The sequence below is a fragment of the Sandarakinorhabdus sp. genome, assembly GCF_031430775.1.
In the GTDB taxonomy this organism is placed as follows: domain Bacteria; phylum Pseudomonadota; class Alphaproteobacteria; order Sphingomonadales; family Sphingomonadaceae; genus Sandarakinorhabdus.
The window spans coordinates 1-52,399 of the sequence record NZ_JANPCD010000161.1 but is presented as its reverse complement, the minus strand read 5'-3'; the positions used below and the strand labels follow the sequence as shown (position 1 = coordinate 52,399).

Genomic DNA, 52,399 nt, shown 5'->3' with positions numbered 1-52,399 from the left:
GTTCTTCGCGCGCTTCCGCTCGGCACTGGTCCAGGAACCCACCGAACTCCAGATCATCCCGGCGGCATTGCCCGCCGCCACAGCAGTGGAAGCCAAACCCAGCGACGCCGTTCCCGCCGCGGTGGAATATGAGCCCGACGAAGAAGCCATCCTCGCCGAACTCCTGCCGCGCAATCTCAGTGTCCAGATCTTCCGCGCGCTGCTCGAAAACGCCGCGTCCGAACAGGGCAGCCGCATGACCGCGATGGACAATGCCACGCGCAACGCCGGCGACATGATCAAGAAACTCACCATCACCTATAACCGCACGAGACAGGCCGCGATCACCAAGGAATTGATCGAGATCATCTCGGGCGCCGAAGCGCTTTAAGGAGCAAGCCCCATGGCCAACACCACCAACAATGTCGGGCGCATCGCCCAGGTCATCGGCGCCGTTGTCGATGTCGCTTTCGATGGCGACCTGCCGCCGATCCTGTCGGCGCTGGAAACCCGCGTCGGCGACCTGCGCCTCGTCCTCGAAGTCGCCCAGCATCTGGGTGAGGGCACCGTGCGCACCATCGCCATGGACGCCACCGATGGTCTTGTGCGCGGCCAGGCCGTGACCGACACCGGCTGCCAATTCCGCGTGCCCGTCGGCCCCGCCACTTTGGGCCGCATCCTCAACGTCATCGGCGAGCCGATCGATGAAATGGGCCCCGTCAACGCCGACATCACCATGCCGATCCATGCCGAAGCGCCGCTGTTCGTCGACCAGTCGACCGAAAGCGCCATTCTGGTCACCGGCATCAAGGTCATCGACCTCATCGCCCCCTATGCCAAGGGCGGCAAGATCGGGCTGTTCGGCGGCGCCGGCGTCGGCAAGACCGTGCTCATCCAGGAACTGATCAACAACATCGCCAAGGGCCATGGCGGCACGTCGGTGTTCGCTGGCGTGGGGGAACGCACCCGCGAAGGCAATGATCTGTATCACGAATTCCTCGAAGCCGGCGTCATCGCCAAGGATGCGGACGGCAAAGCCACTTCGGTCGGCTCCAAGGTCGCGCTGGTGTTCGGCCAGATGAACGAGCCGCCGGGCGCCCGTGCCCGCGTCGCCCTGTCGGGTCTGACCAACGCCGAATATTTCCGCGATGTCGAAGGCCAGGACGTGCTGTTCTTCGTGGACAACATCTTCCGCTTCACCCAGGCTGGTTCCGAAGTGTCGGCGCTGCTGGGCCGCATCCCGTCGGCCGTGGGCTATCAGCCGACGCTGGCGACGGACATGGGCGCCCTTCAGGAGCGCATCACCTCGACCAACAAGGGATCGATCACCTCGGTGCAGGCCATCTACGTGCCCGCCGACGATTTGACCGATCCGGCCCCTGCCACATCGTTCGCCCATTTGGACGCCACGACGACGCTCAGCCGCTCGATTGCCGAGCTTGGCATCTACCCGGCCGTCGATCCGCTCGATTCCACCAGCCGCGTCCTTGAGCCGCGCACGGTGGGTGAAGAGCATTACAACGTCGCCCGTTCGGTTCAGGAAGTCTTGCAGAAGTACAAGAGCTTGCAGGACATCATCGCCATTTTGGGCATGGATGAACTGTCGGAAGAGGACAAGCTGACCGTCAGCCGCGCTCGCAAGATCCAGCGCTTTCTGTCGCAGCCGTTCCATGTCGCCGAAATCTTCACTGGGACCCCAGGCGTGTTCGTCAAGGTCGAAGACACGATCAAGGGCTTCAAGGCCATTGTCGCGGGCGAATATGACCATCTGCCGGAAGCGGCCTTTTATCTGGTCGGCACCATCGAAGATGCCGTCGCCAAGGCTGCCAGGTTGGCCGCCGAAGCTGCGTAACCCATGAACCGTGCGCCGGGGCCAGGCTCCGGCGCCAGTTTTCGGAAGACGCAAAGGACAAGATCATGGCCGAATTTTTCGATTTCGAACTCGTCTCTCCAGAGCGCCGGCTGGTGTCCGGCAAGGTTGCCATGGTTGTCGTGCCCGGCACCGAGGGTGATTTCGGCGTGCTGCCCGGCCATGCGCCGATGATGTCGACCGTTCGCCCCGGCGCCATCGCCATCTACGAGACCGACAGCAACAGCTTGTCGCAGCGCTATTTCATCGAAGGCGGCTTTGCCGAAGTCAACGCCACCGGCCTGACGATATTGGCGGAAAAGGCCATATTGGTCAGCGCCATTGATCCGGTGCAGGTCGCGGCCGATCTTGCCGCCGCGCGCAGCGCCGGCAACGGCGCCGCCGTAGACCGCCTCGAAGCCATGCAGGCCGCCGTCGTTAACTGAAACGCTTGGCCGCAAATCCGGTTTGTGGCCGAAGCAAAAGCCCGTAATGTAACGGCTCGGTGTTTGGAGCATGATCAATATGCGGGCGACGTTTGCAGTGCTGGCGGCTATCGCCTTGATTATGCCCGGTCTGGGGCACGCGCAGCAGGCAGATGGGGCGCAGCCAACTGCCGCAGCCAGGCCGGCCGCACCCTCTACTCTCAAGCCGCCCGTCGCGGAACCGACGGACAAGAGCTTGCCGCGCCAGCGCCTGGTGACGGTGTTCGGCACCGAGGCCTGCCCCAAGCCATCATCGCCCGACGAAATCGTTGTGTGCGCCCGGCTGCCGGAATCCGAAGTCTATCGAATCCCCGAGCGGCTGCGTCAGGCGCAGAACCGCCAGAGCGTGCTGCAAACCAACCGGGCGCTGCTGCTCGGTGACGGTTCGGCAGGGGCCGGTGGTTCCATCGGCAGTTGCTCGGCCAATGGCCCCGGCGGCATGATCGGCTGCACCCAGCGCGATGTTGATGCCTGGGCAGCCGACCGCACCAATCGCATGGGATATAACGAACAGACCCCCAAGCGCTGATCGCCGCTGCCGAAAGGCGGGCATGAAAAAGGCGCCGGGCCATTGGGCCGGGCGCCTTTTTCTGTAACCCGGAGGGCCTTCAGGCCGACCGCAAGGTCATCCCAGGGCCTTGACCGTGGGCGGCTTGGCCGGCTGCTTGGGATCAAAGCGCACGCGCACCGTTTCACCGCTGTTGCCGGGGAAGTTGGTGAACATGGCGGTGACAAGGTTCGGGACAAGCCGCGTCAGGTTGTTGCTGGTCGAGACGGTTTCGGCCCGGCCCTCGAACACGCTGGCCTTGTCGGCGTTGCGGGTGATCTTCATGGCAACCGCGCTGTTGTACTGGGTCACGGAATACACGTCATTGCCCCAGCCGCCGCCGCCGAAGCCGCCGCCCCAGCCGCCAAAACCGCCGCCCCAACCGCCGAATCCGCCGCCCCAGCCGCCCCAATAGGGACCCCAGCCCAGGCCGCCAAAGCCGCCGCCCCAGCCGGGACCAAAGCCGCCCCAGCCGCCAAAGCCCGGCCGCGTCTGCACCTTTTCTCGCGGCGCGCCGACATTATAGTCGAGCTGCACGGTCATGGTGGCGTCGGCCGGATTGGCGGCCTCCTGGAAGCCATTGGCCATCAGTTTCTGCTTCACCAGATTGGCGTAGGTGGCGAATTCCAGCCCGCCGGCATTTTCCTTGTTGCGCGGCTCGATCACAAAGGTCTGGCCATTGCTGGCCGGCAGCTGCGAAAACCGCGCCACTCGTGCCTCGAAGTTGGATGCGCAAGCCGTCAATGACAGCATAGCTGCGCCTAGAGCCGCCACTGTCAGTCTATTTTTCATGGTCATGACAACACCCCGAACATTACACGATAGCAATAATATGGGCATCAGGATGCCCGATTGCAAGTTTATGGCCAATGAACGCCTTGTCGCTGCAAACCGACGATCTGTCGATTCGCAGCGCCTGCTCCCGGCGCGTTACAGCCAGTCGCCAAAGCCCACGGCGCGGTGGACCTCGGCCAACACGGGCTCCGCAATGGCGCGGGCGCGGGCTGCGCCGGTTGCCAGGATGGAATCCAGCGCGATGCTGTCGTCCTTGAGGGCGTTGAACCGCGCCGTGATCGGGCCGAGCGCCGCGACCATCACCTCGGCAAGCGCCGGCTTGAACTGGCCAAAACCCTGTCCGCCATGGTCGGCCAGCACCTGCGCGACGCTGCGGTCGGTCAGTGCCGCCATCAGGCCGACGAGATTGGCTGCTTCGGGGCGGCCAGCAAGGCCCGCCGGCTCTGACGGCAGCGCATCGGCATCGCTTTTGGCGCGCTTGATCTTCTGGGCGATGGTGTCGGCATCGTCGGTCAGGTTGATGCGGCTGGCATCGCTGGGGTCGGATTTCGACATCTTGGCGGTGCCATCGCGCAGGCTCATGACGCGCGTGGCCGGGCCTTCGATGACCGGTTCGGGCAGCGGGAACAGCTCGACACCAAAGTCGTTGTTGAATTTGGCGGCGATGTCGCGGGCGAGTTCGAGATGCTGTTTCTGGTCCTCGCCGACCGGCACATGTGTCGCCTTGTAGGCGAGGATGTCGGCGGCCTGAAGGACGGGATAGGTATACAGCCCGACGCTGGCGCCTTCGCGGTCCTTCCCGGATTTTTCCTTGAACTGCGTCATGCGGTTGAGCCAGCCGACGCGGGCCGTGCACATCAGCACCCAGGCCAACTCGGCATGGACGCGGACCTGGCTTTGCGGGAACAAAATGGCGCGTTCAGGGTCGATGCCGCTGGCGATCAGCGCCGCGGTCATCTCGCGAATACCGCGCGCCAGCGTCTTTGGGTCTTGCGCCACGGTGATGGCGTGCAGATCGACGACGCAATAGATGCATTCGGCGCTGTCCTGCATGCGAACCCAGTTGCGGATGGCGCCCAGATAATTGCCCAGATGGAGATTGCCGGTCGGCTGGATGCCAGAAAAAACGCGGCCAAAAACGCGGCTCATGATGGTTTTGTTCCTCTGGAAAACTGGGTTTTCAAATCGGCGATGGTGAACAGGCGCAGGGCGCGTGCCGCCAGCAGATAGGCGATGCCGGCCGACCCGAGCAAGAGCGCCAATCCGGCGATTCTGGCCATGACGCTGCCGCCGAAAAGGCCGATGGCCGGCATCGCCAGCAGCAGCACGCCGACCATGACGGCGCACGCCAGCCCAAGCCGGGGCAGGGCGCGCAGCAGACGCGTATCGGCATCGAAATGCCCGCGCCGGCGCAGCACGACATACAGCGCACCGGCATTGACCCAGGCCGCCAGCGCGGTGGACAGCGCAATGCCGACATGGCCAAGCGGCCAGACCAGCGCGAGGTTGCCGACCAGATTGACGAGCATGGAGCCGACGGCGATCCGCACCGGCGTCTGCGTGTCCTGCCGGGCATGAAAGCCGGGGGTGAGCACCTTTATGAGCACATAGGCCGGCAGGCCGAGGCTGAATGCCGCCAGTGCCGTCGCCGTGGCGCTGGTATCGGCCGCGCGAAATGCGCCATATTCGAGCAGGCCGTGGATGATCGGCGCCGCCGCCACAGTCAGCGCTGCGGCCGCAGGCAAGGTCAGGAACAGTACCAGCTCGATGGCGCGGTTCTGGCTGTGCCGCGCGGCCACATCTTGGCCAGCGCCCAGTTGCCGCGACAGTGCCGGCAACAGCGCCGTGCCGACACCGATCCCGATAAGCCCCAGCGGCAGTTGGTTCAGCCGGTCAGCATAATAGAGATGCGACACCGCCCCTTCGGGCAGGAAGCGCGCCGCCAGCGCCGTCGAGATCAGCAGGTTGACCTGCACGGCGCCGGCACCAAGCGCGGCGGGGACAATCAGCTTCATCAACGTGCCGACCTTGTCGGTCAGGCGCGGCCAGCGCAGCCGCAGCCGCAGATCGGCGCGCCAGCACGCCCAGAGCAGCCAGATGAATTGCAAGATGCCGCCGATGGTGACGCACAGCGCCTGCACGCGGGCCGTCGCGGTATCATCGGGGCCGTGGAACAGCAGCATGCCGGCGATCAACGCGACATTGAGCAGGATAGGGGCCGCAGCATTGACGGAGAACCGCCCGATGGAATTGAGCAACCCGCCCATCAGCGACACCAGGCTGATCAGCAGCAGATAGGGAAAGGTCAGCCGGGTGAAATCGACCGTCAGCGCGAATTTGCCGGCGCCGGCATCCGGGAAACCACCGGTCAGCGCCCAGACGATAGGCGCCGCACCGATGATCATCAGCACCGTGAACAACGCCAGCACCGGCAGCAGCACGGCCAGGACATCCTCGGCAAAGCGCTTCGCACCTGTCATGTCGCCGCCATCAGCGCCGACCTGACGGTTGAACATCGGCACGAACGCCGAAGCAAAGGCGCCCTCGGCAAACAGCGCACGGAACAGATTGGGCAGGCGAAAGGCGATCAGAAAGGCATCGGCAGCCATGCCGGCGCCGACATAACGGGCCTGCAGCATGTCGCGGACAAAGCCGGCGATGCGGGAGATGAGGGTGAGGCCGCCGATGGTGGCGGTGGCGCGCAGCAGATTCATGGCGCGGCAGCGATACAGCCCGCACAGACTAAGACGCCGCTGCGGGCACCCGCTGCGGCGTCTGTATCAATTTGAGGCAAAGCAATCACCTGCCAGCCACCATAGTCGGAATTTGGGGCTAGTCGAGACACTCGGCAAGGCTCAGGCGTTCCCGACCTGGCCGCCCTGCTGCTGCGCCATGTACAGCGCACCGAAATCGATGGGATCGAGCATCAGCGGCGGGAAGCCGCCGTCGCGCACCGTGTCAGCAACGATGCGGCGGGCGAACGGGAACAGCAGGCGCGGCGCTTCGATGATGCAGAAGGGCTCAAGGGCTTCTTCGGGCACATTCTGCAGGCCGAACAGGCCAGCGTAGACCAGTTCGACCATGAAGCTGACGTCGCCGTCCACTTCGGCCTTGGCGCTGATCTTGAGCTCGACTTCATAGACGTTCTCGGCGGCGCGCTTGGCGTTGACGCCGACGTTGACGTCGATCTTGGGCTGGGTCTGCGCCTGAAGCGAATTGGGGGCATTCGGATTCTCGAACGACAGATCCTTCACATATTGCGTGAGGATCGCCACCTGCGGCAGCGGTTCGTCCATGAAGCCGTTTTCGGGCGTTTCGCCCAGATCGATTTCGTCAGCCATGCTGGCAGCCTTTCAAGAACAAGGTCGGATGGGACGATTTATTCGTCGCCGCCGAAATCCTGCACCGGGCCGGAATCCTGGCCCTTGGCGCTGACGTCGCGGTCAACGAATTCGACGATGGCCATCGGCGTGGCGTCCGACTTGCGCATGCCGATCTTGACGATGCGGATATAGCCGCCCTGACGGTCGGCGTAGCGCGCGGCAATTACGTCGAACAGCTTGATCAGCTGTACATCGTCCTGCAGGCGGGCGAGCGCGAGGCGGCGGTTCGACAGGCCGCCATGCTTGGCCAGCGTCACCAGCTTTTCGATGTAGGGGCGGATTTCGCGCGCCTTGGGCAGCGTCGTGGTGATCTGCTCGTGCTTGATGAGCGAGGCCGACATGTTGCGGAACATGGCAAGGCGGTGGCTGCTGGTGCGGCCGAGTTTACGATGGGCGACGCGATGGCGCATGAGTGTTCTCCGTTCGTTATGAGGCCGTATCAGGTACCTCAGACCAGGCTGATTTGCGGGTCAGCCGATGTCCCGTTGCTTGACTTGTGCTGGCCGCGCTGGAGCGAGCCTGTGTCCAGCGCGCGGCGCTGAACACGAGCCGCGCTGCGCTTAAAACTCCTGTTCGAGCTTCTTGGCCATTTCCTCGATATTTTCCGGCGGCCAGCCCGAGATTTCCATGCCAAGACGCAAGCCCATGTGCGACAGCACTTCCTTGATTTCGTTCAAGGACTTGCGGCCGAAGTTCGGGGTGCGCAGCATTTCGCTCTCGGTCTTCTGGACCAGATCGCCGATATAGATGATGTTGTCGTTCTTCAGGCAGTTGGCCGAACGCACCGACAATTCCAGCTCGTCGACCTTCTTGAGAAGATAGCGATTGATGCTGGTGTTGTCGTCAACCTCGATCGGCCCACCGGCAGCGGCGGTCGAGACCGGCGCGGGCGCGGCCATGTCTTCGAAGTTCACGAACAGCTGGAGTTGGTCCTGCAGGATCTTCGCAGCATAGGCGAGGCTGTCCTCGGGCGACAACGAACCATCGGTGTCGACCGTGATGGTCAGCTTGTCGAAGTCCAGTTCCTGGCCGACGCGGGTGTTGTCGACCTTGTAGCTGACCTGGCGCACCGGCGAGTACAGCGCATCGACAGGCACAAGGCCGATCGGCGCATCGGCCGGGCGGTTGGCACTGGCCGGGACGTAGCCCTTGCCGGTTTCGACCGTCAGTTCCATGTTCAGCGTTGCACCTTCGTCGAGGGTGCAGATCACAAGGCCCTTGTTCATCACTTCCATGTCGCCCGACACGGCAATCATGCCAGCGGTGACCTCGCCGGGGCCAGTTGCGGTCAGATGGACACGCTTGGCCTGGTCGCCGGCCATGCGGATGGCGACCTGCTTGATGTTGAGCACGATGTCGGTGACGTCTTCACGAACGCCGGCAAGGCTGGAAAATTCATGTAGCACGCCATCGATCTTGATAGCGGTAACGGCCGCGCCTTGCAGCGACGACAGCAGGACCCGGCGCAGGGCATTGCCCAGCGTCAGGCCGAAGCCACGCTCCAGAGGCTCGGCAATGAAGCTTGCCTTGCGCTGGCCGTCACCCAATGGGCGCGATTCCAGCTGGTGGGGCTTCTTGAGTTCGGTCCAGTTCTTGGCGATGACTGCCACAGGTTCACCTCGTTTTTGGGATGGGGCGGATCGTCACCCGCCCGTTCCCTTGAGAATCAGATAAGAGCATTGGACATGAAACGCGGCGCCGAAGGGGGCCCGGCGCCAGGGCAGAAGGTCAGACGCGCCGGCGCTTTGGCGGACGCACCCCGTTGTGCGGAATCGGCGTCACGTCGCGGATGGCAGTGATCTGGAAACCGACAGCCTGCAGCGCGCGCAGAGCCGATTCGCGGCCCGAACCCGGACCACGCACTTCGACTTCGAGGGTGCGCACACCGTGTTCGGCGGCCTTTTTGCCAGCATCTTCGGCGGCCATCTGTGCGGCAAAGGGAGTCGACTTGCGGCTGCCCTTGAAGCCCATGGTGCCGGCCGACGACCAGGCAATTGCATTGCCCTGTGCGTCGGTGATGGTGATCATGGTGTTGTTGAAACTGGCGTTCACATGCGCGACGCCAGAGGTAATGTTCTTGCGCTCACGGCGCTTGATGCGTGCAACTTCGCGTGCCATCGAAAAAGTCCCTTTGCCTGTGTGAAGAGAAGCGGCGGTATCCCGCGCTTACTTCTTCTTGCCGGCGATCGGCTTGGCCTTGCCCTTGCGGGTGCGGGCGTTGGTGTGGGTGCGCTGGCCGCGGACCGGAAGGCCCTTGCGGTGACGCAGGCCGCGATAGCAGGCCAGATCCATCAGCCGCTTGATGTTCATCGAATTCATCCGGCGAAGATCACCTTCGACGGTCAATTCGCGGTCGATCTTTTCGCGGATGAGCAGCACTTCCGCGTCGGTCAGGTCCTGCACGCGGCGTTCGCGCGGGAAACCCAACTCGTTGGTCATGCGGGTTGCGGTGGTACGGCCAATGCCGTGGATATAGGTAAGCGCGATTTCAACGCGCTTGTTGGTCGGGATGTTAACACCCGCAATACGTGCCACGAATCGTTTCCTTTCATGCTCCACAGTGACGCCGGGCAAGGTGTCACTATCTCAAAGCAGGAACCCGGCAGCCCTGCGGCCACCTGAGGTCTTTCCGGTTTAGCGGAGTGGAGGCTGCTAGCGGCGAGTCGTCCCAAAGTCAAGCCAGCAGATGCGAGGTTGCAGCCGAAGGTTGCTGCCCCGCCATGCAGTCACGGCCCGATCAGCCGTCCAGTACCATGTCGATACTGGCGGCGACCGTATCCATGTCGGCCATGCCGTCGATCCGCGTCACCAGTCCCTGCTGGCTGTAGTGCGGGATGATCGGCGCCGTCTTGGCACGATATTCCGCCATGCGGGTCCGCACGGTGTCGGCGTTGTCATCGGGGCGGCGCTTGAATCCTGTGCCGCCGCAGACGTCGCAAACGCCTGCGACCGCAGGCAGCTTGTGACGGTCGTGGTACCCTTCGCCGCACGTGCCGCAAGTGAAGCGGCCGGTGATGCGATCGGTCAGCGCGTCTTCATCGACTTCGAGTTCGATGACGTGATCGAGCGTCATGCCCTTGGTCTCTAGCATCGCATCAAGGGCAAACGCCTGTGCCGAAGTCCGCGGATAGCCGTCCAGGATGAAGCCGGCCCGCGCGTCCGGCGCGTCGAGCCGTTCGGACAGGATGGCGTTGACGATTTCGTCGGACACCAGCTTGCCGGCGTCCATGACCGACTTAGCCTCGATGCCCACGGGCGTGCCCGCAGAGACAGCAGCGCGCAGCATGTCTCCGGTCGAAAGTTGCACCATGCCGCGCTCCTTGACGAGTCTGCTGGCCTGGGTTCCCTTGCCCGCCCCTGGCGGCCCCAACAATATCAGATTCAACGGCCCGTGCCCCTATTTGTGCCTCTGAGTTTGGACTTCTTGATGAGCCCTTCATATTGATGCGCCAGCAAATGGCTTTGAATCTGCGCCACTGTGTCCATCGTGACGTTCACGACGATCAGCAGCGATGTGCCGCCGAAGTAAAATGGCACCTTGAGCTGCGAAATCAGGAATTCTGGCATCAAGCAGATCACGGTCAGATAGGCAGCGCCGATGACGGTAATGCGGGTCAGCACGAAATCCAGATACTCGGAGGTCCGCACGCCGGGCCTGATGCCGGGTACGAAACCGCCGTATTTCTTGAGATTTTCAGCTGTTTCATCGGGGTTGAACACGACAGCGGTGTAGAAGAAGCTGAAGAAGATGATGCCGCCAGCGTACAGCGCCATGTACAGCGGCGCGCCATGTTGCAGCGCGGTCGTCATGATCGTCAGCCATTCGGGGGCGCTGCCCTGCTGGCTGAAGAACTGTGCCACCGTGAGCGGCATCAACAGCAGCGATGAAGCAAAGATCGGCGGGATGACGCCGGACGTGTTGATCTTGAGCGGCAGATGGCTGGCATCGCCCTGCGCTGTGCGGCCGCCGACCTGGCGCTTGGGATACTGGATGAGGATACGGCGCTGGGCGCGTTCCATCAGGCAGATGAAGGCGATGGTGCCAAGCGCGACAACCGTGACCAGAAGCACGAATGCTGGCGACAGGGCGCCGGTGCGGCCCTGCTCGAACATGGTGCCGAGCGCGGTTGGCAATTGCGCCACGATGCCGGCCATGATGATGAGGCTGATGCCGTTGCCGATGCCCCGGCTGGTGATCTGTTCGCCCAGCCACATCAGGAACATGGTGCCGCCCAGCAGGGTGACGACTGTGGTGATGCGGAAGAACATGCCCGGATCAATGACGGCCGATACGCCCTGGCCGGCGCCCAGCTTTCGAGGCCAACGGCAATGCCATAGCCCTGCACGATGGTCAGGAACACGGTGCCATAGCGCGTGTACTGGTTCAGCGTCTTGCGGCCGCTTTCGCCTTCCTTCTTCAAGGACATGAAGCTGGGGATCAACGAAGTGAGCAGCTGCACGACGATCGAGGCCGTGATGTAGGGTGTGACACCCAGCGCGATCAGGCTCATCCGTTCAAGGGCGCCACCGGAAAACATGTTGAAAAAGTCGAGCACGCCGCCGCGCGTCTGGCTGAACAGGCTGTTCAGCGCCAGGGGGTCGATGCCGGGCAATGGCACGAACGACACCAGGCGGAACACGATGAGCGCACCCAGCGTGAACCACAGGCGCTTTTTCAGCTCGGTGGCCTTGGAGAAGTTCGCGAAGCTCAGATTCGCGGCCATTTGTTCGGCGGCAGACGCCATGAAACCCTATCCGATCGTTGGTCTTGGAACGGCAAAGCGCCGCGTATCAGCCCAGATAGGCGGAACGCGGCGCAATTGCCATGGGGTCAGGTGACCCGGACGCAGACTTAGTTTGCTGCCTTGGCGGCCTTGGCTGCACGCGCAACGGCGCGGGCGGCCTTTTGCTCGTCGCGGCTCAGCGGTGCCGGGGCGGGCGGCGGCAGGGTGACAGTGCCGCCAGCGGCCTCGACGGCGGCCTGTGCCGCAGCGCTGGCGCCGGCGACATCGATGTGAAGTGCAGCGGTCAGCACGCCCTTGCCGAGCAGGCGGACGCCGTCACGGCCGTGGGTAAGGATCCTGGTTTCCAGCAGCACGGCGCGGTCGACCTTCTGGCCGACGGTCAGCTTGCCGGAATCGATGGCAGCCTGGAGCGTGCCGAGGTTCACGACAGCATAATCCTTGCGGAAGATGTTATTGAAGCCGCGCTTTGGCAGACGCATGTGCAGCGGCATCTGGCCGCCTTCGAAACCCTTGATGGCAACACCCGAACGGCTGGTCTGGCCCTTCTGGCCGCGACCGGCGGTCTTGCCGAGGCCAGAACCGATGCCGCGGCCGACGCGGACGCGGTCCTTGCGGGCGCCGGGATTGTCATGAAGATCGTTGAGCTTGGTGGTCATGGGGTGCACTCGCTTTCGCTTTGGTCGCGCGGATGGGGAAAGACAATTGCCCCCGCCCGGACAGGCCGGGCGGGGGACAAAGGCGGCTTAGGCGATTTCCTCGACCTTCACCAGGTGATTGACGACGCGGATCATGCCGCGCACCGAAGGCGTGTCTTCGAGTTCACGCACACGGTGCATCTTGTTGAGACCGAGGCCGATCAGATTCTGCTTCTGGATCGGGGCACGGCGGATCGGCGAACCGGTCTGGGTGATTTTCAGCTTGGCCATGGGGATCGTCCTTATGCCATTGCTTCGGCTTCGGCTTCGGCCACACGGGCCGAAACGTCGCCGCGGCGCGCCATCAGATCAGCAATCTTCTTGCCGCGCCGCTGCGCTACCGATTTGGGGCTGGTCTGTTCCGAAAGCGCCGCGAACGTCGCCCGGATCATGTTGTAGGGGTTGTTGGTGCCGACCGACTTGGTGACGACATCGGCAACGCCAAGCGCTTCGAACACGGCGCGCATCGGGCCGCCGGCGATGATGCCGGTACCCTGTGCGGCGGAGCGGACATAGACCTTCCCGGCGCCGAAATGGCCATAGCCATCATGGTGCAGGGTGCGGCCGTCACGCAGCGGCACGCGGATCATTGCCTTTTTGGCAGCAGCCGTCGCCTTCTGAATGGCTTCGGGCACTTCGCGCGCCTTGCCATGACCAAAGCCGACCCGGCCCTTGCCGTCGCCGACCACGACCAGCGCAGCAAAGCCGAAGCGCTTGCCGCCCTTCACGGTCTTGGAGACGCGGTTGATGTGGACGAGCTTTTCAATCAGCTCCTCGCCGGTTGGCTCCTGCGGGCCATCGCGGCGGCCGCGGTTGCGGTCTCCGCGATCGTTGCCGCCGCGCCCGCCGCCGGGACCGCTGCGATTGCCGCCCGGACCACCGCGATTGCCGCCTGGGCCACCACGATTGCCACCGGGACCGCCGGGGCCGCGGCCACGGCTTTCGGTTTCGGCCGGCGCTGCGCCGGCAACTTCGATTTCGTCAGCCATGCTCAGAACTCCAGCCCGCCTTCGCGGGCACCGTCGGCCAGCGCCTTGACGCGGCCATGGAAAAGGAAACCACCACGGTCAAACACCACGGCAGACACGCCAGCAGCCTTGGCCCGTTCGGCCAGACGCTTGCCGACTTCGGCTGCGGCATCCTTGGTGGCGCCAGTCACGCTCCGCACATCCTTTTCGAGGGTGGATGCAGCGGCGACCGTGATGCCACGGGCGTCGTCGATCACCTGCGCATAGATATGCTGCGAGGACCGGTGGATGGACAGCCGCGGGCGGGCGCCGCCCTTGGCACGAAGGGTGGTGCGGACGCGCCGACGGCGCTGCGCAAAAAGAGACAGCCTGGCCATTACTTCTTCTTCCCTTCCTTGCGGAAGATCTTCTCACCGCGATACTTGATGCCCTTGCCCTTATAGGGTTCGGGTTTGCGCCAGCGGCGGATCTCGGCGGCCACTTGGCCGACGCGCTGCTTGTCGGAGCCGGTGATTTCGACCGTGGTCTGGTCCGGCGTCTTGATGGTGATGCCGTCCGGGATCGCAAAGTCGACGTCATGGCTGTAGCCGAGCTGCAGCTTGAGGTTTGAACCCTGCACCGAAGCGCGATAACCGACGCCGGTGATTTCCAGCACCTTGGTGAAGCCGTCCGACACGCCGGTGACCAGATTGGCCACCAAAGTGCGCTGCATGCCCCAATAGGACCGGGCGCGCTTGGTGTCGTTGGCGGGCATGACGGCAATGGTGCCGGCATCGATGGTATAGCTGATGTCATCCACCAGCGGCATCGACATTTCGCCCTTGGGGCCCTTCACCGACAACACGCGGTCAGCGATGGTGGCTGTGACACTGGCCGGAACCGGCACAGCTTTCTTTCCAATGCGTGACATGGCTCAGAACACCTGGCAGAGGACTTCGCCGCCGACATTCTGCTCACGCGCTTCCGCGTCAGACAGAACGCCCTTTGGCGTCGAAACAATGACGATACCGAGGCCGTTGCGGACCCGCGGCAATTCGGTGGCGCCCGAGTAGACACGGCGGCCAGGCTTTGAAACCCGGGCGACATGCTGGATGGCCGGACGGCCCTCGAAATATTTCAGGTCGATCCGCAGGGCTGCTGCGGCGCCTTCGGCGGCCTGGCTGTAACCGCGGATATAGCCTTCGCGCTGCAAAACATCGAGCACGCGGGCCCGCAGCTTGGAAGCCGGGGTGAGAATGGAATCCTTCTTGGCCTGCTGGCCATTGCGGATGCGGGTGAGCATATCGCCCAGGGGGTCGGACATCGACATCTTATACTGTCCTTACCAGCTCGACTTCGTCACGCCGGGGATGAGGCCCTTGTTGGCCAATTCCCGAAGCATGATGCGCGAAAGCTTGAACTTGCGATAATAGGCGCGCGGGCGCCCGGTGAGTTCGCAGCGGTTGCGAACCCGGGTCGGGTTGGCGTTGCGCGGCAGCTGGGCCATCTTGAGCCGGGCCATCAGGCGTTCGGCATCATCGCGGTTTTCGTCGTTCGCGATCGCCTTGAGCACGGCGAACTTGCCGGCGTACTTGACGACCAACGCCTTGCGGCGCTCGTTCTTGTTGATCATGGAAAGCTTTGCCATGGTTCAGGCCGCCTGCTTCTCAAGAGTGTAGCCAATGAACGGGAAGCCGAACAGCGCGAGCAAGGCCCGGGCTTCATCATCGGTCTTCGCGGTCGTGGTGACGATCACGTCCATGCCGCGGATCTGGTCGATCCGGTCATAGTTGATTTCCGGGAAAATCAGCTGTTCCTTGAGGCCCATGGCATAGTTGCCGCGCCCGTCAAACGACTTGGGGTTCAACCCGCGAAAATCGCGGACGCGGGGCAGAGCGATGTTCACCAGCCGGTCCAGGAATTCGTACATGCGTTCGCGGCGCAGGGTAACCTTGCAACCGATGGGCATGTTCTCGCGCAGCTTGAACTGAGCGACCGACTTCTTGGCCTTGGTGATCACCGGCTTCTGGCCAGCGATGAGCGCCATTTCAGAAGCGGCCTGATCGACCTTCTTCTTGTCCTGGGTGGCTTCGCCGACGCCCATGTTGAGAACGATCTTGTCGATCTTCGGCACCTGCATGAGGTTCTTGTAGCCGAACATCTCGATCATCTTGGGACGGACGCTGTCGACATACACGGTGTGCATGCGCGGCGTGATGTTGGTCTCAGGCATCGATCTGCGCTCCCGACTTCTTGGCGACGCGGACCTTGCGGCCATCGTCGAGCATCTTGAAGCCGACGCGGGTCGGCTGACCCGTTGTCGGGTCCTTGATGGCGACCTTGGAGACGGCCATCGGGGCTTCGATACGCTCGAGGCCGCCGTTCGGATTCGCCTGGCTGGGCTTCTTGTGGCGGGTCATCATGTTGATGCCGCCGACAACGACCTTGCCGTCACGCGGCATGGCCTTGGTGACTTCGCCCGACTTGCCCTTGTCCTTGCCGGACAGGACGATGACGGTGTCACCCTTCTTGATCTTGGCAGCGCTCATTACAGCACCTCCGGCGCGAGGCTGATGATCTTCATATGGCCGGACGCGCGCAGTTCACGCACCACTGGCCCAAAGATACGGGTGCCGATCGGCTCCTCGTTCTTGTTGATGAGCACGGCGGCATTGCCGTCGAAGCGGATGACCGAGCCATCAGCACGGCGAATGTCCTTGGCTGTGCGCACGACGACCGCGCGGTGCACGTCGCCCTTCTTCACCTTGCCCTTGGGCTGCGCTTCCTTGACCGACACGACAATGATGTCGCCGACGCCGGCAAAGCGACGCTTCGAGCCGCCCAGGACCTTGATGCACATCACCCGCTTGGCGCCAGAGTTGTCCGCCACGTCGAGGTTCGTCTGCATCTGGATCATGTGTTCGATCCTTCAATTGAGTTGAGAGAAATGGTCATCAACCGACCTTCTCGAGAACTTTCCAGGTCTTCAGCTTGGACAGCGGCGCGCATTCTTCGATGCGAACCATGTCACCGGCCTTGATCTGGTTGTTTTCGTCATGGGCGTGATACTTCTTCGACCGGCGAATGATCTTGCCATAGACCGGGTGCGCAACCTTGCGCTCGATCAGCACGACCACGGTCTTGTCGCCCTTGTCGGACACGACAGTGCCCTGGAGGATGCGTTTGGGCATGTGTTATGCTCCCGTCTGCTGGGGCTTGCGGCCCGACTGCAGCGTCTTGATGCGGGCGATGGTGCGGCGCACCTCGCGGATACGGCCCGGCTTTTCCAGCTGGCCGGTGGCCGCCTGGAAACGCAGGTTGAACTGTTCGCGCTTCAGCTCGGACAGCTGGCCCGCGAGACCTTCATCGGTCTGACCCTTGAGGTCGGCAAAATTGTTCTTGGTCATTGTGATCAATCCTGCGTCGTCGGTTCGCCGAGACGAACAACCATCTTCACCTTGATCGGCAGCTTGGCAGCAGCGCGCTCAAAGGCGCCGGCAGCCACGTCGTGCGGCACGCCGTCGAGTTCGAACATGATGCGACCGGGCTTGACGCGCGCCACCCAATATTCGGGAGCGCCCTTGCCGGAGCCCATGCGGACTTCGGCAGGCTTGGACGACACCGGCAGATCCGGGAAGATCCGGATCCACAAACGGCCGGCGCGCTTGATGTGGCGCGAGATGGCACGGCGCGCGGCTTCGATCTGGCGGGCGGTGATGCGTTCCGGCTCCATGGCCTTGAGGCCGAAGGCGCCGAAGTTCAGGGCGGTACCGCCCTTGGCATCACCATGGATACGGCCCTTGAAGGCCTTGCGGAATTTTGTGCGCTTTGGTTGCAGCATTTCTCTATCCTCAGCGAGCCGGACGAACGCCGCTGGTCTGCGATTCCATCATGAGACGGTCCTGCGCCATCGGGTCGTGCCCAAGAATTTCGCCCTTGAAGATCCAGACCTTCACACCGCACACACCATAAGCGGTGTGGGCCTGCGCTTCGGCATAATCGACGTTGCCGCGCAGGGTGTGCAAGGGCACGCGGCCTTCACGGTACCATTCGGTGCGGGCGATTTCCGCACCGCCGAGCCGACCCGAGCAAGTGATCTTGATGCCTTCGGCACCCAGACGCAGCGCTGCCTGCACCGCACGCTTCATGGCGCGGCGGAACGCGATACGGCGCTCGAGCTGGTCGGCGACACCCTGGGCAACAAGCTTGGAATCGATTTCCGGCTTGCGGATCTCGACGATGTTCAGCGACACGTCCGAACGAGTCATCTGACCGATCTGCTTCTTCAGCTTCTCGATGTCAGCGCCCTTCTTGCCGATGATCACGCCCGGGCGGGCAGCAAAGATCGACACGCGCGCCAGCTTTGCCGGACGCTCGATGACCACCTTGGAAATGGCAGCAGCAGCGTGCGTCTTGAGGATGAATTCGCGAATGCGAAGATCTTCGAGAAGCAGATTGCCATACTCGTTGCCACGGGCGAACCAGCGGCTGTCCCAGGTGCGGTTGATCTGCAAGCGCAGACCGATGGGGGACGTTTTGTGACCCATTATTCGGCGCTCCCGGCAGTGTTGCTGTCGTCATCGCCCAGTTCACGCACGACGACGCGCAGGCGGCTGAACGGCTTTTCGATACGGGCGGCACGGCCACGAGCGCGCGGCGTGAAGCGCTTCATGACAATGGCCTTGCCGACGCTGGCTTCCTTGACGACGAGTGCATCGACATCGAGGTTGTGGTTGTTTTCGGCGTTGGCGATGGCAGACGCCAGCACCTTGCGCACATCGACTGCCATGGCCTTCTTGGAGAAGGTCAGGATGTTGAGCGCGTCACCAACCTTGCGGCCGCGGATCAGACCGGCGACCAGGTTGAGCTTGTACGACGAACCACGGATGGTCGTTGCAACGGCCAGTGCCTCGCGGTCACCAACCTTGCGGGGGGATTTCGGCTTGGACATTAGCGCTTGCCCTTCTTGTCGGCAGCGTGGCCGGGGAAGGTGCGCGTCGGCGCGAATTCCCCGAGCTTCATGCCGACCATGTCTTCGTTGACCGAGACCGGGATGAACTTCTTGCCGTTGTAGACACTGAAGGTGAGGCCGACGAACTGCGGCAGGATGGTGGAGCGGCGCGACCAGGTCTTGATCGGACCACGGCCACCACTGCCAGCCTGTGCGGCTTCGGCTTTTTTGAGGACATGCAGGTCCACGAACGGACCCTTCCAGACGGAGCGGCTCATGCGCGCTTACCTCTTCTTCTTGGCATGACGCGACCGGATGATCATCCCGTCGGTCGACTTGTTCGAACGCGTCTTGGCGCCCTTGGTCGGCTTGCCCCATGGGGTCACCGGGTGACGGCCGCCCGAGGTGCGGCCTTCGCCGCCGCCATGCGGGTGATCGACCGGGTTCTTGGCGACGCCGCGGGTCAGCGGACGATGGCCCAGCCAGCGGTTGCGACCGGCCTTGCCCAGGTTCTGGTTGCTGTTGTCGGGGTTCGACACAGCGCCCACCGTGGCCATGCACTCGGAGCGGACATAACGCTGCTCGCCCGAGTTGAGGCGGATGATGACCATGCCCTTGTCGCGGCCCACGACCTGCACGAACGTGCCGGCGGCGCGTGCCATCTGGCCGCCCTTGCCGGGCTTCAGCTCGACGTTGTGGACAATGGTGCCAACCGGCATCTGGCCGATTTCCATGGCATTGCCCGGCTTCACATCGACCTTCTTGCCGGCAGTGACGACGTCACCCACGGCAAGGCGCTGCGGTGCGATGATGTACTGCTGGTTGCCATCGGGATATTTCACAAGCGCGATGAAGGCCGAGCGATTGGGATCATATTCCAGACGCTCGACAGTCGCGGTGACATCCCAGGTGCGACGCTTGAAGTCGATGACACGGTACAGCTGCTTGTGACCACCGGCGATGCCGCGGGCCGTTGCATGGCCCATGTTGTTGCGGCCACCCGACTTGCGCAGACCTTCTGTCAGCACCTTGAGCGGACGACCTTTGAACAGGCTCGAACGGTCGACGAGGATAAGGCCACGGCGGCCCGGGCTCGTCGGGTTATAATGCTTCAAAGCCATGGCGTCAGATCCCCGTGGTCACATCGATCCGGTCGCCATCGGCGAGCGTCACAATGGCCTTCTTCTCGTCGGAACGGCGATATTCCTTGCCCTTCCAGCGCTTGGTCTTGCCCTTCTGGATCAGCGTGTTGACGCTGAGAACCTTGACGCTGAACAACGCTTCCACGGCAGCCTTGATCTGCGGCTTGGTGGCGTCGTTCGCGACCTTGAACACAACCTGGTTGTATTCGCTGACCAGCGTGGTCTTTTCGGTGATGACCGGCTTCACGACGATGTCGTAATGCTTCAGGTCGATCGGGGTGGCAGCTGTCTTAGCCATTGACCCGGGCCTCCAGTGCCGTGACGGCAGCGCGGGTCAGGACCAGCGTGTCGTGATTGAGGATGTCATAGACGTTGGCGCCGATGGCCGGCAGCACGTCGATGTGCGGAACGTTGGCCGAAGCCATCGCAAAGCCGGCGTCAACAGCGCCGCCGTCGATGAACAGGCCCGAGCTGATGCCCAAGTTGCCCAGCGCGACGAGGAATGCCTTGGTACGGGCTTCGCCGAGCACCAGGTCTTCCACGACGATCAACTTGCCTTCCTGGGCCTTGACGGACAGGGCGGTGGCAAGACCAAGACGACGGATCTTCTTGTTGAGGCTGGGGTTGAAGTCACGGACGCGGGGACCATGGGCCTTGCCGCCGCCGATGAACTGCGGTGCTGCACGGTTGCCGTGGCGGGCAGTACCGCCGCCCTTCTGGTTGCCCAGCTTTTTGCCGGTGCGTGCAACGTCGCTGCGTTCACGGGCCTTGCGAGCCGTGCCGCGACGCTTTTCGAGCTGCCAGGTGACAACGCGGTGCAGAATGTCGAGACGCAGTTCCTTGCCGAAAACGGCTTCGGACAGCTCGATCTCACCAGCGTCGGTGGCGGCCAGGGTTTTGACCTGAATCTTCATGTGCCTCAGGCCCCCTGTTCGTTGGTTGAGGTTTCATCAGCTGCTGGCGCGACATCGATCGGAGCCGGTGCAACATCATTGGCGGCAGCGGTCTTGAGCGATGCCGGATACGGCAGATCAGCCTTGGCCGGGATCTTCACCGCATCCTTGATCAGCAGCCAGCCGCCCTTCGACCCCGGCACCGAGCCGTGGATGAAGATGAGGCCGCGCTCGACATCTGTCGAAACGACTTCGAGGTTCTGCTGGGTGCGCTGCTTGTCGCCCATGTGGCCGGCCATCTTCTTGCCCTTGAAGACCTTGCCCGGATCCTGGCGCTGACCGGTCGAACCATGCGAGCGGTGCGAGACAGAGACGCCGTGAGTCGCGCGCAGACCACCGAAGTTCCAGCGCTTCATGGCGCCGGCAAAGCCCTTGCCCTGCGTCACGCCCGTCACATCGACGTACTGGCCGGCGACGAAATGGTCGGCGGAAATGGTGTCACCCATCGCAAGCAGAGCTTCGGCATCGACGCGGAATTCCGCGACCTTGGCCTTGGGCTCGACTTCGGCTTTGCCGAAATGGCCCCGCTCGGGCTTGGTGGTGTTCTTGGCTTTCTTCGTGCCAGCGCCAAGCTGGACAGCGGTGTAGCCGTCGTTCGCTTCGGTCTTGACCGAAACGACCTGATTGTTTTCAAGAGCAAGCACGGTCACCGGCACATGCCGACCGTCTTCGCGGAAGATCCGCGTCATGCCCATTTTCCTTGCGATCACGCCAATGCGCATGATCCGTTCCTTTCATCAGAGGCCCCATCCAGACTATCTGGGGAGGGGGCTTGGGGAGAAACCGGGCGTGAGGGCCAGTGGCCCCCATCCAATGTCGCTCCGCGTATGGAACCCGGCTTGTGGGCCGGGTCTGTCTTGCCCGGCTTATTTACCGAGTTTGATCTCAATGTCCACGCCGGCGGCGAGATCGAGCTTCATCAGCGCGTCCACCGTCTGCGGGGTCGGGTCAACAATGTCGAGGAGACGCTTGTAGGTGCGGACCTCGAACTGTTCGCGGCTCTTTTTGTCGACGTGCGGCGAGCGGTTCACGGTGAACTTCTCGAAGCGGGTCGGCAAGGGAATCGGACCACGGATGGCAGCGCCAGTACGCTTTGCGGTGTCAGCGATTTCGCTCGTGGCCATATCGAGGACACGGTGATCAAAGGCCTTCAGGCGAATCCGGATGTTCTGAGCTTCCATGGCACCAATCTTGTCAAACAGCGTTTAAAAGGACGAACCGGTGCAACCACCAGGAAACTGGCGGGGTGCACCGGCCGTCCGAAACTCGTGCCCCTGAAGCTGCGGGGTCCAGTTTGTCGCCCCGGAAAACCGGGATGACGAATCGGGGCCGCCTCCAAGGGAAGCGGCCCCTTACACTCACTTGATGATGGTTGCAACCACGCCGGCGCCGACAGTGCGGCCGCCTTCACGAATTGCGAAGCGCAGACCCGGATCCATGGCGATCGGGGCGATCAGCTTGACCTTCAGCTGGACGTTGTCGCCCGGCATGACCATCTCGGTGCCTTCCGGCAGTTCGACGGTGCCGGTGACGTCCGTGGTGCGGAAGTAGAACTGCGGGCGGTAGTTGGCGAAGAACGGCGTGTGACGGCCACCTTCGTCCTTCGACAGCACGTACACTTCCGAGGTGAACTCGGTGTGCGGCTTGATGGAGCCGGGCTTGCAGAGCACCTGGCCGCGTTCCACGTCATCACGGCCAACGCCGCGCAGCAGGGCACCGATGTTGTCGCCAGCCTGGCCCTGGTCGAGCAGCTTGCGGAACATTTCGACGCCGGTGCAAACGGTCTTGCGGGTGTCGTGGATGCCGACGATTTCGATTTCTTCGCCAACCTTGACGACGCCGCTTTCGACGCGGCCGGTGACGACCGTGCCGCGACCCGAGATCGAGAACACGTCTTCGATGGGCATCAGGAACGGACGATCAAGCGCACGTTCCGGCTGCGGGATGTAGTCGTCAACCGTCTGCATCAGCTTCAGCACGGCATCATGGCCGATGTCGTCGCGCTTGCCTTCAAGGGCGCACACGGCCGAACCGGGGGTGATGGGAATGTCATCGCCCGGGAAGTCGTACTTGGACAGAAGCTCGCGGATTTCCATTTCGACGAGTTCGAGGATTTCCGCGTCATCGACGAGGTCGACCTTGTTCATGAACACGACCATGGCAGGAACGCCGACCTGCTTGGCGAGCAGGATGTGCTCGCGGGTCTGCGGCATCGGGCCATCGGTTGCGGACACCACCAGGATGGCGCCGTCCATCTGCGCGGCACCGGTGATCATGTTCTTCACATAATCGGCGTGGCCGGGGCAATCGACGTGCGCATAGTGGCGCTTGGCGGTTTCATATTCGACGTGCGCCGTCGAAATGGTGATGCCGCGCTCGCGCTCTTCGGGAGCCTTGTCGATGTTGGCATAGCTGGTGAACGTGGCACCGCCGGTTTCGGCCAGCACCTTGGTGATGGCGGCCGTCAGCGACGTCTTGCCATGGTCGACGTGACCAATGGTGCCAATGTTGCAGTGCGGCTTGTTCCGCTCGAATTTCGCCTTACCCATGGCCGTAACCTCTTCCTGATTTGTGTCTGTTGGTGAATTTCATCGTAGCGGCGAGGCGAATCCCCGCCCCGGAGGGCGCCGAATCAACATCCCGGAAGGGGCGCTGACTAGCCGCAATCTCGAATAAATCAAGCCAGTTTCAGCTTGATCTCCTCGGCCACGTTCGACGGCACTTCGTCATAGTGGCTGAACTGCATGGAATATTGGGCTCGCCCCTGGCTCATGGAGCGCAGGTTGTTCACATAGCCGAACATGTTGGCAAGCGGCACCATGGCCTCGATCACCTGTGCGTTGCCGCGGGTGTCGGTGCCCTGGATCTGACCCCGGCGCGAGTTGAGATCGCCGATGACGTCACCCAGATAATCTTCCGGCGTCACCACTTCGACCTTCATGATCGGTTCGAGAATCTTGATACCAGCCTTGTCGGCAGCTTCGCGCATGCCGCCACGGCCAGTGATTTCAAAGGCCAAGGCCGACGAATCGACGTCATGATAAGCGCCGTCATACAGCGTTGCCTTGAAGTCGATCAGCGGGAAGCCGATCAGATGACCCGAGGCTGCGATTTCGCGGATGCCCTTTTCGACAGCCGGAATATATTCCTTGGGCACATTGCCGCCCTTGACTTCATCCTTGAAGATGACGCCCGAGCCGCGCTCGCCGGGTTCCACGGTGAACTTGATGCGGCCGAACTGGCCGGAGCCGCCCGACTGCTTCTTGTGGGTGTAATCGACATCGACCTTGCGGGCGAGCGATTCGCGATAGGCGACCTGCGGCGCGCCGACATTGGCCTCGACCTTGAATTCGCGCTTCATGCGATCGACAAGGATTTCGAGGTGAAGTTCACCCATGCCCTTGATAATCGTCTGGCCGCTTTCATTGTCGGATGTGACGCGGAACGACGGATCTTCCTGGGCAAGGCGATTGAGCGCGATGCCCATCTTTTCCTGGTCGGCCTTGGTCTTGGGTTCCACGGCAACCTCGATGACGGGCTCCGGGAACTCCATGCGTTCAAGAATGATGGGCTTGAGAGGCGCGCACAGCGTGTCGCCCGTCGTAACGTCCTTGAGGCCCACCAGCGCGACGATATCGCCTGCAAAGGCCTCCTTGATGTCTTCACGGTTGTTGGCGTGCATGAGCAGCATGCGGCCGATCTTCTCGCGCTTGTCCTTGACCGAGTTCATCACAATCGAGGCCGCTTCCATGCGGCCCGAATAGATGCGGGCGAAGGTCAACGTGCCGACGAACGGATCGGTCATGATCTTGAAGGCCAGGGCCGAGAACGGCGCATCATCGGATGCTTCGCGAATCTCGTCCTCATCCTTGAGATTGATGCCGTGCATTGGTGGAATGTCGAGCGGGCTGGGCAGATAATCGACAACGGCGTCGAGCAGGGGCTGCACGCCCTTGTTCTTGAACGCCGAGCCGCACAGCACGGGCACGAATGCGAACGCCAGCGTGCCCTTGCGGATGAGCGCCTTGAGTTGCGCCGTCGTCGGCTCGGTGCCTTCGAGATAGGCGGTCATCAGATCATCGTCCTGCTCGACGGCCATTTCGATCAGCTCGGAACGGGCCAGCGCGGCGGCATCGGCGTATTCGGCCGGGATTTCCTTGTATTCGAACTTGGCGCCCAGCGATTCTTCGAGCCAGATGATGGCGCGGTTCTCGACGAGATCGACGAGGCCGATGAAATCGCCTTCGAGGCCGATCGGGAGATACAGGACGGCCGGACGCGCGCCGAGGCGGTCCTTGATCATCTCCACACAGCGGACGAAATTGGCACCGGTGCGGTCAAGCTTGTTGACGAAGCACATGCGCGGCACCTTGTACTTGTCAGCCTGGCGCCACACGGTTTCGGACTGCGGCTCGACGCCGGCAACGCCGTCGAAGCAAGCCACGGCACCGTCAAGCACGCGCAGCGAACGTTCGACTTCGATGGTGAAGTCGACGTGGCCGGGGGTGTCGATGATGTTGATCCGGTGATCTTCCCAATAGCAGGTCGTCGCGGCGGACGTGATTGTGATGCCGCGCTCCTGCTCCTGCTCCATCCAGTCCATGGTGGCAGTGCCTTCATGGACTTCGCCGATCTTGTACGACTTGCCGGTGTAATAAAGGATACGCTCGGTAGTCGTCGTCTTGCCGGCGTCGATGTGCGCCATGATGCCGATGTTGCGGTAACGCTCAAGCGGGGTCGTGCGGGGCATGGGAGGTCAGCCTGATCTAGAAGTGGCGGCGCCGGAGCGTTGATGCTCCGGCGCCAACAGAGTTTACCAGCGGTAGTGCGAGAAGGCGCGGTTCGCTTCCGCCATGCGGTGCGTGTCTTCGCGCTTCTTGACGGCCGAACCACGGTTCGATGCGGCGTCGAGCAATTCGCCCGACAGACGCTGTGCCATGGTGTGTTCCGACCGCTTGCGGGCGGCAGCAATCAACCAGCGGATGGCAAGCGCCTGGCTGCGTTCGGCACGCACTTCGACGGGCACCTGATAGGTGGCCCCGCCGACGCGGCGCGAACGCACTTCGATGCCCGGACGGACATTGGCGAGCGCATCGTGGAAGACGCCGATCGGTTCGCGGCGGCTCTTGGCTTCGATGGTTTCCAGCGCCGAATACACAATGGCTTCAGCGACGGATTTCTTGCCCTCGTACATGACGAGGTTCATGAATTTGGAAAGTACGACATCACCGAACTTGGGGTCCGGATTGATTTCGCGTTTTTCGGGGCGACGACGACGTGACATTTTCTGTACCCCTTACTTCGGACGCTTGGTGCCGTATTTGGAACGGCTCTGCTTGCGGTTCTTGACGCCCTGGGTGTCGAGAACGCCGCGCAGGATGTGATAGCGCACGCCGGGAAGATCCTTGACGCGGCCACCGCGAATCAGGACCACGGAGTGTTCCTGAAGGTTGTGGCCTTCGCCCGGGATGTAGCCGATGACTACAAAGCCATTGGTCAGGCGGATCTTGGCCACCTTGCGCAAGGCCGAGTTCGGCTTTTTCGGGGTCGTCGTGTACACGCGGGTGCAAACACCGCGCTTCTGGGGGCAGGCCTCCATGGCCGGCACCTTGTTGCGAGCTTTCTGCGGCTCGCGACCCTTGCGGATCAGCTGGTTGATCGTTGGCATCTGTCTCTCTTTTGCTGTTCGGCAGGCCGCTTCCAACCAAGGAAACGGTCGCCTACTCCAAGCCTGTGCCGCTTCTGGAAATTGCTTCCGGAACATAAGCGCAAAAGGCCCCCGGGAAGGGAGCCAATCGCGCGCGGCGCTGCCTGTCGTTTCTTTTCGCCTCGCAGCACGGTCTGCACCGGGCAATGAAGCGAAGCGCGCCTATAGTCGCGGGGGCGGGGCTGGTCAACCGTCCGTGCGCCGGCTTGTTCGGCAAAAAGGGCACGGGCGCATCGCCGGTCGTGCAATTGGCGGCGCCCTCTTGCCACGGCACGGCATTGCGCCGACACTTTCTCGTCCAGATGGATCAGCGGTCGGACAGCGAGGGGAGGCAGGATGATGGCCAGCGCGGTGCAAGCAGCCGAACCATCTGGTGACCAGTCAGCCGGCCCGATCAGCGTCACATCGTTGACGCCCGCTATCGGGGCCGAGATTTCGGGCGTTGACCTCGGCAGTGCGGACATTGCGGCCTTTGTGCCCGCCATCAGGGCGGCCCTGCTGGCGCACAAAGTCGTATTTTTTCGCAATCAGGACATCACGGCCGCCCAGCACATTGCCTTTGCCGGCCACTTTGGCGAACTGGAAATCCATCCCGCGACGCCGCGTGACCAGCCTGACCCCGAAATCCTGCGCATCGCCCATGGACCGGAAAGCCGGGGGAAGGAAAACTACTGGCACTCCGACGTGACCTGGCGGGAGAAGCCGTCGCTCGGGAGCATCTTGCGTGCAATCGAGGTTCCCCCTGTTGGCGGGGACACGCTGTTTGTCGACATGCATCTGGCTTTTGCCGGCCTGTCGTCGGAGATGCAGCGCTTTGTCACCGGGTTGACTGCCGTGCACGACATTGCGCGGGTCTTTGCCGGGCGGCTGAACAAGGCGCCTGCCGACCTGCACGAGCGTTTTCCGCCCCAGGAACATCCCGTCGTTCGCACGCACCCCGAAACGGGGTTGCCGACACTGTATGTCAACACGGCGTTCACCAGCCATATCAAAGGACTGAGCCGCGAGGAAAGCGACTGGCTGCTGGCGCATCTCTATGCGACGGCGGCCAACCCTGAAATTCAGTGCCGTTTCCGGTGGCAACCAGGTTCGGTTGCCTTTTGGGACAATCGCGCCAGCCAGCATCTCGCCGTCAGCGATTATTTCCCGGCGCGCAGGATCATGGAGCGCGTGACGGTGGCCGGCTGCAAGCCTTTTTACCGCTCAGGCTGAGGGGCCGGGCCGGCTGAGGTGCAGACCCGGCTGACACTTGTTGCCGGAATGCCTCAAAGCGCCCCGTGGCAGTGCTTGAACTTGTTGCCAGAACCACAGGGACACAACGCGTTGCGAGGCACGCTGGCCTGCCATTCGGCAAGATCCTCGGGGTCCACGGCTTCCAGCACCGCTGTGGCGCTCTGCGCGGCTTCGAGCGCGCCGGCGGGCAAAGCCGCACCAAAGGCATCGAACGACAGCCGCGGGCCTGCGTCATTCTCGCCGGTCAGCGGGTCGATGTGCGTCGTCACGAAGCTGGGCAGCGGCGGCAATTCGGGCGGCTGCATCTGGAAGGCCGAGTTGGACAGCATGCGCGTCACATCCTCGCGCACGATGCCGAGCATGCGTTCGAACAGCGCAAAGGCTTCGGACTTGTATTCGTTGAGCGGCTGTTTCTGGGCATAGGCGCGCAGGTGGATGACGGACCGCAGCGAATCCAGCGTCGCGAGATGTTCCTTCCAGTGGTGGTCGAGCGCCTGGAGGAGGAAGTTCTTTTCGATGTTCACCCAAGTCTCGGTCGGCAATTCGGCGGCCTTGGCGGCCATGTGCGCGTCGGACGCTGCGATCAGCCGGTCCACGACGGCTTCGGGGTCGATGGCGGCTTCGGTGGGCCAGCCGCTGACGTCGAGATCAAGGCCCAGCGTGCCGTTCACATCTTCCTGCAGGCCGGCCACGTCCCATTGTTCGGGATAGGAGCCGACCGGGCAACGCACCGCGACAATGGCGTTTACTGTTTCGTGTCGCATGTCGATGACGACATCGCCGACCGCCTGCGAATCCATGATGTCCGCGCGCTGTTCATAGACGACCTTGCGCTGGTCGTTCATCACATCGTCGTACTGCAGCAATTGCTTGCGCACGTCGTAGTTGCGCGCCTCGACCTTTTTCTGCGCCGTCTCGATGGCCTTGGAAATCCAGGGGTGGACGATGGCTTCGCCTTCTTCCAGGCCGGAGTTCATCAGCCGCGACAGCATGCTCTGCTGGCCGAAGATTCGCAGCAGGTCATCGTCGAGGCTGAGATAAAAGCGGCTGAAACCGGGGTCGCCCTGACGGCCCGAGCGGCCACGCAGCTGGTTGTCGATGCGGCGGCTTTCGTGGCGTTCGGTGCCCAGCACGAACAGGCCGCCGGCGGCCAGCACAGCCTCGCGCTCGACCTGCACTTCGGCGCGGATTTTTTCGATGGCGGCGGTGCGCTCCGGGCCGTCGATGACGCCGGCCAGTTCCTTGGCGATGCGGGCATCGGCATTGCCGCCGAGCTGGATGTCGGTGCCGCGTCCGGCCATGTTGGTGGCGATGGTGACGGCGCCGGGACGGCCGGCCTGGCTGACGATCTCGGCTTCCTGCTCGTGATAGCGGGCATTGAGCACGACGTGTTTCACGCCTTCGGTGGTCAGATACTCGCTGAGCATCTCGCTCTTTTCGATGGAGACGGTGCCGACAAGGATCGGCTGGCCCCTGGCCGACGCTTCGCGGATCGTCTTGACGATGGCTTTGTATTTCTGCTCGGCGTTCTTGTAGAATTCGTCGTCGACGTCCTTGCGCAGCACAGGCAAGTTGGTGGGCATTTCCACCGTGTTGAGTTTGTAGATGTCGTAGAATTCTGCTGCTTCGGTCGCAGCCGTGCCGGTCATGCCGCCCAGCTTGGGGTACATGCGGAAATAATTCTGGAAGGTCACCGATGCCAGCGTCTGGTTCTCCGGCTGGATCTGCACGCCCTCCTTGGCTTCGACGGCCTGGTGCAGGCCATCGGACCAGCGCCGGCCATCCATCATGCGGCCGGTGAATTCATCGATGATGACCACCTTGCCGTCGCGCACGATATAATCGGTGTCGAGCTTGTAGATCATGTTGGCGCGTAGCGCCTGTGTCAGGTGGTGGACGACCTGCGTGTTTTCGAAATCATACAGGTTCTCGCCTTCGAGCAGCCCGGCAGCCTCAAGCGCGCGTTCCGCCTTTTCGGTGCCGGCTTCGGACAGGATGATCGAACGGTTCTTTTCGTCGATCTCGCAGTCGGTGACATCGAGCGTTTTGACCATCATGTCGACAGCGGAATACAGCGCCGATTTGTCATCGGTGGGGCCGGAGATGATCAGCGGCGTGCGCGCTTCGTCGATCAGCACCGAATCGACTTCATCGACAACGGCGAAATTGAACGGTCGCTGCACCATCTGCTCGCGGCTGTATTTCATGTTGTCGCGCAGATAGTCGAAGCCGAATTCGTTGTTGGTGCCATAAGTGATGTCGGCATTGTACGCCGCGCGGCGGCTGGCATCATCGAGGTTGGGGATGATGACGCCGACTGACAGGCCCAAAAAGCGATAGACCTGCCCCATCCAGCCGGCATCGCGCGATGCCAGATAGTCGTTGACGGTGATGACATGCACGCCCTTGCCGGTCAGGGCATTGAGATAGACCGCCAGGGTGGCCACCAGCGTCTTGCCTTCGCCCGTGCGCATTTCGGCGATTTCGCCCCGGTGCAGGACAATGCCGCCGATCATCTGTACATCGTAATGGCGTTGGCCCAGACTGCGCTTGGCAGCTTCGCGCACGGTCGCAAAGGCTTCGGGCAGGATGTCGTCAAGGCTTTTGCCGGCTGCCAGCAAGCCCTTGAGCTTGTCGGTCTGTGCCTTGAGGGCGGTGTCGTCCAGCGCCGCCATCTGCGGCTCAAGCGCGTTTATCCCCGCGACAACGCCGCTCAGCGACTTGATGTACCGGTCATTGCTGGACCCGAACAAACGTTTGGCGATGCCGCCCAATCCAAGCATGGAAATCCTGACTTTCGTTGCGGGCCCGCTTGCGCCTGTAGCGCACGCCGATGTCCCGCAAAGTGTGTGCAACGAAGAGATTGTTCAAGGCGGCGATGTAAGGTCGGGTGCCGCGTTCGTCAATTGACCGGTGCAACGGCCGTTTCGCCGTCCGCCCGGGACGCTGGCCTTGCGGCAGCCGGCGCCCGTTTGCCGCGCTTGCGGCGCAGCCCGAAATCGACGGCCTTGCGAACCTTGGGATAGCGGCGCGTGTAATGAAGGTAACGCCGCCGCGTCCAGCGCGAGTTGCGCAACACCAGTGCAAAACCGAAACCGGCAATGACCAGCCCCAGCGGTCCAGGTGCCGGAATACCGATGATCGGCGCCACCAGGATGAGCAGGCAACCAAAAGCGATCTGGAAAACCCGGAAAGGCTCGGACTTGACGAGCGTGTCGATGAACAAGGGACGCGGCACAGATAGTTTTCCTACGGCCAGCTTGTGGCAATCGCATGGCAAATTTGCAGTGGCTCGCATGATTTCGTCGCAAAATTTGCACGCTGGCGCTGCCGCGCCTAAGCAGCGGGCCAGGGTCATGATTTTTGCACGTTTTTTGCGGGGGGTGCATGGTCGCGCATATCGGCACGGTGGCGTTTCTGGGGCTTGAGGCCCGGTCCATCGATGTCCAGGTCCAGATTTCTGCCGGTCCCGCCGGCTTCACCACGGTCGGCCTGCCCGACAAGGCGGTGAAGGAAAGCCGCGAGCGGGTGGCCGCCGCGCTGCATGCCATCGGGCTGTCGCTGCCGCCGCGCCGCGTCGTCGTCAACCTGTCGCCTGCCGACCTGCCCAAGGAAGGCTCGCATTATGACCTGCCGATCGCGCTCGGATTGCTGGTGGCGATGGGCGTAGTGGGGCAGGACGCGCTGGACGGCTATCTTGTCATCGGCGAGCTTGGCCTTGATGGGGCGGTGGCGCCGGTGCCGGGTGTGCTGCTGGCAGCCCTGCACGCGGCCGAGCGCGAAATGGGGCTGATCTGCCCGCAGGCGCAAGGCGGCGAGGCGGCATGGGCAGGCGAGGTGGACGTGATCGCAGCGCCGGAACTGTTGTCGCTGCTCAATCATCTCAAGGGTGTGCAGCTGCTGATACCGCCGACGCGCAGCCTTGCCGAGGTGCAGCGCAGCGGCCCTGATTTTGCCGACATAAAGGGCCAGGAAACCGCGCGGCGCGCCGCTGAAATCGCAGCAGCGGGTGGGCATAATCTGCTGATGAGCGGCCCGCCGGGATCCGGCAAGTCGCTGATTGCTGCGGCTCTGGCGGGCATATTGCCCGAACTGACGCCGGCCGAGGCGCTGGAAGTGTCGATGGTCGCATCGATTGCTGGCGAGCTTGAGGGCGGGCGGCTCATTCGCGCCCGGCCGTTTCGCAGCCCCCATCACAGCGCCTCGATGCCGGCGCTGGTCGGCGGCGGTGCCAAGGCGCGGCCCGGCGAAGTTAGCCTGGCGCATCTGGGCGTGCTGTTCCTGGACGAATTGCCGGAATTTCAGCGCGGCGTGCTCGATTCGCTGCGCCAGCCGCTGGAAACCGGATCGGTGATGGTGGCGCGTGCCGCCGCGCACGTTACTTATCCGGCGCGGGTGCAGTTGATTGCCGCGATGAACCCGTGCCGCTGCGGTCATCTGGGCGACGCGTCACTGGCGTGCAGCCGCGCGCCGCGTTGTGCCGCCGATTACCAGGCGCGGCTGTCGGGGCCATTGCTCGACCGCATCGACCTGCATGTCGATGTGCCGGCGGTCAGCGCTGCCGATCTGGTTCTGCCGATGGCGAGCGAATGTTCGGCCGACATCGCGGCACGCGTGTCAGCGGCGCGGGCGCGGCAGACGGCGCGATATGGTCCCGCCGGGCGAAGTCCGGCTGCTCCAGCCAGTGGCAAGCGCAGCCCGCGCACCAATGCCGAGGCGGACGGCAAGCTGCTGGAGGCCTGTGCGACGCCCGATGCTGCGGGCCAGAAGCTGCTGGCACAGGCGGCGCATACGCTGAAACTGTCGGCGCGCGGCTATGGCCGGGTGCTGCGGGTGGCGCGCACCATCGCCGACCTGGCCGGCGCCGACATCGTCAGCCGGCTGCATGTTGCCGAGGCGCTGAGTTATCGCCGCCGCCCGCCGGTGAATTGAACGGTTTGCGGCTTGCCGCCGGCGCATATCGGCATATCATTGCCGCGACGAAATCATGGGGGCGACAATGGAACGATCAGCAACCTTCTGGATGATGGAACCGCTGCGCAAATATGCGACATTTTCGGGCCGTGCCCGCCGCGCCGAATATTGGTGGTTTTATCTGTTCTACATCCTGGTCACGGTCGTCACCAATATTGTTGATGGGATAACCGGGGTGCCGGTCCTGAGCGCCTTGGCCGCACTCGGCTTGATCATACCGTTCCTCGCCGTCGCGGCCCGTCGTCTGCATGATACCAACCGCAGCGGCTGGTGGATGCTGGCACCGACCGTGGCCGCCATACCTTATATTTTCGGGATGATCACGATGGTGGCCGGGGGCCTGGGCGCTGCTGCTGGCGCCAATGCCGGCTTTGGCGTGCTTGGTGCCGGCGGTGCGCTGACGGTCATATCCGGTCTGGCGATGCTGGGTCTCGGCATCCTGCTGCTGGTGTGGTTCTGCACGCGCGGCACCGATGGCCCCAATCGCTTCGGCGCTGATCCGCTGGGCGCCGGCGACGACACTCTGGCCAGTGACTTTGCCTGAGCCTGATTTCGCCTGAGTCCCAGCGGTGCACCCGACAACGCCGCATGGCTGGGCCTGGCTGGCCCTTCGCCGCTATGCCCAGTTTCGTGGCCGTGCGCCGCGAACGGAATATTGGTGGTTTTTCGCGTTCAATGTCGCAGCCAGTGTGGCAGCGGAAGCGATCGATTATCTTTCCGGTTTGAGGGCAGATGACCCTGGTTCATTCGGCGGCCCGGTCAGCAATTTGCTGGCGCTGGTGCTGTTGCTCCCCAGCCTTGCCGTCACGGTCCGGCGCCTGCACGATACCGGCCGCACCGGCTGGTGGATCGGCGGTGCAGTGCCCGTCGCCATGCTGTGGTTCATCTTCATGATGGCGCTTGCGTTCATGGGCTTCAAGAGCCTGGCACCCATAGCCATGGCAGGCGTCATCGCCATGCTGTGCTATATTCCGCTCATACTCTATTTCGCTACCCGCCCCGGTACCCCCGGTTCCAACCGCTTCGGCCCGGCGCCCGATGGTCTGGAAGGCGAAGCCGAACAACTGGCGCAGGATTTCGCCTGTCCTTATTCGTGCGGCGCCACCATCGCGGCGGCAGCTTCAGCCTCCACATCGCTCATCGGCTTGTCCTTGTCCCATTTGGCGATGACGGCGGTGGCCACGGCGTTGCCGATGACGTTGGTGGCGCTGCGGCCCATGTCGAGGAAATGGTCCACCGCAAGGATCAGCAGCAGGCCGGCTTCGGGGATGTTGAAATAGGGCAGGGTGGCGGCAATCACCACCAGCGACGCGCGCGGCACGCCGGCAATGCCTTTCGATGTGATCATCAACAGGCCGAGCATTGCCAGTTCCTGCCCCAACGTCAGGTCGATGCCATAGGCCTGGGCGATGAAGATGCTGGCAAAGGCGCAGTACATCATCGAGCCATCAAGGTTGAAGCTGTAGCCAAGCGGCAGCACGAAACTGGCGATGCGGTTGGGAACGCCGAACTTTTCCAGAGATTCCAGCAATTTGGGATAAGCTGCTTCGGAGGAGGCAGTCGCGAACGTGATCAGGAACGGCTCGCGGATGATCGGGATCAGCCGGCGGATCTCGCTTGCCCCCAGCACCACGGCGCCGGCGCCCAGAAGCACGGTCCACAAGATCGCCAGCGCCAGATAGAAACCGCCGACGAACTTGCCGAAGGTGATGAGGATGCCCAGGCCCTCGACGGCAATCGAGGATGCGATGGCGGCGAACACAGCAAACGGCGCCACCTTCATGACATAGCCGGTGATGACCAGCATCAGGTGCATGATGGCATCGAGCGCGCGGTTGATCGGTGCCGCCCGCTCGCCCATGCCGATGAGCGCGACGCCGGCAAACAGCGAGAACACGACGATTTGCAGCACTTCGTTGGTCGCCATCGCCTCGATGATCGATTTGGGAAAGATGTGCCCGATGAAATCCTTGAGGTTGAACGCCTTGGTCGCCACGCCGGCGACCGCATCGCTGGCCGGCAGCGCCAGGCCGACACCGACACCGGGGGCCAGCAGGTTGACCATCAAGATGCCAAGGCCAAGGCTGACGATGGATGCGGTGATGAACCAGGCCAGCGTGCGCACGAAGGTGCGGCCCACCGCGCCGCCCGAACCCATGTGCGCGATGCCGACCGTCAGCGTCGAGAACACCAGCGGCGCGATGATCATCTTGATGAGCCGCAGGAACACATCGGTGATGATCGACAGATAGTCGGCGATCTCCTTGGCCTGCGGGGCGCTGACGCTGGCATGGACTGCATAGCCGGTGGCCAGCCCGGCAAACAGGCCGATGAGGATGCGGGTGGTGAGCGAATTGCTGGTCATACGTCCCTAGGCTTTGTCGGACAGCGCGCCGCGGTCAAGTGATTTGCACGGGCTTGGCAAGGTACGCGCCGCCGTGGCATGCCTGTGTGATGATGAAAAACCTCGCTCTTGCCGCCGTTCTTGTCCTGTCCGCGGCTCCGGCTGCTGCTGCACCCGGCGATGCCGCCGATGCCAAGGCGCTGCTGATGCGCGGTGTCGGTTTTGATACCGTCAAGGGCCGGGGCCGCACGCCGGCCTATGCCGCCGACCTCAAGGCCTATCTGGTTGCGGCCGGCTTTGCGCCCGGCGATATCGCCATCGATGAACTGCACGGCACCGCCAACCTGCATCTGCTGTGGAGGGGTGCCGGCAAGAAGCCGCCGATCGCACTGACGGCGCACATGGATGTGGTGGAAGCCGACGCCAAGGACTGGACCCGCGACCCGTTCGTGGCCGTGGAGGACGGCGGCTATATCTTCGGGCGCGGCGTGCTGGACAACAAATTCGATTTGTCGATGCTGGTGGCAACGCTGGCGCGGCTGAAGTCGCAAGGCTTCAAGCCCGGCCGCGACATTCACCTGTTCCTGTCCGGTGACGAGGAAACCGACGGATTCACCGCCGAGGTGCAGGCCAAGGCCGCCAAGGCGGCGGGCGTCGTTTTCATGCTCAACACCGATGCCGGCGGCGGCGGCCTGGATGAAGCGGGCCGGCCCAGCGGCTATCAGGTGCAGGCAGCGGAAAAAAGCTATGCCGATTTTACCATGACCGTCACCAATGCCGGCGGCCATTCCAGCACACCCGGTGCCAGCAATGCGATTGCGGAACTGGGCGCTGCTGCGGCCAAGGTGGCAGGCTATCGTTTTGCGCCGCAAATCAACGACATCACGCGTGCGTCTTTGGCCGACCAGGCCGGGCGCCGCAGCGATGCCATCGGCGGCGCCATCAAGGCGTTTCTGGCCGACCCGTCGGACCCGGCGGCATTGGCCGTGCTGCGCGCCGATCCGGGCAGCATCGGCCAGATCGGCACAACATGCGTGCCGACGCAGGTGCAGGGCGGCCATGCCCCCAACGCCCTGCCGCAGCGCGCGACGATGAACGTCAACTGCCGGATTTTCCCCGGCATTTCGGTTGAAGATACACTTTTAGAACTGGCGCGGCTGGTTGGCGCCGGCGTGGCCGTTACCTCGCAGATGGAATGGAAATCGACACCGGCCTCGCCGCTGCGCCCCGATGTCATGGGCGCCATCACCAAGGCGGTGACCGCGCGCGTGCCGGGCCTTCTGCCGGTGCCGGGCATGTCGGCCGGCGCTACCGACAGCGTCTATTACCGTGCGCTGGGTATCCCTTCGTACGGCGCGGGCAGCCTGTTCATGAAGGACAGCGACTTTTTCGCCCATGGTCTCAATGAACGCGTGCCCGCTGCAGAAATCGCCCCGGCGCTGCGGCATTGGGAAATCATCCTAAAGGACGTCGCCCGCTGACCGTTATCTTTGGTCTGGGCTGACGAATTTTCTTTTCCGATTGCGACTGCACTTTGCAGCCGTGGCCCCGTTCGGGCGCCACGGCGGCAAGTGTGAGAGATTGGTTAAGGAATTGGCGTTAACCAGTTGACAAGGTGTTAGGACTTCGTTTATTACTATGTTGAGTTGGTAAAGACATGGCGTAGGGGGCGTATGTTGGGATCGCGATTTTCAGACGCGCTGGGCGATTTCGCCAGTGCACGTTCAGGCGCGGTGGCGGCCGAAACGGCGCTGGTGCTGCCGCTGATGACCTTCGTGCTTTATGCCATCATCCGCTTCGGTGCGGCCTATAATGCCGACATCAGCCTGACCGATGCGGCCCGCATGTCGGTGCGGGAACTTGCGGTGGGGCGTGAAAGCGCGACGGTTTATACCGACACCATGGCGCGGTTCAATTCCGCTGCCGGCTTTCTGGATACCAGCAAGGCCGTTGTCACGATGAAGATCAACAACACCACCTGCGCCAGCAACGCGACCTGCCAGACGCTCATGAACGGCGCCAGTGGCCAGACGGCCCGGCTGGAGGCCAGCTACCCGTGCAACCTCAAGGTCGTCGGCGTGGATTTTGCGCCGGGTTGCATGTTGAGCGCCAATATCGCCCAGCGGATCGAATAGGGCGCGGGACATGGTCAATCCTTCCCGCATGAATGCTTTGCTTTGTCGGTTGCGCGGCGATCGCAGCGGCGCAGCTGCCGTGTATTTTGCGCTGACGATGATCGTCACCATGGGCATGTCGGCCGCCGTGCTCGATTGGGGCGAAGTGCTGCTCGCTCGCCGTGCCTTGCAGGCGGCAGTCGATTCTGCCGCGCTGGCCGGTGCGGCCTCCATTCCCGGCGGCAATGCCGTGTCGGTTGCCAACAGTTTCAGCGCCATGTCGGGCCAGGCCAATGACGGCCGCGGCACAGCGGAAATGGCGCCCGGTTATCCGCAACTGCGCTGCCTGAACAGCATCGGCGTGACCTGCACCGCGCCCAGCAATGCCAATGCCATTGTCGTGCGCCAGACGCAGCGCGTGCCGACGCGCTTTGCCCGTTTCATCGGCATTGCTGCTTATAACGTCTCGGCCACGGCCACGGCGGGCCTGACCGGCGGCAAGCCGATCCCGCTTGAAGTCATGATGGTGCTCGACACCACGGGGTCGATGAACGATGCCAACAGCAGCTGTTCCGTTCCCGGCTCCACCAAGCTCAGCTGCGCGCAGGCAGGCGGCCGCACGTTGATGAACGGGCTGGCGCCTTCGGTGAACCGAGTCGGCCTGATGACCTTTCCGGGCATGACCAGCCCATCGGAAGCCAGCAAGCAGTTCAATTGCAGCACCGACACCCCGGCCATCGCAAGTTATCGCAATTCGCCGGTCTATCAGGTGCTGCCGCTCGGCAATGATTTCCGCACCGACGACAAGACCACCGGCCTCAACACCAGTTCCAATGTCGTGCGCGCCTTTCGCGGCGGCGGCACCGGCTGCGCGCAGGGTATGAGCGCACCGGGCGGTGTCGCGACCTTTTACGCCGATGCGATAACGGCGGCGCAAAATGCGCTTGTGGCCTCGGGCCGCGTCAACACCCAGCGCGTCATCATCCTGCTCAGCGACGGCGACTCCAACGCCTCCAGCGGCAATATGCCCATCGGCCGCGCAACGGGCCAATGCCGTCAGGCGATCACGGCGGCAAACACCGCCAAGGCCGCCGGCACATGGATTTATTCCATTGCCTATGGCGCCTCGACCTCGGCAACCGGCAGTTGTTCCACCGACAGCCCGCGCATTTCCGCGTGTGAAACCATGCGGCAGATCGCCAGCGAATCCGCCAAATTCTATGTCGGCAACAACGGCACATCGACCGGCTGCACCTCGGCTGCCAATGCCGGGACCGACCTGATCAATGTGTTCAGCAACATTGCAAAATCATTCCAGCAATCGCGCCTGTTGCCTGACAATGTGACCTGACCCGATCCCGGTCGGTTAGTGAAAAAGACACTTCTGCTGTAACCCCAGTCTGTTAACGCGATATTAGCAGATGGCGTGTTAAGAGTCCGGACTGTTTGTGGGCAGTCAGGGGTAACAGATTTGTCTCGCTTCTCGGGTTTTTCACGTCGTTTTCGGGATGATCGCCGTGGCACGGTCGTGGCCGTGACGGCGCTGATGATGCCGATCCTGATCGGTTCTGCCGGCCTTGCCAGCGACACCATCCAATGGACGCTGGTCAAGCGCATGATGCAGCGCCAGGCGGATTCCGGCGCGCTTGCCGGTGCCTATGCGCTCAGCCAGGCCAGCGGCACCCAGGCCCAGATCACGGCGGCCGTGAACGCGGCGGTGAACAGCGATATCGGCCGCAATGGCGGTTACAAGATGACAGTGACGCCGGTCATCGCCACGCCGGCAACGGCCGGATTTTACAAGGATGCGGCCTCGGCAGTGCGGGTCCAGCTTGCCACCGACATGCGGCTACCGTTCACCGGCATGTTTTCGGGCCAGGTGACGCGGATCAGCGCGGCTGCCGTTGGCGAGATCGTCGGCAATGGCAATTACTGCGTGCTGGCACTGGAAACCACCAATACCACCGGCATTCCGATCGGCGGCAACGCCACGGTCGATCTCGGCTGCGGCATGATGAGCAATTCGCCGGCACTCAATTCGGCCGAAGCGGGCGGCTCAAGCTCGGTCAAGGCCAGCCCGGTGGCGGCGGTCGGCGGCGTGCCGAATGGCAACTGGGCTACGGGTACAGTGCGGATTCCTTATTCCGTCCCGTTGCGTGATCCGTTCCGCGCTGTGCCGGACCCGAACGTCTTCACCAACGGCAGCGCCCTGAACGTCGGGTCCAACCGCAGCAGCACGTTGAACCCCGGCACCTACAGCAACGTCAGTATTCAAGGCACTGCGTTGATGGCGCCGGGCGAATACATCGTCACCGGCTCGCTCGACATAGGCTCGCAGGCGCGAGTCACCGGTGCCGGCGTGGTGTTCGTTCTCACCGCCAACAACGCTGCCAGCAATACAGGTTCCATCGCAACTGTCCGCATCAATGGCGGTGCCCAGATCAACCTGACGGCTCCGGCCACCGGCACCTATGCCGGCATCTTGATGTATCAGGACCGCCGCGCGACCAATGCTGCCACGAACATCATCAACGGCAATTCGGCTTCGCGGTTTCAGGGCGCGTTCTATTTCCCGCGCCAGCAACTGCAATTCAATGGCACCAGCGGCGCGAATACCGCCTGCCTGCAACTGGTGGCCCGCACCATCGATATTCGCGGCAATGCGAGCATCACCAATGTCTGCCCGGCCAACAGCGGCGCTAAATCCTTCGATGGCACCCAGATCAAGGTGGTGAGCTGATGCGGCTGATTGCGCGTCTGGCCCGCAGCCGCAGCGGCGGTGCGGCTGCTGAACTGGCCCGCAGCCGCAGCGGCGGTGCGGCTGCCGAACTGGCATTGATGGCGCCGGTGCTGGGATCGATGTTGTTCGTCGCCATGGATCTGGGGTCCGCATTCAATACCAAGCTGGAACTGGAACAGGCGGCGCAGCGCGCACTGGAAATGGGCATCGCGCCCGGCACGACCGGCACCAGCTATACCTATCTCGGGCCCGAAGCGACTGCCGCCTATGGCAAGCCCGTCGTGTCGTCGGTTGCCACCAACTGGCTGGAATGCGCCGGCGTGAAACAAGCCAGCTGGGGCATGATCTGCCCGGCGGGGCAGACCTATGCCCGTTATGTCAACGTGGTGATCAAGGCCAATTATACGCCCCGGTTCAGCTTTGGCGGATTGCTGTCAGGCAATGGCATGAACGGCGCCTGGGTGCTGACCGGCGATGCCACGGTGCGTATCCAGTGATCCGGCGCTTGTTCCGTGATCGGCGCGGCGCTGCGGCGGCCGAATTTTCGCTGGTGCTGCCGGTGTTCCTGCTGCTGACCTTCAGCTTTATCGGCGTTGGCCAATTGTTCTGGGCCAATGCCGGCATCAACCATGCCGTTGGCGAAGGCGCCCGTGTCGCGACACTGTTCCCGCGCCGCACCAACGCGCAGATCACCACCGTCATCCTGGCCAACACCTTTGGCATGAAGGCCGCCGACATCACCGGCCCGACATATGTGACGGGTACGACGAACAGCCAGGACTGGGTCGAGATCACGGTCAGCTACAACCCGCGTTACTTTCTGTTCTTCAAGAGCGTGACGCCGGTAACGCTGCGCGAGACCCGCCGGGCGTATCGCCCCGCCTGAGACGTGCCCCTGTGTTCAGGCGCGGGGATGGGCATTCCTGTAACTGTCGAGCAGTTGCGCCGCATCGACGGCGGTATAGATCTGCGTCGATGACAGGCTGGCATGGCCCAGCAGCTCCTGCAATTGCCGCAGATCGGCGCCGCGTGCCAACAAATGCGTGGCAAAGCTGTGGCGCAGCGCATGCGGCGTCGCGCTGTCGGGCAGGCCCAGCGCCGGGCGGGCCGCGCGGATCGCCGTGCGCACGATGCCGGCATCGAGCAGCCCGCCGCGCAGCCCCCTGAACAGCGGCGCATCGCGAACCAGCGGCCAGGGGCATAGTTTGACATAGGCGGCGATGGCATCGGCGACGATGGGCAGCAGCGGCACCATTCGAGTCTTGCCGCGTTTCCCGGTGATGGCCAGCGTCTCGCCCAGCGGCAGCGCCGCGCCGGTCAGTGACAGCGCCTCGGAGATGCGCAGGCCGGCCCCATAGAGCAGCAGCAGCACCGCCATGTCGCGCGCCGCCGTCCACGGCAGGCGGGCATCTTCGCCCACGACGCTGACCAGCGCCCGCGCATCGGCGGGCGACACCGGGCGCGGCACGCGGCGGGGCAGTTTGGGCGCCTTCAGCCCGGCCATGCCATCGCAGGCGATACCATGGCTGCGCCGCACCCAGACAAGGAAGGTGCGCAGCGCCGACACTTCGCGCGCCATGCTGCTGTTCACCAGGCCCTCGCCGCGGCGCCGGGCCAGAAAGGCGCGAAAATCCGCTTGCGTCAGCGCCGGCAGCGCCGATGCCGGCACCGGCCCGCCCAGATGCTGAATCAGGAAATCCTCGAACCGTTCCAGGGTGCCGGCATAGGCCCGGACGCTATGGGGCGACAACCGCCGCTGATCGGCGATGCTGGCCAGCCATTCTGCCACCAGTGCCCGCATGATGCTCCCTTACAGGATCGATTGTCCGGTCTTTTGCCAGTCGCTGAGGAAGGTCGCCAGCCCCTTGTCGGTCAGCGCGTGATTGGCCAGCGCCTTGATCACCGCCGGCGGCATGGTGGCAACATCGGCGCCGATCTTGGCGGCCTGCAACACATGGATGGGATGGCGGACGCTGGCGACGAGGATCTGCGTCTTGAAATCGTAATTGTCATAGATGGTGCGAATGTCGTCGATCAGTTCGATACCGTCCTGCCCCATGTCGTCGAGCCGGCCGACGAACGGCGAAATGTAGGTCGCGCCAGCCTTGGCCGCGAGCAGCGCCTGGTTGGCCGAAAAGCACAAGGTGACGTTGGTCTGGATGCCCTGCGCCGTCAGTGCCTTGCAGGTCTTGAGGCCATCGAGCGTCAGGGGCAATTTGATGCAGATATTGTCGCCGAGCTTCTTCAGCACTTCGGCTTCGCGCATCATGTCGGCGTGATGGGTGGCGACAACCTCGGCGGACACCGGGCCATCGACGATGGCAGCGATTTCGCGGATGACTTCAAGGAAGTTGCGGCCCGATTTGTGGATCAGGCTGGGGTTGGTGGTGACACCGTCGAGCAGGCCGGTGTCGGCCAGGTCGCGGATATCGGCGATTTCGGCAGTGTCAGCGAAAAATTTCATGGTCGGGCCTTTTTTCGAGTCGCCCAGCGGCATAGCCCAAGCGACTGCACATGCGAAGCCCGGGCGCCAGCGCAGGTGTAGTGGTGTCAATTCCCTACGGCACCGATCCGTGACATAGTTTTTGCCGGGTCGCGATTTCGAATGGGGAATGGCACGATGCGCATGATCGAATTGCAACAGGCACTCAAGGACAAGGGCTTTGACCCTGGCCCGGTAGACGGCATCGCTGGCCGGCGAACCATCGCCGCCATCACGGCGTTCCAGACCGCCAATGGCCTTCCCGCCGATGGTGTTGCCGGGCCGGCCACATTGGCCAAGCTCGCGGGGCCTGCTGCTGCCGTGCCGCCGGCCCATGCGCTGGACAATCTGTCCATGCCCTGGCTGCAAGAGGCGATGCGCAACAGGGGGCTCAGGGAAGGGCCGGGGTCTGGGACCGACAATCCCACGATCATGGACTGGAGCAAGCGGCTTCGCATCAATTATGCCAAGGACGAGATCAGCTGGTGCGGTTTGTTCGTGGCGCATTGCGTCGGCCTGACATTGCCGACCGAGCCCCTGCCGTCGAATCCGCTTTCGGCCCGCGCCTATCAGAAATTCGGCGTGCCCTGCCCGGTGCCGCAGCCCGGCGCCATCATGGTGTTCTGGCGCGTGGCACGGACAGACTGGCGGGGCCATGTCGGCTTTTATGTCGGCGAGGATGCCAACGGTTTTCACATTCTGGGCGGCAACCAGGGCGACGCCGTTACCATCGCGCGATTCCCGCGCGACCGCTTCCTGGAGGCGCGCTGGCCCAGAACGGCGCCGGCGCCCGTCGGCAAGCCGCGCATCCTGGCGCCCAACGGCCGGTTCTCGGAAACGGAGCAATAGCGTTTAGCCGATCGCTCCCAGCAGCGGCTCGGATGCGTCCATGCGCCGGATATTTTCCGCCAGCCGTTCGAGGACGCGGCGGTTGATATCCGGGTCGCTCCACGACAGATGCGGGGTGATGCGCGCACGCGGATGACCGATCAGCGGATGGCCCGTCGGCAACGGTTCCGGGTCAGTCACATCGAGGCTGGCCCACAGGCGGTCACGCGCAAATTCCGCCAGCAGCGCCTCTTGGTCGATGATGCCGCCGCGCGCGATGTTGACGATATGGGCATCGCGCTTCATCCGCCCTAGCCGGGCGCCGTCCAGCAGATCCTGAGTCGATGCGCCGATGGGTGCGGCGATGACCAGATGGTCGGCCTGCGCGATCACTTCGTCGAGCGGCGCCACCGTGATCCACGGATCGGGCGAGGGCGCATCGCTGGCGCGGCAGGCGATGATGCGCATGCCAAAGGCGTTGGCAAACTTGCCGACCTGCCGCGCAATGTTGCCAAGGCCGATCAGCCCCAGCGTGCGGCCATTGAGGCTGGCCAGCGGCTTGCCCATCAGCATGTCGCGGCTGGGCCAGGCGTCACCGGCCTTGAGGGTAATCTCGGGCAGCCGCTTGGCGTGCGACAGCATGGCGGCCAGCGCATATTCGGCGATGGGAATGGCCGTTGTGCCCGATGCACTGGCCACCAGCGGCGCCTCGAACATCCAGGGCGGGTAGTCATCGGCGCCGGCGCTGGCGAGCTGCACAAGGCGGACCTTGCCCGGCCAGCCGGCGGGGCGGGGCGCGGCCAATGCAGCGGCGCGGTCCTCGCCCTCGCCGTGCAGCACGAACAGCACATCGGCATCGGTCGGCAGCGCCCAGCGGGCATCGGCGGGCACATGCTCCGCAGCCGTTACGCCGGGAAGCTGGGCGAGCAGCGCCGACATGGGCGGAGCAAACTGGTGGACAATGCGCATGGATGGCCTTTCAGAAACCTTGTCGCACGTCTAGCGGGGTTCCTTGGCAGACAGAAGCGTCATCGTTAGAGAGCGTCCAGACATTTTCATCAGGAGCCTTCATGCCGAGCATCACCGTCACCACCCGCGATGGCCGCGACCATGTTCTGAAGGCAGAAGCCGGCCTGTCGGTGATGGAAATCATCAAGGATGGCGGCATCGGCGAATTGCTGGCGCTGTGCGGCGGCTGCTGTTCGTGCGCGACCTGTCATGTCCATGTCGATGCGGCCCAGATGGCGCTTCTGCCGGCGATGGACGGCGACGAGGACGACCTGCTCGATTCGTCCGACCACAAGACGGCGACGTCGCGCCTGTCGTGCCAGATCCCGTTCACCGCCGCGCTCGATGGCCTGCACGTCACCATCGCGCCCGAGGATTGATGCTGACGGGCGCCATCGCAGCCGCATTTGCCAAGCAGGCCAGTTTTTGCCGCTTGTTCGATGCGCCCTTCACGGCGCTGGTGTGCGAGGCTGCGGCGCTGGCGTTTGACGAGAGCAGCGCCATGGGCCGCGCCGTCATCGCCTGGCCGGGGGAAGCCTTTGCCGATGCGCTGATGATGCGGGTGACTGGCGGCTTTCATGCGCTGGTACGCAGCGGCGCTGTTCCTGTGCTGACTGCGCTTTATCCGCCGGCACCACTGCCGGATGTCCGGGTGCTTGCCGATGCCTTGCGGGCTGTGCTTGCCGATCCCGCCCTGGATGCGGCGCTGCTGCCATGGCTGGCTGGCCCGCCGCAGACCAACGAGGTGATGCGGTCGGCGGTGCTGATGCCCGGCATGATGGTCATCGCCGCGATGACCGGCCTGCCGCTTCGCCTGTTCGAACTGGGTGCCAGCGCCGGGCTCAACCTCAACATGGACCGGTTTGCTTATGATCTGGGCGGCGTTGCGGCTGGCGATGCGGCCAGTGCCGTGCGAATCACGCCCGTGTGGACTGGCCCGGCGCCGCCGGACCTATCAGTGCAGGTTCTCGAACGGCGCGGGGTCGATATCAACCCGCTCGACGTCGCAGACCCGGCAACGGTCACGCGGTTGGTGGCCTTTGTCTGGCCCGACCAGCCGGGGCGCATTGCCCGCGCCGAAGCGGCGATTGCCATCGCCCGGAGCCGTCCGCCACCCGAAAGGGGCGATGCCGCAGCCTTTGCGCAAGCGCAAGTCGCGGTGCATCCCGGCAGCACTGCGGTCGTCTATCACTCCATCGCGCATCAGTATTTTCCGCCTGAAACCAAGGCACGGCTGGCTGCGCATATGGGCCGTGCCGGCGCGACGGCGACCGCGCAGGCGCCGCTGGCGTGGCTGAGGTACGAAATGGACGACGCCAGTGTCGCCGATCTGCCGACGTTGCGCTTGACCTTGTGGCGCGGGCAGGGCGAGGAATCGCAGCTGCTGGCACGCGCCCATCCCCATGGGAGCTTCGTGCAATGGCAATGATTCTTGCCTCGGCCAGCCCGCGCCGCGTCGATCTGCTGGCGCGGCTGGGCGTGGTGCCCGATGCGATCGACCCGGCCGATATCGATGAAACGCCGACCAAGGCCGAGATCCCGCGCAACCATGCCGAGCGGCTGGCGCGGGAAAAATGCCTCTGCGTGGCGGCGCGCCATCCCGGCGCGCTGGTGCTGGCGGCCGATACCGTGGTTGCCGTGGGCCGGCGCATCCTGCCCAAGGCGCAGGACGAGGGCACCGCGCGTGCCTGTCTGGCGCTGCTTTCGGGCCGCCGCCACCGCGTGCTGACGGCTGTTGCGGTGATGGGTGCGAACGCGCGCCTGCATGAACGGCTCAGCGAAACCCAGGTGATTTTCCACCGGCTGTCCGCCGGCGACATCGACGCGCTGTTGGCGGCTGGCGACTGGCACGGCAAGGCCGGCGGCTATGCCCTGCAAGGCAGCGCCGAAGCCTATGTGCGCTGGATGGCCGGCAGCTGGTCCGGTGTCGTCGGCCTGCCGCTGGCCGACACGCGGGTGTTGCTGCGCGCCGCCGGCTATCATGCCTGAATCGCGCGCCGAGGCGCTGGTCGAGATTGGGCTGGGCGCCGTCCGCGCGCTGGTGATGGACGGCGACACCGTGCGCGAGGCGCATCTTGAGCGGGACGATGCCGGGCTGCAGCCCGGTACCGTCGTCGAGGCTCGGCTGACGAGTATTCTTGTGCCCGGCAAGCGCGGCATCGTGCGAATCGGCACGCACGAAGCCTTGCTCGAACCGCTTCCGCGCCCAGCCGAAGGCGCGCTGCGGCACATGACCGAGGGTGCGTTGCTGCGCGCCGAAGTGGTGCGCGCCGCCATTCCCGAGGCCGGCCGGCCGCGCCTTGCCAAGGTGCGTGCAACCGAGGCGCCTCTGGCCGAAGGTGCCGATCTGGTCACCCGGCTGCGCGCTGCGGGGCACGGCATCACGCTGCTCGGTGGCTCCAGGCTTTCTGGCTCTGGCCCAGACCGGCTGGAGGCTGCCGGCTGGAGCGAAATGGTCGAAGCGGCCATGACCGGCCATGTCGCCTTTGCCGGCGGGATGCTGACCATCAGCCCGACGCCCGCGATGACCGTGATCGATGTCGATGGCCCCGGTGACAGCGAGGCCCTGGCGCAGGCGGCGGCAACGGCGGTGGCCAGCGCCCTGCGGCTGCTGGGTATCACCGGATCGGTCGCGGTCGATTTCCCCAGCATCGCCGGCAAGGCGGCCCGCGCCGCGCTTGATGCGCAGCTCGCAGCCGCGCTGACGGTGCAACTGGAGGGGCCGTTCGAGAAAACCGCGATCAACGGTTTTGGCCTCGTCCAGATCGTGCGGCCTCGGGCGTTTCCCAGCCTGCTCGAACAAGTGCGAGCGCCGGGCTTTGCCGCGCTGGAACTGCTGCGCCGCGCGGCCCGGCATATCGGCGGCGGCACGTTGACCGCGCACCCGCAGGTCACCGGCTGGCTGGAAAGGCGGCCGGACCTGATTGCGGCGCTGGCGCGGCAAATCGGCGGGCCTGTGTCCTTGGCAACCGACGCCGGACTTGCGATGATGGCCGGGCATGTCGCCTGAAAAGCCAATGGCAGAAAAACCCTGCGCCTATTGCGGCCGCGCCCCCCGCGTGGCGGCGTTCGCGCCGTTCTGCTCACGCGGCTGCGAGGACCGCGATCTGCTGCAATGGCTTGGCGAAGGCTATAAGGTGCCGGCGGTTTCCAACGCCGATGAACTTACCGACACGCCGGGGCTGGACAGCGGCGATTTGGACGGCTAAACGCTCGCCTCCCGCCCGGCTTACCCTGCCGGAGCGATGTTGTGCCCGGGTAGCTCAGGGGTAGAGCAGGGGATTGAAAATCCCCGTGTCGGTGGTTCAAATCCGCCCCCGGGCACCATATTTTTTCTTTTATAATCAACACTTTATCGGACCTCTTTTTTCGGCGTCTGGGCGCCGTTTTGCAGGCGTTTTGCAACTGGCTCGCCGAAACTGCGCTCGAGCTTGGCAATGGCCATGTCTGCCTGAACCCGCGTTCGTGCCTGATATTTGTCCAACATGGCGGCAATCGATCGCTGAGAATGACCCGTGATCGCCGCAATTTGGGAGGGCGTGCATTCCGCGTCGGCAAGCCGCGTGACGGCGGTCCCGCGCAAGTCGTGGAAGGTGAGGCCGTCAAGGCCAGCGGCGAGCGTTGCAGCGCGCCATTCGTGCCGGAAGTGATCTGCCTTCCATGGCAGGCCGGCCGGCGCTGTGAGGATGGTTGTTGCCCTTCGCGGCGCGGCGTCCAGGGCGCGCTTTAGCTCCCGCGTCACCGGTATTTCGACACGGGCGCCGGTTTTTGATTGTGTGACCTTGAGATAGGTCCCGTCATAGGCGTTCCATGACAGCCGCAACAGGTCGCCTTGGCGCTGGCCCGTGTCCCGCGCCAGCACCAGGGCGAAAAGCAGGGGCGGCGCGGCGGCGGCCGTGAAAGCTGCAATATGATCGGGGAGCCATATTTTCTCGCTTCGATCGGAGCGGTATTTTTTCCCCGGCTTGGCAGCGTGGTTGACGGCTAGAAAGCCTTCATTGTTCGCCCATGACAAGATGCGCCCAAGCACCGTGATAGCATAGTCGGCTTGCCGGGCGCTGGCCTTGGCGAGCTCGTTGCGCCAGGCGAGAAAGTCGCGCCTGATCCGATGATCGGCAATCGCGCCCTGTGGCGCGGCCCCGAATTCGGCTTCGATTTTGGCAATCTGTTTCAAATAGTCCCGCTTTGTCGCATCGGCGAGGCCGGCAAATTCGTCACTGGCGCGATAGCCGGAGATCCACGCCTGAAAGGTGTTGCCGTGGCGCTCGGGCGCCGTGCGGGTCGCATCGGCGCGCTGCCAGCTTTCGACAAATTCAGGGGAGCCCGGCTTGCCCTCGAGCCGCAGCCCGCTGAGGCGGTGGTAATGATAAACCCGCCGCTCCCCCGTCGCCAGGCGGCGCGTCACGCGGTTTATGCCTGAAAGCCTGATACGGGTCACGATTGGCCCTTTTTGGCCTGCCAATTGTCATATTCGCTGGCGGGCGAATGACCCGCCGCCCTGATAGTGATGCACCCAGTCACTTCAATGCTGACTTCGCCAAACTTCACGCCCTCAGCCTTGAGAGCGCGCAAGGCGCGCGTAAGGTCAGCCTGCTTGAAGGTTGCGGGGCGGTTCATTTCGGCTTGTAATCCTTGAACAGGACATTCGGCGCGGGATCGGTGGGGGCGACCTTTGGGGCGGGGGTGGTCGCATCGGTAAAGGCCAAGAATCGCGCACGGCGGGCGCGGTGCGCCTGCCAGAACCGTTCTTGCTCAGCGGCAAGGCGGCGGCTTGTCACTGCGAGGACGCTTTATTGAACACGTCATTCACGCGAGCCATCACCCGCCGACGGGAGGCCGAGAGATTCAAAAGCACCACTTGAGACAAATCATTACCCGGCCCGCCCATGGAAAGCCGGTCGCGCTCAATCCATGGGAGCAATTCGCGGGCGGTGCCGATCATCGCATGACCGCGCCCGTCATCGTCATCCGGCGCTCGAGATTCCCCGACCAACGCGCAGGCTAAGAACAAATCTGCCTCTCCGACGCGGGCTAGAGCTGTGTCGAATTGCCCTGCAGTGTTGCGGATCATGGCATCGATCAAATTACTAGGCAGCCGCGACACGGTTGCCTGTTGGAACAGGTCCAGGGCAAAGGCGTCGGCCAAAGTGTATTTGGCTCTGGCAGAGGGGCGCGGATCTCGCTCGTCCACATAAGAACCGATCTGATCGAGGGGGAAAAACCCCAGCAATCTGCGCGCGCGCCGCGTGTCGAAATCGCTCTTTTTCATCCCTGCTAGGGCCAGAACCTGTGAAAGCATCAGCATATTAATTCCACCTTTCCGGCCCCATATAGCTAACTTAATATTAGCTGACAAGCGGTGATTATGTTAGCAGATGGTGGCGGCCGGTCATTATCGCTGCTACCCGAGGGCAAAGGCGAACCACGACGCCCGCAAACGGGTGAGGGTCCTCTCCGCTAAAATCGTCAATCCTGCTGATCGAAGCCGGATCGCCCGGAAAACCGCCGAGGCCAAGGCGATGCAGCGAAACCCATGCAAGCGCCGCCATATCCTCGAAAGTTTCGACTGGAGCGCGAAACACGGCTTCTTCGGCCAGGCCAATCAAAGGTGTGCGAGCATCCAATTCCCCTTCTGGGAGGTTCGGCGCCTCGCAATACTTCAAGGCGGAAACCCAAACCCGAAAGGCATAGATCATGCCGGATTCGGCAATCGGCGTTGCAGGCACGGGCACAGTTGTGCTGAGGGTGTCGATAGCTTTGGTCATGGGTCACTCCATGGTCAGGGTTAGAGCCGGGCGGGAAGCTGTAACTTCCCCCCGGCTCGCTACCGTGTTATCAGGGTTGCAATGACCGGTCAAGAAACCCTGTTAACAAAGAAACGTGGACCCAAGCCAACAGGGCAGGGGACGTTGGTCGGTGTGCGCCTGCAACCGGACTTGCTCGAGCTGCTGGACGCTTGGATTGCATCGCAGCCCTTGCCGGCACCTTCACGCCCTGAGGCCGTGCGGCGGCTGCTGACTGGCGCCCTTGGGGCGCAATAGCGGCGGTTCGGGCGTGGTTCGGACATAACAAAGCCCCGTGGACGCTTCTCGCATCCACGGGGCTTTGCTTTGGCTGCCGATAACCGGGGCTCCCGAGTAGATCGGGTGGGGGCGGTCATCGGCTTGGCTCCAAGGGCGCGCCGAACGCCCTTCAACTACCCCCGATCTTTATACGCCGGGGTTGCGATAGGTGCCGCGATGATCGACGGCCCCGCACCCAAAATCCAGCACAACCTTGTATTCCATCCCGAGAACGTCCCAGCCATCACGGCTTGAAAGCTGCGGACCTACCGCGCCGTCAAGATAGGCATATTCCAGCACCGGCCAGGCTGCCGGATCGGCGAACAGGCGCCAGGACGTGCCAGTGAGGCGCGGATCAACCGCCAGCTCGAGACGGCCGGAGAAGGGGTTGACGCCGGCCGGGGTGTTTGGCGTCAAATTGGCAAGCATCGTTTCGGCGAGTGTTTCCAGCGCACTGGGGACAAGCAGCGTGCTGAATTCCACATTCAGCGGCGAAGTGCCGTCCAGGTCCTTTTGATCGCGGCCGGCTTGGCGGGCAGCGCCAAGGCTCGTCACGCTGATCGCGCCGCCAGCGGCGGCCACATTCCCGCGCGACGTGTGATAGAGCGGGTTGGTGTCGGAAAGCGTGACGCCGGCGCCGCTGTTTGCATTGATGAGGGCCGCGAGCTGCTGCGCTTCGGTTTCGGCCGCGCCGCGTGCCATGACCCGGAGCGGATCGGCAAAGGCGCCCAGGTCGTCATTGATGATGGCCTGCCGGCTGATTCCGAAAATCTTGGAGAAGGTGCCGAGGCGATAGGTTTCCGAACCCTCGAACATCGTGCCGCGCCGGACTTCGCCGCTTTCGCCGACAAGATCGAGCGTAGGCGCGCCGCCAAGTTTCAGGGCCGTCAGCGCGCGGAAGTCGGGGGCGGTGCGCTGTCGTGCAACGCGCTTGATGGCGGATTCGGCCAGGGCGAAAGTGTCGAGCAGGAAGCGATTGCCTGAGGCAGTAAGCAGGCCCTTGAAGTCGGATGTGGTGTGCATCGCGCGCTCGAGAATTTCGGCATCAGATTTCCAGCGGACATTCTCGCCGCTCGCCTCGAGCATCGCACGCGCCATGCCCACCAGGCCAGCGCCCATGAATTCGCGCGCATGCGCGGGCGGCGCCTTGCCGGACATGCGGGCAAGAAGCGCGTCACCAATCCGGGCGCGAAGGGTTTCGTTCGGGTCATTCAGGACGCTGGCGCCCCTGCCGGACACACGCGGCGCTTGATCCTTGGCGACAAAATGACGGGATAGCATGGCGGTAAGACTTTCGTTGCTGAATGGGGTTGCCGCGTGCCGTTCCATAAGATCGGCTGCAACGGTGTCGGAGAGGCCGCAATCGGCGGCGCGGCGGCGAATGGTGGCAAGGCTGAGGCTGCGCCCGGCCGAGGCCGGCGAATCGTCAAGCGAGCGAATGTGCGTGGCAGGATCGGCCGGGATGGGAACCAGGCTGATTTCGTGGGGCTCCCAGTCGATCGCGCGCATCTGCTTGCGCTCGCCGTCGGCGGTTGCCACGGGCTCATACTGGTGCACCATGTAGCCTACCGAGACGTTGCGGACATGGCCGGCGAGCACCTTGGCGACGACATCGGCCGCGTCGGGTGTGTCTGCAAGGCGAATGCGGGCAACGCCCTGCCCATTGGCCATGCGCGCCGAGCCGGGAACAACCGAGCCAACCACGCCCTCGAGCGTGTGGCGGTCATGAACGCGAAGCACCGGAGCGCCAGCGTTGAGCCGGTCCAGGCGGACTGCCTGAGGGTCCGTTGACAGTATTTCGTCAAACTCACCTTCGGCCCAGTCGTAGCGGCGGACGGCCGCGCCTGTGGTCCAGATGACTTCAAAGCTGCCATCGGCTTCATTGTAGGAAGCCGGGACGGTGGATGCGGCACGGGTTGCCATGCAACCGGTGGGCGGGGTGAAGGAGCGGGGTGCGTTCGTCATGCCCTCAAGCTGGCGCATCGGGGCGGCGGCGGCGAGTGTGCAAATGCGTGCGAATGCGTGCAAATGCGTGCATTTGCGTGCACGGCGGGCTTATGCCGCCTTGCCGAGCGGAGCTTCGGACGGCGCCGGCACCGGTTCGACACGCTGCGACATGGCGAAGGCCATGAGATCGGCGAAGGTATAGGTGATGCGGCCGGTGGAGCTGCGATAAAAGGTGATTCTCCCCTCCCGCCGCCAGCGCCGGATCGTGCAAGGGTGCACTTGCAGGACGCGGGCGGCGGCTTTTTCGCCAAATAATTCGGGATCGTTGGCAATCACGATAGTCATTCCTTGTAATAAAAGCCTGTATTGATTTCCAGTATGGTCAGCGCGGCAAGTATTTCCAAACTCATTTGCGCGCCCGCTTTGCGCCTAACTCATTGAACGCAAACGATGTTTAATTCAGGGACGTAGCTACCCGCTCTGTGTTTG

At 63.5% G+C, this 52,399-nt stretch carries 65 protein-coding genes, 1 tRNA gene and 2 pseudogenes; 21 read left to right on the top strand and 47 right to left on the bottom strand.

Going from position 1 to position 52,399, the window contains the following annotated elements; all coding sequences use genetic code 11:
• From RMQ73_RS10430 to RMQ73_RS10415, 4 genes are all read left to right on the top strand, one after another.
• Positions 1-370: F0F1 ATP synthase subunit gamma (locus RMQ73_RS10430; protein WP_310498161.1), on the top strand; the 370-nt coding region annotated here is incomplete at its 5' end.
• A 12-nt stretch (positions 371-382) separates the two neighbouring features.
• Entirely contained in the window at positions 383-1,831 is a 1,449-nt protein-coding gene (gene atpD / locus RMQ73_RS10425; RefSeq protein WP_310498160.1) for a F0F1 ATP synthase subunit beta, read from the top strand.
• A 65-nt stretch (positions 1,832-1,896) separates the two neighbouring features.
• A complete protein-coding gene (locus tag RMQ73_RS10420) occupies positions 1,897-2,274 on the top strand; it encodes an ATP synthase F1 subunit epsilon (RefSeq protein ID WP_310498159.1) in 378 nt (125 codons plus the stop codon).
• A gap of 235 nt (positions 2,275-2,509) precedes the next feature.
• Positions 2,510-2,842 (top strand): hypothetical protein, encoded by a 333-nt coding sequence (locus tag RMQ73_RS10415; protein ID WP_310498158.1) that lies wholly within the window; start codon positions 2,510-2,512, stop codon positions 2,840-2,842.
• 96 nt (positions 2,843-2,938) lie between these two features.
• On the opposite strand, the gene RMQ73_RS10410 is transcribed toward RMQ73_RS10415, so the two are convergent.
• From RMQ73_RS10410 to rpsL, 35 genes and pseudogenes are all read right to left on the bottom strand, one after another.
• Positions 2,939-3,652 carry a DUF4136 domain-containing protein gene (locus RMQ73_RS10410; RefSeq protein ID WP_310498157.1) on the bottom strand — a complete coding sequence of 238 codons (714 nt, stop codon included), beginning with the start codon at positions 3,650-3,652 and terminating at the stop codon, positions 2,939-2,941.
• Between the two features lie 138 nt (positions 3,653-3,790).
• Positions 3,791-4,804, bottom strand: coding sequence for a tryptophan--tRNA ligase (gene trpS / locus RMQ73_RS10405; protein ID WP_310498155.1), 1,014 nt, complete (start codon positions 4,802-4,804; stop codon positions 3,791-3,793).
• A complete protein-coding gene (gene murJ / locus RMQ73_RS10400; protein WP_310498154.1) occupies positions 4,801-6,369 on the bottom strand; it encodes a murein biosynthesis integral membrane protein MurJ in 1,569 nt (522 codons plus the stop codon). The genes trpS and murJ overlap by 4 nt, the downstream gene beginning before the upstream one ends.
• A 141-nt stretch (positions 6,370-6,510) precedes the next feature.
• On the bottom strand, positions 6,511-6,996 hold the full coding sequence (gene secB, locus RMQ73_RS10395) for a protein-export chaperone SecB (protein ID WP_310498153.1): 486 nt from the start codon (positions 6,994-6,996) through the stop codon (positions 6,511-6,513).
• A gap of 38 nt (positions 6,997-7,034) precedes the next feature.
• Positions 7,035-7,448, bottom strand: coding sequence for a 50S ribosomal protein L17 (rplQ, locus tag RMQ73_RS10390; protein ID WP_310498152.1), 414 nt, complete (start codon positions 7,446-7,448; stop codon positions 7,035-7,037).
• Positions 7,449-7,598: 150 nt separating this feature from the next.
• Positions 7,599-8,648, bottom strand: coding sequence for a DNA-directed RNA polymerase subunit alpha (locus RMQ73_RS10385; RefSeq protein ID WP_310498151.1), 1,050 nt, complete (start codon positions 8,646-8,648; stop codon positions 7,599-7,601).
• Positions 8,649-8,766: 118 nt separating this feature from the next.
• Positions 8,767-9,156 carry a 30S ribosomal protein S11 gene (rpsK, locus tag RMQ73_RS10380; RefSeq protein WP_152577529.1) on the bottom strand — a complete coding sequence of 130 codons (390 nt, stop codon included), beginning with the start codon at positions 9,154-9,156 and terminating at the stop codon, positions 8,767-8,769.
• Positions 9,157-9,204: 48 nt separating this feature from the next.
• Positions 9,205-9,573 carry a 30S ribosomal protein S13 gene (gene rpsM / locus RMQ73_RS10375; protein WP_310498162.1) on the bottom strand — a complete coding sequence of 123 codons (369 nt, stop codon included), beginning with the start codon at positions 9,571-9,573 and terminating at the stop codon, positions 9,205-9,207.
• 202 nt (positions 9,574-9,775) lie between these two features.
• Positions 9,776-10,423 (bottom strand): adenylate kinase, encoded by a 648-nt coding sequence (locus RMQ73_RS10370; RefSeq protein WP_310498149.1) that lies wholly within the window; start codon positions 10,421-10,423, stop codon positions 9,776-9,778.
• Positions 10,420-11,783 (bottom strand): annotated as a pseudogene (gene secY / locus RMQ73_RS10365) (preprotein translocase subunit SecY). Before secY ends, RMQ73_RS10370 begins: the two are co-directional and overlap by 4 nt.
• Before the next feature lie 107 nt (positions 11,784-11,890).
• Entirely contained in the window at positions 11,891-12,439 is a 549-nt protein-coding gene (gene rplO, locus RMQ73_RS10360) for a 50S ribosomal protein L15 (protein WP_310498148.1), read from the bottom strand.
• 87 nt (positions 12,440-12,526) lie between these two features.
• Positions 12,527-12,709, bottom strand: a complete 183-nt coding sequence (gene rpmD, locus RMQ73_RS10355; RefSeq protein WP_310498147.1) for a 50S ribosomal protein L30 — start codon at positions 12,707-12,709, stop codon at positions 12,527-12,529.
• An 11-nt stretch (positions 12,710-12,720) separates the two neighbouring features.
• Positions 12,721-13,467, bottom strand: coding sequence for a 30S ribosomal protein S5 (gene rpsE / locus RMQ73_RS10350; RefSeq protein WP_310498146.1), 747 nt, complete (start codon positions 13,465-13,467; stop codon positions 12,721-12,723).
• A gap of 2 nt (positions 13,468-13,469) precedes the next feature.
• Positions 13,470-13,823, bottom strand: coding sequence for a 50S ribosomal protein L18 (gene rplR / locus RMQ73_RS10345; protein ID WP_310498145.1), 354 nt, complete (start codon positions 13,821-13,823; stop codon positions 13,470-13,472).
• Positions 13,823-14,356, bottom strand: a complete 534-nt coding sequence (gene rplF / locus RMQ73_RS10340; RefSeq protein WP_310498144.1) for a 50S ribosomal protein L6 — start codon at positions 14,354-14,356, stop codon at positions 13,823-13,825. Before rplF ends, rplR begins: the two co-directional genes overlap by 1 nt.
• Before the next feature lie 3 nt (positions 14,357-14,359).
• Positions 14,360-14,755 carry a 30S ribosomal protein S8 gene (rpsH, locus tag RMQ73_RS10335; RefSeq protein WP_310498143.1) on the bottom strand — a complete coding sequence of 132 codons (396 nt, stop codon included), beginning with the start codon at positions 14,753-14,755 and terminating at the stop codon, positions 14,360-14,362.
• A 12-nt stretch (positions 14,756-14,767) separates the two neighbouring features.
• Positions 14,768-15,073, bottom strand: a complete 306-nt coding sequence (rpsN, locus tag RMQ73_RS10330) for a 30S ribosomal protein S14 (protein WP_310498142.1) — start codon at positions 15,071-15,073, stop codon at positions 14,768-14,770.
• A gap of 3 nt (positions 15,074-15,076) precedes the next feature.
• Complete coding sequence (gene rplE, locus RMQ73_RS10325; protein ID WP_310498141.1) at positions 15,077-15,658, bottom strand: 50S ribosomal protein L5; 582 nt, start codon at positions 15,656-15,658, stop codon at positions 15,077-15,079.
• Entirely contained in the window at positions 15,651-15,974 is a 324-nt protein-coding gene (rplX, locus tag RMQ73_RS10320; protein ID WP_310498140.1) for a 50S ribosomal protein L24, read from the bottom strand. The genes rplE and rplX overlap by 8 nt, the downstream gene beginning before the upstream one ends.
• Entirely contained in the window at positions 15,974-16,342 is a 369-nt protein-coding gene (gene rplN, locus RMQ73_RS10315) for a 50S ribosomal protein L14 (RefSeq protein WP_310498139.1), read from the bottom strand. The genes rplX and rplN overlap by 1 nt, the downstream gene beginning before the upstream one ends.
• Before the next feature lie 37 nt (positions 16,343-16,379).
• The gene (gene rpsQ, locus RMQ73_RS10310; protein ID WP_310498138.1) at positions 16,380-16,616 is read right to left on the bottom strand and encodes a 30S ribosomal protein S17; all 237 of its coding nucleotides are present in this window, start codon (positions 16,614-16,616) and stop codon (positions 16,380-16,382) included.
• Between the two features lie 3 nt (positions 16,617-16,619).
• The gene (gene rpmC, locus RMQ73_RS10305; protein ID WP_310498137.1) at positions 16,620-16,832 is read right to left on the bottom strand and encodes a 50S ribosomal protein L29; all 213 of its coding nucleotides are present in this window, start codon (positions 16,830-16,832) and stop codon (positions 16,620-16,622) included.
• Between the two features lie 5 nt (positions 16,833-16,837).
• Complete coding sequence (rplP, locus tag RMQ73_RS10300) at positions 16,838-17,266, bottom strand: 50S ribosomal protein L16 (protein WP_310498136.1); 429 nt, start codon at positions 17,264-17,266, stop codon at positions 16,838-16,840.
• Positions 17,267-17,276: 10 nt separating this feature from the next.
• Positions 17,277-17,972 (bottom strand): 30S ribosomal protein S3, encoded by a 696-nt coding sequence (rpsC, locus tag RMQ73_RS10295; RefSeq protein WP_310498134.1) that lies wholly within the window; start codon positions 17,970-17,972, stop codon positions 17,277-17,279.
• Positions 17,972-18,376 (bottom strand): 50S ribosomal protein L22, encoded by a 405-nt coding sequence (rplV, locus tag RMQ73_RS10290; protein WP_310498133.1) that lies wholly within the window; start codon positions 18,374-18,376, stop codon positions 17,972-17,974. The genes rpsC and rplV overlap by 1 nt, the downstream gene beginning before the upstream one ends.
• Positions 18,376-18,654, bottom strand: coding sequence for a 30S ribosomal protein S19 (rpsS, locus tag RMQ73_RS10285; protein ID WP_310498132.1), 279 nt, complete (start codon positions 18,652-18,654; stop codon positions 18,376-18,378). The genes rplV and rpsS overlap by 1 nt, the downstream gene beginning before the upstream one ends.
• A gap of 6 nt (positions 18,655-18,660) precedes the next feature.
• Complete coding sequence (gene rplB / locus RMQ73_RS10280; RefSeq protein ID WP_310498131.1) at positions 18,661-19,497, bottom strand: 50S ribosomal protein L2; 837 nt, start codon at positions 19,495-19,497, stop codon at positions 18,661-18,663.
• A gap of 4 nt (positions 19,498-19,501) precedes the next feature.
• A complete protein-coding gene (locus tag RMQ73_RS10275) occupies positions 19,502-19,816 on the bottom strand; it encodes a 50S ribosomal protein L23 (protein ID WP_310498130.1) in 315 nt (104 codons plus the stop codon).
• Positions 19,809-20,432 carry a 50S ribosomal protein L4 gene (gene rplD / locus RMQ73_RS10270; RefSeq protein ID WP_310498129.1) on the bottom strand — a complete coding sequence of 208 codons (624 nt, stop codon included), beginning with the start codon at positions 20,430-20,432 and terminating at the stop codon, positions 19,809-19,811. The genes RMQ73_RS10275 and rplD overlap by 8 nt, the downstream gene beginning before the upstream one ends.
• Before the next feature lie 5 nt (positions 20,433-20,437).
• On the bottom strand, positions 20,438-21,193 hold the full coding sequence (gene rplC, locus RMQ73_RS10265; protein ID WP_310498128.1) for a 50S ribosomal protein L3: 756 nt from the start codon (positions 21,191-21,193) through the stop codon (positions 20,438-20,440).
• Positions 21,194-21,337: 144 nt separating this feature from the next.
• Positions 21,338-21,652: a 30S ribosomal protein S10 gene (gene rpsJ, locus RMQ73_RS10260; protein WP_310498127.1), complete on the bottom strand. Its 315-nt coding sequence runs from the start codon at positions 21,650-21,652 to the stop codon at positions 21,338-21,340.
• Positions 21,653-21,829: 177 nt separating this feature from the next.
• Positions 21,830-23,020: an elongation factor Tu gene (gene tuf, locus RMQ73_RS10255; RefSeq protein WP_310498126.1), complete on the bottom strand. Its 1,191-nt coding sequence runs from the start codon at positions 23,018-23,020 to the stop codon at positions 21,830-21,832.
• 128 nt (positions 23,021-23,148) lie between these two features.
• Positions 23,149-25,221: an elongation factor G gene (gene fusA / locus RMQ73_RS10250; protein WP_310498125.1), complete on the bottom strand. Its 2,073-nt coding sequence runs from the start codon at positions 25,219-25,221 to the stop codon at positions 23,149-23,151.
• A gap of 63 nt (positions 25,222-25,284) precedes the next feature.
• On the bottom strand, positions 25,285-25,755 hold the full coding sequence (gene rpsG / locus RMQ73_RS10245) for a 30S ribosomal protein S7 (protein WP_310498123.1): 471 nt from the start codon (positions 25,753-25,755) through the stop codon (positions 25,285-25,287).
• Between the two features lie 12 nt (positions 25,756-25,767).
• Positions 25,768-26,139: a 30S ribosomal protein S12 gene (gene rpsL / locus RMQ73_RS10240; protein WP_310498122.1), complete on the bottom strand. Its 372-nt coding sequence runs from the start codon at positions 26,137-26,139 to the stop codon at positions 25,768-25,770.
• A 375-nt stretch (positions 26,140-26,514) separates the two neighbouring features.
• Here rpsL and RMQ73_RS10235 point away from each other — a divergent pair, with 375 nt between their 5' ends.
• Entirely contained in the window at positions 26,515-27,390 is an 876-nt protein-coding gene (locus RMQ73_RS10235) for a TauD/TfdA family dioxygenase (RefSeq protein WP_310498121.1), read from the top strand.
• 53 nt (positions 27,391-27,443) lie between these two features.
• On the opposite strand, the gene secA is transcribed toward RMQ73_RS10235, so the two are convergent.
• Together secA and RMQ73_RS10225 are read right to left on the bottom strand one after the other, a co-directional pair.
• The gene (secA, locus tag RMQ73_RS10230; RefSeq protein WP_310498120.1) at positions 27,444-30,194 is read right to left on the bottom strand and encodes a preprotein translocase subunit SecA; all 2,751 of its coding nucleotides are present in this window, start codon (positions 30,192-30,194) and stop codon (positions 27,444-27,446) included.
• A gap of 119 nt (positions 30,195-30,313) precedes the next feature.
• Positions 30,314-30,709 (bottom strand): hypothetical protein, encoded by a 396-nt coding sequence (locus RMQ73_RS10225; RefSeq protein WP_310498119.1) that lies wholly within the window; start codon positions 30,707-30,709, stop codon positions 30,314-30,316.
• An 89-nt stretch (positions 30,710-30,798) separates the two neighbouring features.
• Here RMQ73_RS10225 and RMQ73_RS10220 point away from each other — a divergent pair, with 89 nt between their 5' ends.
• The 3 genes and pseudogenes from RMQ73_RS10220 to RMQ73_RS10210 form a co-directional block, all read left to right on the top strand.
• Positions 30,799-32,343 (top strand): YifB family Mg chelatase-like AAA ATPase, encoded by a 1,545-nt coding sequence (locus tag RMQ73_RS10220; RefSeq protein WP_310498118.1) that lies wholly within the window; start codon positions 30,799-30,801, stop codon positions 32,341-32,343.
• A gap of 67 nt (positions 32,344-32,410) precedes the next feature.
• Positions 32,411-32,929, top strand: coding sequence for a DUF805 domain-containing protein (locus RMQ73_RS10215; RefSeq protein WP_310498117.1), 519 nt, complete (start codon positions 32,411-32,413; stop codon positions 32,927-32,929).
• Positions 32,930-32,954: 25 nt separating this feature from the next.
• Positions 32,955-33,410: pseudogene (locus RMQ73_RS10210) on the top strand (DUF805 domain-containing protein); the annotation flags it as partial.
• A gap of 62 nt (positions 33,411-33,472) precedes the next feature.
• Here RMQ73_RS10210 and RMQ73_RS10205 read toward each other — a convergent pair.
• On the bottom strand, positions 33,473-34,750 hold the full coding sequence (locus RMQ73_RS10205) for a dicarboxylate/amino acid:cation symporter (protein ID WP_310498116.1): 1,278 nt from the start codon (positions 34,748-34,750) through the stop codon (positions 33,473-33,475).
• Positions 34,751-34,839: 89 nt separating this feature from the next.
• Between RMQ73_RS10205 and RMQ73_RS10200 the strand changes: the two genes are divergently transcribed.
• From RMQ73_RS10200 to RMQ73_RS10175, 6 genes are all read left to right on the top strand, one after another.
• Positions 34,840-36,210 carry a M20/M25/M40 family metallo-hydrolase gene (locus RMQ73_RS10200; protein ID WP_310498115.1) on the top strand — a complete coding sequence of 457 codons (1,371 nt, stop codon included), beginning with the start codon at positions 34,840-34,842 and terminating at the stop codon, positions 36,208-36,210.
• A 192-nt stretch (positions 36,211-36,402) separates the two neighbouring features.
• Positions 36,403-36,864, top strand: coding sequence for a TadE/TadG family type IV pilus assembly protein (locus RMQ73_RS10195; RefSeq protein WP_310498114.1), 462 nt, complete (start codon positions 36,403-36,405; stop codon positions 36,862-36,864).
• Positions 36,865-36,892: 28 nt separating this feature from the next.
• The gene (locus RMQ73_RS10190) at positions 36,893-38,194 is read left to right on the top strand and encodes a TadE/TadG family protein (protein ID WP_310498113.1); all 1,302 of its coding nucleotides are present in this window, start codon (positions 36,893-36,895) and stop codon (positions 38,192-38,194) included.
• 120 nt (positions 38,195-38,314) lie between these two features.
• On the top strand, positions 38,315-39,583 hold the full coding sequence (locus RMQ73_RS10185) for a hypothetical protein (protein ID WP_310498112.1): 1,269 nt from the start codon (positions 38,315-38,317) through the stop codon (positions 39,581-39,583).
• On the top strand, positions 39,583-40,080 hold the full coding sequence (locus RMQ73_RS10180; protein WP_310498111.1) for a pilus assembly protein: 498 nt from the start codon (positions 39,583-39,585) through the stop codon (positions 40,078-40,080). The genes RMQ73_RS10185 and RMQ73_RS10180 overlap by 1 nt, the downstream gene beginning before the upstream one ends.
• A complete protein-coding gene (locus tag RMQ73_RS10175; protein WP_310498109.1) occupies positions 40,077-40,469 on the top strand; it encodes a pilus assembly protein in 393 nt (130 codons plus the stop codon). Before RMQ73_RS10180 ends, RMQ73_RS10175 begins: the two co-directional genes overlap by 4 nt.
• Positions 40,470-40,484: 15 nt before the next feature.
• On the opposite strand, the gene RMQ73_RS10170 is transcribed toward RMQ73_RS10175, so the two are convergent.
• Both RMQ73_RS10170 and fsa read right to left on the bottom strand, forming a co-directional pair.
• Positions 40,485-41,384, bottom strand: coding sequence for a tyrosine recombinase XerC (locus tag RMQ73_RS10170; protein ID WP_310498108.1), 900 nt, complete (start codon positions 41,382-41,384; stop codon positions 40,485-40,487).
• A 9-nt stretch (positions 41,385-41,393) separates the two neighbouring features.
• The gene (gene fsa / locus RMQ73_RS10165) at positions 41,394-42,047 is read right to left on the bottom strand and encodes a fructose-6-phosphate aldolase (RefSeq protein WP_310498107.1); all 654 of its coding nucleotides are present in this window, start codon (positions 42,045-42,047) and stop codon (positions 41,394-41,396) included.
• Between the two features lie 162 nt (positions 42,048-42,209).
• On the opposite strand from fsa, the gene RMQ73_RS10160 reads away from it, so the two are divergent.
• Positions 42,210-42,914, top strand: a complete 705-nt coding sequence (locus RMQ73_RS10160; RefSeq protein WP_310498105.1) for a TIGR02594 family protein — start codon at positions 42,210-42,212, stop codon at positions 42,912-42,914.
• Between the two features lie 3 nt (positions 42,915-42,917).
• On the opposite strand, the gene RMQ73_RS10155 is transcribed toward RMQ73_RS10160, so the two are convergent.
• Positions 42,918-43,862: an NAD(P)-dependent oxidoreductase gene (locus RMQ73_RS10155; protein WP_310498104.1), complete on the bottom strand. Its 945-nt coding sequence runs from the start codon at positions 43,860-43,862 to the stop codon at positions 42,918-42,920.
• A 101-nt stretch (positions 43,863-43,963) separates the two neighbouring features.
• On the opposite strand from RMQ73_RS10155, the gene RMQ73_RS10150 reads away from it, so the two are divergent.
• The 6 genes from RMQ73_RS10150 (at position 43,964) to RMQ73_RS10125 (ending at position 47,228) form a co-directional block, all read left to right on the top strand.
• Positions 43,964-44,281, top strand: a complete 318-nt coding sequence (locus RMQ73_RS10150; protein WP_310498103.1) for a 2Fe-2S iron-sulfur cluster-binding protein — start codon at positions 43,964-43,966, stop codon at positions 44,279-44,281.
• Positions 44,281-45,330, top strand: a complete 1,050-nt coding sequence (locus RMQ73_RS10145) for a DUF2332 family protein (protein WP_310498102.1) — start codon at positions 44,281-44,283, stop codon at positions 45,328-45,330. Before RMQ73_RS10150 ends, RMQ73_RS10145 begins: the two co-directional genes overlap by 1 nt.
• Positions 45,321-45,890: a Maf family nucleotide pyrophosphatase gene (locus RMQ73_RS10140; RefSeq protein WP_310498101.1), complete on the top strand. Its 570-nt coding sequence runs from the start codon at positions 45,321-45,323 to the stop codon at positions 45,888-45,890. Before RMQ73_RS10145 ends, RMQ73_RS10140 begins: the two co-directional genes overlap by 10 nt.
• Positions 45,883-46,911, top strand: coding sequence for a ribonuclease E/G (locus RMQ73_RS10135; RefSeq protein ID WP_310498100.1), 1,029 nt, complete (start codon positions 45,883-45,885; stop codon positions 46,909-46,911). Before RMQ73_RS10140 ends, RMQ73_RS10135 begins: the two co-directional genes overlap by 8 nt.
• Positions 46,912-46,918: 7 nt before the next feature.
• A complete protein-coding gene (yacG, locus tag RMQ73_RS10130; RefSeq protein ID WP_310498098.1) occupies positions 46,919-47,110 on the top strand; it encodes a DNA gyrase inhibitor YacG in 192 nt (63 codons plus the stop codon).
• Positions 47,111-47,153: 43 nt separating this feature from the next.
• Positions 47,154-47,228: transfer RNA gene (locus RMQ73_RS10125), tRNA-Phe, on the top strand.
• 25 nt (positions 47,229-47,253) lie between these two features.
• Here RMQ73_RS10125 and RMQ73_RS10120 read toward each other — a convergent pair.
• From RMQ73_RS10120 to RMQ73_RS10095, 6 genes are all read right to left on the bottom strand, one after another.
• On the bottom strand, positions 47,254-48,306 hold the full coding sequence (locus RMQ73_RS10120; protein ID WP_310498097.1) for a tyrosine-type recombinase/integrase: 1,053 nt from the start codon (positions 48,304-48,306) through the stop codon (positions 47,254-47,256).
• Positions 48,307-48,335: 29 nt separating this feature from the next.
• Positions 48,336-48,518 carry a hypothetical protein gene (locus RMQ73_RS10115; RefSeq protein WP_310498096.1) on the bottom strand — a complete coding sequence of 61 codons (183 nt, stop codon included), beginning with the start codon at positions 48,516-48,518 and terminating at the stop codon, positions 48,336-48,338.
• Between the two features lie 157 nt (positions 48,519-48,675).
• Positions 48,676-49,206, bottom strand: a complete 531-nt coding sequence (locus tag RMQ73_RS10110) for a hypothetical protein (RefSeq protein WP_310498095.1) — start codon at positions 49,204-49,206, stop codon at positions 48,676-48,678.
• A 58-nt stretch (positions 49,207-49,264) separates the two neighbouring features.
• On the bottom strand, positions 49,265-49,666 hold the full coding sequence (locus tag RMQ73_RS10105; RefSeq protein WP_310498094.1) for a hypothetical protein: 402 nt from the start codon (positions 49,664-49,666) through the stop codon (positions 49,265-49,267).
• A gap of 444 nt (positions 49,667-50,110) precedes the next feature.
• Positions 50,111-51,928, bottom strand: coding sequence for an HK97 family phage prohead protease (locus RMQ73_RS10100; RefSeq protein ID WP_310498093.1), 1,818 nt, complete (start codon positions 51,926-51,928; stop codon positions 50,111-50,113).
• 90 nt (positions 51,929-52,018) lie between these two features.
• On the bottom strand, positions 52,019-52,246 hold the full coding sequence (locus tag RMQ73_RS10095; protein WP_310498091.1) for a helix-turn-helix domain-containing protein: 228 nt from the start codon (positions 52,244-52,246) through the stop codon (positions 52,019-52,021).
• Positions 52,247-52,399 lie beyond the last annotated feature (153 nt).

What these genes read in the sequence shown, in the direction of transcription:
- atpD (WP_310498160.1), top strand. Translation starts at nt 383, where the DNA reads ATGGCCAACACCACCAACAATGTCGGGCGCATCGCCCAGGTCATCGGC.
- RMQ73_RS10420 (WP_310498159.1), top strand. Translation starts at nt 1,897, where the DNA reads ATGGCCGAATTTTTCGATTTCGAACTCGTCTCTCCAGAGCGCCGGCTG.
- RMQ73_RS10410 (WP_310498157.1), bottom strand. Translation starts at nt 3,652, where the DNA reads ATGAAAAATAGACTGACAGTGGCGGCTCTAGGCGCAGCTATGCTGTCA.
- trpS (WP_310498155.1), bottom strand. Translation starts at nt 4,804, where the DNA reads ATGAGCCGCGTTTTTGGCCGCGTTTTTTCTGGCATCCAGCCGACCGGC.
- murJ (WP_310498154.1), bottom strand. Translation starts at nt 6,369, where the DNA reads ATGAATCTGCTGCGCGCCACCGCCACCATCGGCGGCCTCACCCTCATC.
- secB (WP_310498153.1), bottom strand. Translation starts at nt 6,996, where the DNA reads ATGGCTGACGAAATCGATCTGGGCGAAACGCCCGAAAACGGCTTCATG.
- rplQ (WP_310498152.1), bottom strand. Translation starts at nt 7,448, where the DNA reads ATGCGCCATCGCGTCGCCCATCGTAAACTCGGCCGCACCAGCAGCCAC.
- rpsK (WP_152577529.1), bottom strand. Translation starts at nt 9,156, where the DNA reads ATGGCACGCGAAGTTGCACGCATCAAGCGCCGTGAGCGCAAGAACATT.
- rplO (WP_310498148.1), bottom strand. Translation starts at nt 12,439, where the DNA reads ATGACCACCAAGCTCAACGATCTTCATGACAATCCCGGCGCCCGCAAG.
- rpmD (WP_310498147.1), bottom strand. Translation starts at nt 12,709, where the DNA reads ATGGCCAAGCTGAAAATCACCCAGACCGGTTCGCCGATCCGCCGTGCC.
- rpsE (WP_310498146.1), bottom strand. Translation starts at nt 13,467, where the DNA reads ATGGCTGACGAAATCGAAGTTGCCGGCGCAGCGCCGGCCGAAACCGAA.
- rplR (WP_310498145.1), bottom strand. Translation starts at nt 13,823, where the DNA reads ATGGCCAGGCTGTCTCTTTTTGCGCAGCGCCGTCGGCGCGTCCGCACC.
- rplF (WP_310498144.1), bottom strand. Translation starts at nt 14,356, where the DNA reads ATGTCACGCATTGGAAAGAAAGCTGTGCCGGTTCCGGCCAGTGTCACA.
- rpsH (WP_310498143.1), bottom strand. Translation starts at nt 14,755, where the DNA reads ATGTCGATGTCCGACCCCCTGGGCGATATGCTCACCCGCATCCGCAAT.
- rpsN (WP_310498142.1), bottom strand. Translation starts at nt 15,073, where the DNA reads ATGGCAAAGCTTTCCATGATCAACAAGAACGAGCGCCGCAAGGCGTTG.
- rplE (WP_310498141.1), bottom strand. Translation starts at nt 15,658, where the DNA reads ATGCCTGAGACCAACATCACGCCGCGCATGCACACCGTGTATGTCGAC.
- rplX (WP_310498140.1), bottom strand. Translation starts at nt 15,974, where the DNA reads ATGAGCGCTGCCAAGATCAAGAAGGGTGACACCGTCATCGTCCTGTCC.
- rplN (WP_310498139.1), bottom strand. Translation starts at nt 16,342, where the DNA reads ATGATCCAGATGCAGACGAACCTCGACGTGGCGGACAACTCTGGCGCC.
- rpsQ (WP_310498138.1), bottom strand. Translation starts at nt 16,616, where the DNA reads ATGCCCAAACGCATCCTCCAGGGCACTGTCGTGTCCGACAAGGGCGAC.
- rpmC (WP_310498137.1), bottom strand. Translation starts at nt 16,832, where the DNA reads ATGACCAAGAACAATTTTGCCGACCTCAAGGGTCAGACCGATGAAGGT.
- rplP (WP_310498136.1), bottom strand. Translation starts at nt 17,266, where the DNA reads ATGCTGCAACCAAAGCGCACAAAATTCCGCAAGGCCTTCAAGGGCCGT.
- rpsC (WP_310498134.1), bottom strand. Translation starts at nt 17,972, where the DNA reads ATGGGTCACAAAACGTCCCCCATCGGTCTGCGCTTGCAGATCAACCGC.
- rplV (WP_310498133.1), bottom strand. Translation starts at nt 18,376, where the DNA reads ATGTCCAAGCCGAAATCCCCCCGCAAGGTTGGTGACCGCGAGGCACTG.
- rpsS (WP_310498132.1), bottom strand. Translation starts at nt 18,654, where the DNA reads ATGAGCCGCTCCGTCTGGAAGGGTCCGTTCGTGGACCTGCATGTCCTC.
- rplB (WP_310498131.1), bottom strand. Translation starts at nt 19,497, where the DNA reads ATGGCTTTGAAGCATTATAACCCGACGAGCCCGGGCCGCCGTGGCCTT.
- RMQ73_RS10275 (WP_310498130.1), bottom strand. Translation starts at nt 19,816, where the DNA reads ATGGCTAAGACAGCTGCCACCCCGATCGACCTGAAGCATTACGACATC.
- rplD (WP_310498129.1), bottom strand. Translation starts at nt 20,432, where the DNA reads ATGAAGATTCAGGTCAAAACCCTGGCCGCCACCGACGCTGGTGAGATC.
- rplC (WP_310498128.1), bottom strand. Translation starts at nt 21,193, where the DNA reads ATGCGCATTGGCGTGATCGCAAGGAAAATGGGCATGACGCGGATCTTC.
- rpsJ (WP_310498127.1), bottom strand. Translation starts at nt 21,652, where the DNA reads ATGGAAGCTCAGAACATCCGGATTCGCCTGAAGGCCTTTGATCACCGT.
- tuf (WP_310498126.1), bottom strand. Translation starts at nt 23,020, where the DNA reads ATGGGTAAGGCGAAATTCGAGCGGAACAAGCCGCACTGCAACATTGGC.
- fusA (WP_310498125.1), bottom strand. Translation starts at nt 25,221, where the DNA reads ATGCCCCGCACGACCCCGCTTGAGCGTTACCGCAACATCGGCATCATG.
- rpsG (WP_310498123.1), bottom strand. Translation starts at nt 25,755, where the DNA reads ATGTCACGTCGTCGTCGCCCCGAAAAACGCGAAATCAATCCGGACCCC.
- rpsL (WP_310498122.1), bottom strand. Translation starts at nt 26,139, where the DNA reads ATGCCAACGATCAACCAGCTGATCCGCAAGGGTCGCGAGCCGCAGAAA.
- RMQ73_RS10235 (WP_310498121.1), top strand. Translation starts at nt 26,515, where the DNA reads ATGATGGCCAGCGCGGTGCAAGCAGCCGAACCATCTGGTGACCAGTCA.
- secA (WP_310498120.1), bottom strand. Translation starts at nt 30,194, where the DNA reads ATGCTTGGATTGGGCGGCATCGCCAAACGTTTGTTCGGGTCCAGCAAT.
- RMQ73_RS10225 (WP_310498119.1), bottom strand. Translation starts at nt 30,709, where the DNA reads ATGCGAGCCACTGCAAATTTGCCATGCGATTGCCACAAGCTGGCCGTA.
- RMQ73_RS10220 (WP_310498118.1), top strand. Translation starts at nt 30,799, where the DNA reads ATGGTCGCGCATATCGGCACGGTGGCGTTTCTGGGGCTTGAGGCCCGG.
- RMQ73_RS10215 (WP_310498117.1), top strand. Translation starts at nt 32,411, where the DNA reads ATGGAACGATCAGCAACCTTCTGGATGATGGAACCGCTGCGCAAATAT.
- RMQ73_RS10205 (WP_310498116.1), bottom strand. Translation starts at nt 34,750, where the DNA reads ATGACCAGCAATTCGCTCACCACCCGCATCCTCATCGGCCTGTTTGCC.
- RMQ73_RS10200 (WP_310498115.1), top strand. Translation starts at nt 34,840, where the DNA reads ATGATGAAAAACCTCGCTCTTGCCGCCGTTCTTGTCCTGTCCGCGGCT.
- RMQ73_RS10195 (WP_310498114.1), top strand. Translation starts at nt 36,403, where the DNA reads ATGTTGGGATCGCGATTTTCAGACGCGCTGGGCGATTTCGCCAGTGCA.
- RMQ73_RS10190 (WP_310498113.1), top strand. Translation starts at nt 36,893, where the DNA reads ATGAATGCTTTGCTTTGTCGGTTGCGCGGCGATCGCAGCGGCGCAGCT.
- RMQ73_RS10180 (WP_310498111.1), top strand. Translation starts at nt 39,583, where the DNA reads ATGCGGCTGATTGCGCGTCTGGCCCGCAGCCGCAGCGGCGGTGCGGCT.
- RMQ73_RS10170 (WP_310498108.1), bottom strand. Translation starts at nt 41,384, where the DNA reads ATGCGGGCACTGGTGGCAGAATGGCTGGCCAGCATCGCCGATCAGCGG.
- fsa (WP_310498107.1), bottom strand. Translation starts at nt 42,047, where the DNA reads ATGAAATTTTTCGCTGACACTGCCGAAATCGCCGATATCCGCGACCTG.
- RMQ73_RS10160 (WP_310498105.1), top strand. Translation starts at nt 42,210, where the DNA reads ATGATCGAATTGCAACAGGCACTCAAGGACAAGGGCTTTGACCCTGGC.
- RMQ73_RS10155 (WP_310498104.1), bottom strand. Translation starts at nt 43,862, where the DNA reads ATGCGCATTGTCCACCAGTTTGCTCCGCCCATGTCGGCGCTGCTCGCC.
- RMQ73_RS10150 (WP_310498103.1), top strand. Translation starts at nt 43,964, where the DNA reads ATGCCGAGCATCACCGTCACCACCCGCGATGGCCGCGACCATGTTCTG.
- RMQ73_RS10145 (WP_310498102.1), top strand. Translation starts at nt 44,281, where the DNA reads ATGCTGACGGGCGCCATCGCAGCCGCATTTGCCAAGCAGGCCAGTTTT.
- RMQ73_RS10140 (WP_310498101.1), top strand. Translation starts at nt 45,321, where the DNA reads ATGGCAATGATTCTTGCCTCGGCCAGCCCGCGCCGCGTCGATCTGCTG.
- RMQ73_RS10135 (WP_310498100.1), top strand. Translation starts at nt 45,883, where the DNA reads ATGCCTGAATCGCGCGCCGAGGCGCTGGTCGAGATTGGGCTGGGCGCC.
- yacG (WP_310498098.1), top strand. Translation starts at nt 46,919, where the DNA reads ATGGCAGAAAAACCCTGCGCCTATTGCGGCCGCGCCCCCCGCGTGGCG.
- RMQ73_RS10115 (WP_310498096.1), bottom strand. Translation starts at nt 48,518, where the DNA reads ATGAACCGCCCCGCAACCTTCAAGCAGGCTGACCTTACGCGCGCCTTG.
- RMQ73_RS10110 (WP_310498095.1), bottom strand. Translation starts at nt 49,206, where the DNA reads ATGCTGATGCTTTCACAGGTTCTGGCCCTAGCAGGGATGAAAAAGAGC.
- RMQ73_RS10105 (WP_310498094.1), bottom strand. Translation starts at nt 49,666, where the DNA reads ATGACCAAAGCTATCGACACCCTCAGCACAACTGTGCCCGTGCCTGCA.
- RMQ73_RS10100 (WP_310498093.1), bottom strand. Translation starts at nt 51,928, where the DNA reads ATGACGAACGCACCCCGCTCCTTCACCCCGCCCACCGGTTGCATGGCA.